This is a genomic window from Streptomyces sp. PTL18, assembly GCF_059510295.1.
Genome location: NZ_JCAJZO010000005.1, coordinates 283364 through 339514, shown reverse-complemented (window position 1 = coordinate 339514; position 56151 = coordinate 283364). Strand labels below are relative to the sequence as shown.

Annotated in this window: 53 protein-coding genes, 1 tRNA gene and 2 pseudogenes (2 of these 56 only partly in view); 27 read left to right on the top strand and 29 right to left on the bottom strand. The window is 72.0% G+C overall.

The genetic code is table 11. The annotated features are described in order from the left end of the window. Nucleotides 1-53: the end of a TetR/AcrR family transcriptional regulator gene (locus AC5WS8_RS12710; protein WP_496103438.1), read on the top strand. 574 nt of this gene lie to the left of the window's left edge; only the last 53 of its 627 coding nucleotides appear in the window; its start codon lies off the left edge, out of view; the stop codon is at nucleotides 51-53. 18 nt (nucleotides 54-71) lie between these two features. Here AC5WS8_RS12710 and AC5WS8_RS12705 read toward each other — a convergent pair whose 3' ends face one another. Beyond that, nucleotides 72-533, bottom strand: a complete 462-nt coding sequence (locus tag AC5WS8_RS12705) for a MaoC family dehydratase (protein ID WP_496103535.1) — start codon at nucleotides 531-533, stop codon at nucleotides 72-74. Between the two features lie 70 nt (nucleotides 534-603). Between AC5WS8_RS12705 and AC5WS8_RS12700 the strand changes: the two are divergent. Then, nucleotides 604-726 (top strand): annotated as a pseudogene (locus AC5WS8_RS12700) (redox-sensitive transcriptional activator SoxR); the annotation flags it as partial. 278 nt (nucleotides 727-1004) lie between these two features. Here AC5WS8_RS12700 and AC5WS8_RS12695 read toward each other — a convergent pair. Then, a complete protein-coding gene (locus tag AC5WS8_RS12695) occupies nucleotides 1005-1607 on the bottom strand; it encodes a hypothetical protein (protein ID WP_496103437.1) in 603 nt (200 codons plus the stop codon). A gap of 237 nt (nucleotides 1608-1844) precedes the next feature. Here AC5WS8_RS12695 and AC5WS8_RS12690 point away from each other — a divergent pair, with 237 nt between their 5' ends. After that, the gene (locus tag AC5WS8_RS12690) at nucleotides 1845-4646 is read left to right on the top strand and encodes a penicillin acylase family protein (RefSeq protein WP_496103436.1); all 2802 of its coding nucleotides are present in this window, start codon (nucleotides 1845-1847) and stop codon (nucleotides 4644-4646) included. A gap of 27 nt (nucleotides 4647-4673) precedes the next feature. On the opposite strand, the gene AC5WS8_RS12685 is transcribed toward AC5WS8_RS12690, so the two are convergent. Continuing rightward, nucleotides 4674-6020 carry a serine-threonine protein kinase gene (locus AC5WS8_RS12685; RefSeq protein WP_496103435.1) on the bottom strand — a complete coding sequence of 449 codons (1347 nt, stop codon included), beginning with the start codon at nucleotides 6018-6020 and terminating at the stop codon, nucleotides 4674-4676. Nucleotides 6021-6444: 424 nt separating this feature from the next. Between AC5WS8_RS12685 and AC5WS8_RS12680 the strand changes: the two genes are divergently transcribed. The 3 genes from AC5WS8_RS12680 to AC5WS8_RS12670 all read left to right on the top strand — a co-directional run bounded on the left by AC5WS8_RS12680 (nucleotide 6445) and on the right by AC5WS8_RS12670 (nucleotide 9615). Then, nucleotides 6445-7209 carry an SDR family oxidoreductase gene (locus tag AC5WS8_RS12680; protein WP_496103434.1) on the top strand — a complete coding sequence of 255 codons (765 nt, stop codon included), beginning with the start codon at nucleotides 6445-6447 and terminating at the stop codon, nucleotides 7207-7209. Next, complete coding sequence (locus AC5WS8_RS12675) at nucleotides 7206-8855, top strand: class I adenylate-forming enzyme family protein (protein WP_496103433.1); 1650 nt, start codon at nucleotides 7206-7208, stop codon at nucleotides 8853-8855. Before AC5WS8_RS12680 ends, AC5WS8_RS12675 begins: the two co-directional genes overlap by 4 nt. Before the next feature lie 166 nt (nucleotides 8856-9021). Beyond that, nucleotides 9022-9615 (top strand): TetR/AcrR family transcriptional regulator, encoded by a 594-nt coding sequence (locus AC5WS8_RS12670; protein ID WP_496103432.1) that lies wholly within the window; start codon nucleotides 9022-9024, stop codon nucleotides 9613-9615. Between the two features lie 58 nt (nucleotides 9616-9673). Here the strand turns inward: AC5WS8_RS12670 and AC5WS8_RS12665 are convergent, their stop codons facing one another. The 5 genes from AC5WS8_RS12665 to AC5WS8_RS12645 form a co-directional block, all read right to left on the bottom strand. Beyond that, nucleotides 9674-10897, bottom strand: a complete 1224-nt coding sequence (locus AC5WS8_RS12665) for an acyl-CoA dehydrogenase family protein (RefSeq protein ID WP_496103431.1) — start codon at nucleotides 10895-10897, stop codon at nucleotides 9674-9676. 6 nt (nucleotides 10898-10903) lie between these two features. After that, nucleotides 10904-11926, bottom strand: a complete 1023-nt coding sequence (locus tag AC5WS8_RS12660; protein ID WP_496103430.1) for a phosphotransferase family protein — start codon at nucleotides 11924-11926, stop codon at nucleotides 10904-10906. Nucleotides 11927-12100: 174 nt separating this feature from the next. Continuing rightward, entirely contained in the window at nucleotides 12101-13012 is a 912-nt protein-coding gene (locus AC5WS8_RS12655; RefSeq protein ID WP_496103429.1) for an MBL fold metallo-hydrolase, read from the bottom strand. A 263-nt stretch (nucleotides 13013-13275) separates the two neighbouring features. Beyond that, entirely contained in the window at nucleotides 13276-13821 is a 546-nt protein-coding gene (locus AC5WS8_RS12650; RefSeq protein WP_496103428.1) for an NUDIX domain-containing protein, read from the bottom strand. 100 nt (nucleotides 13822-13921) lie between these two features. Continuing rightward, nucleotides 13922-14815 carry a DMT family transporter gene (locus tag AC5WS8_RS12645; protein WP_496103427.1) on the bottom strand — a complete coding sequence of 298 codons (894 nt, stop codon included), beginning with the start codon at nucleotides 14813-14815 and terminating at the stop codon, nucleotides 13922-13924. 368 nt (nucleotides 14816-15183) lie between these two features. Here AC5WS8_RS12645 and AC5WS8_RS12640 point away from each other — a divergent pair, with 368 nt between their 5' ends. The 5 genes from AC5WS8_RS12640 (at nucleotide 15184) to AC5WS8_RS12620 (ending at nucleotide 21229) form a co-directional block, all read left to right on the top strand. After that, on the top strand, nucleotides 15184-16839 hold the full coding sequence (locus tag AC5WS8_RS12640) for an FAD-binding dehydrogenase (RefSeq protein ID WP_496103426.1): 1656 nt from the start codon (nucleotides 15184-15186) through the stop codon (nucleotides 16837-16839). 235 nt (nucleotides 16840-17074) lie between these two features. After that, a complete protein-coding gene (locus AC5WS8_RS12635; protein WP_496103425.1) occupies nucleotides 17075-18046 on the top strand; it encodes a hypothetical protein in 972 nt (323 codons plus the stop codon). Between the two features lie 136 nt (nucleotides 18047-18182). Beyond that, complete coding sequence (locus AC5WS8_RS12630; protein ID WP_496103424.1) at nucleotides 18183-19733, top strand: APC family permease; 1551 nt, start codon at nucleotides 18183-18185, stop codon at nucleotides 19731-19733. 127 nt (nucleotides 19734-19860) lie between these two features. Continuing rightward, nucleotides 19861-20610 carry a molybdopterin-dependent oxidoreductase gene (locus AC5WS8_RS12625; RefSeq protein ID WP_496103423.1) on the top strand — a complete coding sequence of 250 codons (750 nt, stop codon included), beginning with the start codon at nucleotides 19861-19863 and terminating at the stop codon, nucleotides 20608-20610. Then, entirely contained in the window at nucleotides 20594-21229 is a 636-nt protein-coding gene (locus tag AC5WS8_RS12620) for a cytochrome b/b6 domain-containing protein (RefSeq protein WP_496103422.1), read from the top strand. Before AC5WS8_RS12625 ends, AC5WS8_RS12620 begins: the two co-directional genes overlap by 17 nt. Here the strand turns inward: AC5WS8_RS12620 and AC5WS8_RS12615 are convergent. Continuing rightward, on the bottom strand, nucleotides 21183-21506 hold the full coding sequence (locus AC5WS8_RS12615) for an imine reductase family protein (RefSeq protein WP_496103421.1): 324 nt from the start codon (nucleotides 21504-21506) through the stop codon (nucleotides 21183-21185). The two genes, AC5WS8_RS12620 and AC5WS8_RS12615, sit on opposite strands and share 47 nt — an antisense overlap. Nucleotides 21507-21545: 39 nt before the next feature. Here AC5WS8_RS12615 and AC5WS8_RS12610 point away from each other — a divergent pair, with 39 nt between their 5' ends. Continuing rightward, nucleotides 21546-21890: a MerR family transcriptional regulator gene (locus tag AC5WS8_RS12610; RefSeq protein ID WP_496103420.1), complete on the top strand. Its 345-nt coding sequence runs from the start codon at nucleotides 21546-21548 to the stop codon at nucleotides 21888-21890. Here the strand turns inward: AC5WS8_RS12610 and AC5WS8_RS12605 are convergent. The 4 genes from AC5WS8_RS12605 to AC5WS8_RS12590 form a co-directional block, all read right to left on the bottom strand. Continuing rightward, nucleotides 21887-22918, bottom strand: coding sequence for an L-idonate 5-dehydrogenase (locus AC5WS8_RS12605; RefSeq protein ID WP_496103419.1), 1032 nt, complete (start codon nucleotides 22916-22918; stop codon nucleotides 21887-21889). The two genes, AC5WS8_RS12610 and AC5WS8_RS12605, sit on opposite strands and share 4 nt — an antisense overlap. 14 nt (nucleotides 22919-22932) lie before the next feature. Next, nucleotides 22933-23694 (bottom strand): SDR family oxidoreductase, encoded by a 762-nt coding sequence (locus AC5WS8_RS12600; RefSeq protein ID WP_496103418.1) that lies wholly within the window; start codon nucleotides 23692-23694, stop codon nucleotides 22933-22935. Between the two features lie 13 nt (nucleotides 23695-23707). Then, a complete protein-coding gene (locus AC5WS8_RS12595; RefSeq protein ID WP_496103417.1) occupies nucleotides 23708-25105 on the bottom strand; it encodes a GntP family permease in 1398 nt (465 codons plus the stop codon). 136 nt (nucleotides 25106-25241) lie between these two features. Beyond that, entirely contained in the window at nucleotides 25242-25781 is a 540-nt protein-coding gene (locus tag AC5WS8_RS12590; protein WP_496103534.1) for a gluconokinase, read from the bottom strand. A gap of 130 nt (nucleotides 25782-25911) precedes the next feature. Between AC5WS8_RS12590 and AC5WS8_RS12585 the strand changes: the two genes are divergently transcribed. Further along, entirely contained in the window at nucleotides 25912-26613 is a 702-nt protein-coding gene (locus AC5WS8_RS12585) for a FadR/GntR family transcriptional regulator (RefSeq protein WP_496103416.1), read from the top strand. Between the two features lie 16 nt (nucleotides 26614-26629). Here the strand turns inward: AC5WS8_RS12585 and AC5WS8_RS12580 are convergent, their stop codons facing one another. Further along, nucleotides 26630-27004 carry a YchJ family protein gene (locus tag AC5WS8_RS12580; protein WP_496103415.1) on the bottom strand — a complete coding sequence of 125 codons (375 nt, stop codon included), beginning with the start codon at nucleotides 27002-27004 and terminating at the stop codon, nucleotides 26630-26632. 135 nt (nucleotides 27005-27139) lie between these two features. Between AC5WS8_RS12580 and AC5WS8_RS12575 the strand changes: the two genes are divergently transcribed. The 3 genes from AC5WS8_RS12575 (at nucleotide 27140) to AC5WS8_RS12565 (ending at nucleotide 29928) form a co-directional block, all read left to right on the top strand. After that, entirely contained in the window at nucleotides 27140-27451 is a 312-nt protein-coding gene (locus tag AC5WS8_RS12575) for a dsRBD fold-containing protein (RefSeq protein WP_496103414.1), read from the top strand. 12 nt (nucleotides 27452-27463) lie between these two features. Further along, the gene (locus tag AC5WS8_RS12570; RefSeq protein WP_496103413.1) at nucleotides 27464-28750 is read left to right on the top strand and encodes a phosphoribosyltransferase family protein; all 1287 of its coding nucleotides are present in this window, start codon (nucleotides 27464-27466) and stop codon (nucleotides 28748-28750) included. 62 nt (nucleotides 28751-28812) lie between these two features. Then, the gene (locus AC5WS8_RS12565) at nucleotides 28813-29928 is read left to right on the top strand and encodes a CapA family protein (RefSeq protein WP_496103412.1); all 1116 of its coding nucleotides are present in this window, start codon (nucleotides 28813-28815) and stop codon (nucleotides 29926-29928) included. Between the two features lie 90 nt (nucleotides 29929-30018). Here the strand turns inward: AC5WS8_RS12565 and AC5WS8_RS12560 are convergent, their stop codons facing one another. The 3 genes from AC5WS8_RS12560 to AC5WS8_RS12550 form a co-directional block, all read right to left on the bottom strand. Then, nucleotides 30019-30486, bottom strand: coding sequence for a DUF5709 domain-containing protein (locus tag AC5WS8_RS12560; RefSeq protein ID WP_496103411.1), 468 nt, complete (start codon nucleotides 30484-30486; stop codon nucleotides 30019-30021). Between the two features lie 88 nt (nucleotides 30487-30574). Continuing rightward, a complete protein-coding gene (gene polX, locus AC5WS8_RS12555) occupies nucleotides 30575-32302 on the bottom strand; it encodes a DNA polymerase/3'-5' exonuclease PolX (protein ID WP_496103410.1) in 1728 nt (575 codons plus the stop codon). An 81-nt stretch (nucleotides 32303-32383) separates the two neighbouring features. Then, nucleotides 32384-32468, bottom strand: a tRNA-Leu gene (locus tag AC5WS8_RS12550). A gap of 185 nt (nucleotides 32469-32653) precedes the next feature. On the opposite strand from AC5WS8_RS12550, the gene AC5WS8_RS12545 reads away from it, so the two are divergent. The 3 genes from AC5WS8_RS12545 (at nucleotide 32654) to AC5WS8_RS12535 (ending at nucleotide 35296) form a co-directional block, all read left to right on the top strand. Continuing rightward, nucleotides 32654-33979 (top strand): M20/M25/M40 family metallo-hydrolase, encoded by a 1326-nt coding sequence (locus tag AC5WS8_RS12545; RefSeq protein ID WP_496103409.1) that lies wholly within the window; start codon nucleotides 32654-32656, stop codon nucleotides 33977-33979. A gap of 150 nt (nucleotides 33980-34129) precedes the next feature. Continuing rightward, nucleotides 34130-34363, top strand: a complete 234-nt coding sequence (gene chpH / locus AC5WS8_RS12540) for a chaplin ChpH (RefSeq protein ID WP_103839114.1) — start codon at nucleotides 34130-34132, stop codon at nucleotides 34361-34363. A 168-nt stretch (nucleotides 34364-34531) separates the two neighbouring features. Then, nucleotides 34532-35296 carry a chaplin gene (locus AC5WS8_RS12535; RefSeq protein ID WP_496103408.1) on the top strand — a complete coding sequence of 255 codons (765 nt, stop codon included), beginning with the start codon at nucleotides 34532-34534 and terminating at the stop codon, nucleotides 35294-35296. An 89-nt stretch (nucleotides 35297-35385) separates the two neighbouring features. On the opposite strand, the gene AC5WS8_RS12530 is transcribed toward AC5WS8_RS12535, so the two are convergent. Then, complete coding sequence (locus tag AC5WS8_RS12530) at nucleotides 35386-35574, bottom strand: DUF5703 family protein (RefSeq protein ID WP_496103407.1); 189 nt, start codon at nucleotides 35572-35574, stop codon at nucleotides 35386-35388. Between the two features lie 47 nt (nucleotides 35575-35621). Between AC5WS8_RS12530 and AC5WS8_RS12525 the strand changes: the two genes are divergently transcribed. Further along, nucleotides 35622-36314 carry a hypothetical protein gene (locus AC5WS8_RS12525; protein ID WP_496103406.1) on the top strand — a complete coding sequence of 231 codons (693 nt, stop codon included), beginning with the start codon at nucleotides 35622-35624 and terminating at the stop codon, nucleotides 36312-36314. 75 nt (nucleotides 36315-36389) lie between these two features. On the opposite strand, the gene AC5WS8_RS12520 is transcribed toward AC5WS8_RS12525, so the two are convergent. Together AC5WS8_RS12520 and AC5WS8_RS12515 are read right to left on the bottom strand one after the other, a co-directional pair. Continuing rightward, entirely contained in the window at nucleotides 36390-38621 is a 2232-nt protein-coding gene (locus AC5WS8_RS12520) for a helix-hairpin-helix domain-containing protein (protein ID WP_496103405.1), read from the bottom strand. Continuing rightward, complete coding sequence (locus AC5WS8_RS12515) at nucleotides 38618-39601, bottom strand: aldo/keto reductase (protein ID WP_496103404.1); 984 nt, start codon at nucleotides 39599-39601, stop codon at nucleotides 38618-38620. The genes AC5WS8_RS12520 and AC5WS8_RS12515 overlap by 4 nt, the downstream gene beginning before the upstream one ends. 146 nt (nucleotides 39602-39747) lie before the next feature. Here AC5WS8_RS12515 and AC5WS8_RS12510 point away from each other — a divergent pair, with 146 nt between their 5' ends. Then, nucleotides 39748-40803 (top strand): LLM class F420-dependent oxidoreductase, encoded by a 1056-nt coding sequence (locus AC5WS8_RS12510; protein ID WP_496103403.1) that lies wholly within the window; start codon nucleotides 39748-39750, stop codon nucleotides 40801-40803. 247 nt (nucleotides 40804-41050) lie between these two features. After that, on the top strand, nucleotides 41051-41836 hold the full coding sequence (locus tag AC5WS8_RS12505) for a ferritin-like domain-containing protein (protein WP_496103402.1): 786 nt from the start codon (nucleotides 41051-41053) through the stop codon (nucleotides 41834-41836). Here the strand turns inward: AC5WS8_RS12505 and corA are convergent. Next, complete coding sequence (gene corA / locus AC5WS8_RS12500) at nucleotides 41814-42812, bottom strand: magnesium/cobalt transporter CorA (protein WP_496103401.1); 999 nt, start codon at nucleotides 42810-42812, stop codon at nucleotides 41814-41816. The genes AC5WS8_RS12505 and corA overlap by 23 nt on opposite strands. Before the next feature lie 71 nt (nucleotides 42813-42883). On the opposite strand from corA, the gene AC5WS8_RS12495 reads away from it, so the two are divergent. The 4 genes from AC5WS8_RS12495 to mshC all read left to right on the top strand — a co-directional run bounded on the left by AC5WS8_RS12495 (nucleotide 42884) and on the right by mshC (nucleotide 46585). Next, a complete protein-coding gene (locus AC5WS8_RS12495; RefSeq protein ID WP_496103400.1) occupies nucleotides 42884-43570 on the top strand; it encodes a histidine phosphatase family protein in 687 nt (228 codons plus the stop codon). Nucleotides 43571-43692: 122 nt separating this feature from the next. Further along, nucleotides 43693-44283: a DUF3090 domain-containing protein gene (locus tag AC5WS8_RS12490; protein ID WP_388571003.1), complete on the top strand. Its 591-nt coding sequence runs from the start codon at nucleotides 43693-43695 to the stop codon at nucleotides 44281-44283. Further along, nucleotides 44247-45065: an SCO1664 family protein gene (locus tag AC5WS8_RS12485; RefSeq protein ID WP_496103399.1), complete on the top strand. Its 819-nt coding sequence runs from the start codon at nucleotides 44247-44249 to the stop codon at nucleotides 45063-45065. The genes AC5WS8_RS12490 and AC5WS8_RS12485 overlap by 37 nt, the downstream gene beginning before the upstream one ends. Before the next feature lie 290 nt (nucleotides 45066-45355). After that, nucleotides 45356-46585 carry a cysteine--1-D-myo-inosityl 2-amino-2-deoxy-alpha-D-glucopyranoside ligase gene (gene mshC / locus AC5WS8_RS12480; RefSeq protein ID WP_496103398.1) on the top strand — a complete coding sequence of 410 codons (1230 nt, stop codon included), beginning with the start codon at nucleotides 45356-45358 and terminating at the stop codon, nucleotides 46583-46585. A 61-nt stretch (nucleotides 46586-46646) separates the two neighbouring features. On the opposite strand, the gene AC5WS8_RS12475 is transcribed toward mshC, so the two are convergent. The 8 genes and pseudogenes from AC5WS8_RS12475 to AC5WS8_RS12440 all read right to left on the bottom strand — a co-directional run bounded on the left by AC5WS8_RS12475 (nucleotide 46647) and on the right by AC5WS8_RS12440 (nucleotide 54959). Continuing rightward, nucleotides 46647-47621 (bottom strand): PAC2 family protein, encoded by a 975-nt coding sequence (locus AC5WS8_RS12475; protein ID WP_496103397.1) that lies wholly within the window; start codon nucleotides 47619-47621, stop codon nucleotides 46647-46649. A gap of 190 nt (nucleotides 47622-47811) precedes the next feature. Further along, complete coding sequence (locus tag AC5WS8_RS12470; protein WP_496103396.1) at nucleotides 47812-48483, bottom strand: FadR/GntR family transcriptional regulator; 672 nt, start codon at nucleotides 48481-48483, stop codon at nucleotides 47812-47814. 146 nt (nucleotides 48484-48629) lie between these two features. Beyond that, a pseudogene (locus tag AC5WS8_RS12465) lies at nucleotides 48630-48806 on the bottom strand (amidohydrolase); the annotation flags it as partial. Between the two features lie 66 nt (nucleotides 48807-48872). Continuing rightward, nucleotides 48873-49634, bottom strand: a complete 762-nt coding sequence (locus tag AC5WS8_RS12460) for a phosphorylase family protein (protein ID WP_496103395.1) — start codon at nucleotides 49632-49634, stop codon at nucleotides 48873-48875. A gap of 153 nt (nucleotides 49635-49787) precedes the next feature. Further along, the gene (locus AC5WS8_RS12455; RefSeq protein ID WP_496103394.1) at nucleotides 49788-51395 is read right to left on the bottom strand and encodes a glycerol-3-phosphate dehydrogenase/oxidase; all 1608 of its coding nucleotides are present in this window, start codon (nucleotides 51393-51395) and stop codon (nucleotides 49788-49790) included. A 6-nt stretch (nucleotides 51396-51401) separates the two neighbouring features. Further along, a complete protein-coding gene (gene glpK, locus AC5WS8_RS12450) occupies nucleotides 51402-52940 on the bottom strand; it encodes a glycerol kinase GlpK (RefSeq protein WP_496103393.1) in 1539 nt (512 codons plus the stop codon). Between the two features lie 86 nt (nucleotides 52941-53026). Then, nucleotides 53027-53821, bottom strand: coding sequence for an MIP/aquaporin family protein (locus AC5WS8_RS12445; protein ID WP_496103392.1), 795 nt, complete (start codon nucleotides 53819-53821; stop codon nucleotides 53027-53029). A gap of 373 nt (nucleotides 53822-54194) precedes the next feature. Beyond that, nucleotides 54195-54959, bottom strand: a complete 765-nt coding sequence (locus AC5WS8_RS12440; RefSeq protein ID WP_496103391.1) for an IclR family transcriptional regulator — start codon at nucleotides 54957-54959, stop codon at nucleotides 54195-54197. 282 nt (nucleotides 54960-55241) lie between these two features. On the opposite strand from AC5WS8_RS12440, the gene metH reads away from it, so the two are divergent. Further along, nucleotides 55242-56151, top strand: partial view of a methionine synthase gene (gene metH / locus AC5WS8_RS12435; RefSeq protein WP_496103390.1) — the start only. 2615 nt of this gene lie beyond the right edge of the window; the window shows 910 of its 3525 coding nt (coding positions 1-910); the start codon lies at nucleotides 55242-55244; its stop codon lies beyond the right edge, outside the window.

Sequence of the window (56151 nt, the reverse complement as noted above, 5' to 3'; positions counted from 1 at the left end):
TCGGCGCGCTCTACGCCGACCTGGTCCTGCGGATGGTGGGGGCGGGCAAGTAGCCGGCCTGCCGGGGCGGCTCAGAAGTAGTACCGCGACACCGACTCCGCGACGCACACCGGCTTGTCGCCGCCCTCGCGCTCCACGGCGAAGCCGATGGTCACCTGCACTCCGCCCTCGACCTCGTCGACCCCGTTGAGCGTCGCGGTGGCGCGCAGCCGGGAGCCGACCGGTACGGGGGCGGGGAAGCGGACCTTGTTGGTGCCGTAGTTGACGCCCATCTTCACGCCCTCCACCCGGATCAGCTGCGGGCCGAAGAGCGGCAGCAGCGACAGTGTGAGGTAGCCGTGCGCGATGGTCGTGCCGAAGGGCCCCTGGGCCGCCTTCTCCGGGTCCACATGGATCCACTGGTGATCACCCGTGGCGTCCGCGAACAGGTCGATCCGCTTCTGGTCGACCTCCAGCCAGTCGGTGTACCCCAGCTGCTCGCCCACCGCCGCCTTCAGCTCGTCGGCGGACGTGAAGATCCTCGGCTCTGCCATGTTCCCGGCCTCTCGCGTCACGAAGTCACCATACCTAAGCAACTGCTTAGCATGGTCGGCCGCGGGGCCGGTGTCAACGGACCCGAAGGGTGACGAGGTGGGTAGTCTCTGCCGGATGCCCAAGATTCCGGAGAAGATCCACGAGCTGACCGTCGGCCAGTTGTCCGCCCGCAGTGGCGCGGCCACCCAGTCGGGTTCACGCCTGCTGGTGGAACGCCGCAGGCGATAGCCGCCGGAGGCGCGGGCGGTCGTGTCCGCCCTCAGGGGCGGTACCGGTGGGCGCCGGGGATCCCGTACGCCCGTATCGCCTCAAGCGTCGTCGTGACGAGCGTCGGCGACAACGTGTCCTGCCCGCAGGGCGTTTTGGGGTGAATGTTCACATCCGTTAGCCCGCGGAGACGGCGGGGGTCGCTGCTGACCGCTGACAAAGGGGGGTGCGGCATCCCCCGGCGCACCCCCACGATCACGGTCCTAGGCCGACACCAGCAAGCGCGTGCGCCTGGTCCGTGCCAGGGCCTCGGGTGTCAGCACCGGCGCCGGCACCAGGATGCCGCAGTCCGTGCAGACCGGGCCCGAGGACGGCTCATGGGCCAGGCCGTCTCCCCAGATCAGGCACTCCCCGGCGCACACCGGGCAGGACGATCCCGGCTCCCGCTCCAGCGCGGCGATGATCCGGCGCAGCACCTCCGCCAGTGGTTCCCGGGGGTGGACCCGCGGGTCGTCGCACCACGCGACCCCGAAACCGCCCCACGTCAGCCGGTGCCAGTCGTCCACACTCCCCGGCCGGCGCAGCCCGTCGTGCTTCTCCTTCCTGCGGCGCTCCGTGAACTCGGCCTCGTAGGCGAACCACACGGACCGGGCCTCCTCCAGTTCCTCCAGCGCGGCCACGAGCCGCGCCGGATCGGGGGAGCGGTCCTCCGGGCCGAACCCGGCCCGGGAGCACAGATGGTCCCATGTCGCCCGATGTCCGTAGGGGGCGAACTTCTCCAGGCACTTGCGCAGTGAGTAGCGCCGCAGTGCCAGATCGCACCTCGGATCACGGACCTGTCTCGCCAGACTCCGGAAACCGGCCATCGCCCTGCACCTCCGTCACACCTGCACCTGTACTTCGGTCACTTCGGCGTCGTCGTACGGATTTCGCGCGACGTCGCCGAGTAGACGTATCGACACGCGATTCGGCTCCATCGGATTTCCGATGACTTCCATAAGCCACCTGCCGGACGGTTGAAAAACTGACGCATGTTCATCTTCAATCGCGGGGATACCGGCGGTAACGTCCGCCCGCCCCCACCCCCGTCGGGAGGAGCTGCCATGCCACGGCGCACCCCACGCACCGCCCTCGACAGACTGAGAACTCCTCGCAGGTCTCCCAAGTTCCTCAAGGCCGCGTCGATATGCGTCCTCCTCGCGGGGCTCTTGTCCCCGACCGCCGCGGTCACCGCGCAGGCGGCCACGAACACCGCGCAGTCGACCGCGTCCAACGACTACTGCGGCGGCCAGTGCTCGGACATCCTTCCGCCCGGTGAGAACGGCAACGCGACCCTGGCCCAGATCCTGCTCAACCAGGTTTTCGGCACCCAGCCCGGCCATGCCGAGGACCAACTCGGCCCGTACGCCGACCTGGCCAACGGCTACTCCACGCTCACCGACGCGAAGATCAACACCTTCTTCAACGACGCCTCGTTCGGCGTCCCGTCCGACCAGGTCGCCTCCACCGAGAAGCCCGCGGGCCGCGGCGACGTGACCATCGTCCGCGACAAGAGGACGGGCGTCCCGCACATCACCGGTACCACCAGGTACGGCACCGAGTTCGGCGCCGGGTATGCCGCGGCTGAGGACCGGCTGTGGCTCATGGACGTCTTCCGGCACGTCGGCCGCGGACAACTGACCTCCTTCGCGGGCGGCGCCGCCTCCAACCAGGGCCTCGAGCAGGAGTTCTGGCGCAACGCGCCCTACACCGAGGCCGACCTCCAGGCGCAGATCGACAACGCGGTGGCCGCCGCCGGTGACCGCGGCAAGCAGGCCCTCGCCGACGTGAACGCCTATCTGGCCGGCGTCAACGCCTACATCGACGCCTCCGACTCCGGCCGCTACTTCCCCGGCGAGTACGTCCTGACCGGCCACAAGAACGCCATCACCAACGCCGGCACCATCGAGCACTTCAAGGTCACCGACCTGGTCGCGCTCGCCTCCGTCATCGGCGCGCTGTTCGGCTCCGGTGGGGGCGGCGAGGTCAACAACGCGATCTCCCTGCTCGCCGCCCAGTCCAAGTACGGCGTGGAGGAGGGCACCAAGGTCTGGGAGTCCTTCCGCGAGCGCAACGACCCCGAGGCCGTCCTCACCGTCCACAACGGCGAGAGCTTCCCGTACGAGTCCAGGCCCGCCGGCCCGCAGGGCGAGGCGCTGCCCGACGCCGGTTCCGTCACCCAGGAACCGCTCGTCTACGACCGCACCGGCAGCGCGGCGGGCTCCAGCGCCACCAGCGCGTCCGCCACCGCCGCGAAGACGGCCCTGACCTCCGCCAGGCGCGGCATGTCCAACGCCCTCGTGGTCAGCGGAAAGTACACCGCCAGCGGTCACCCCGTCGCCGTCTTCGGCCCGCAGACCGGCTACTTCGCCCCCCAGCTCCTCATGCTCCAGGAGATCCAGGGCCCGGGCATCAGCGCCCGCGGGGCCTCCTTCGCGGGTCTGAGCATGTACGTCGAACTGGGCCGCGGCCAGGACTACTCGTGGAGCGCCACCACCTCCGGCCAGGACATCATCGACACCTACGCGGTGGAGCTGTGCCAGGACGACTACCACTACCTGTACCACGGCACCTGCACGGCCATGGACAAGGTCGAACAGAAGAACTCCTGGTCGCCCACGACCGCCGACTCGACCCCGGCCGGCTCCTACACCATGCGGGTGTACCGCACCAAGTACGGACCCGTGGAGTACCGCGCCACGGTCGGCGGCAAGAAGGTCGCCTACACCACCCTGCGCTCGTCCTACCTGCACGAGGCCGACTCGATCATCGGCTTCCAGATGCTCAACGACCCCGACTACGTCAAGGGGCCGAAGGACTTCCAGAGCGCGGCCCAGCACATCAACTACACCTTCAACTGGTTCTACGCCGACTCACAGCACACCGCGTACTACAACAGCGGCGACAACCCGGTGCGGGCGAGCGGCGTCGACGCCGAGTTCCCGGTGTGGGCGCGGGAGGCCTACGAGTGGCGGAACTGGGACCCGGCGACGAACACGTCCGACTACACGCCGCCGTCCCAGCACCCCAACTCCGTCGACCAGGACTACTACATCTCCTGGAACAACAAGCAGGCCGAGGACTACACGGCCGCGCCCTGGGGTGAAGGCTCGGTCCACCGCGGCAACCTGCTCGAGGACCGGGTGAAGAAGCTGGTCGCGGCCGGTGGGGTGACCAGGTCGTCGCTGGCGAAGGCCATGGCCGACGCGGCCCTCGCCGATCTGCGTGCCGAGGACGTGGTGCCCAAACTGCTGAAGGTCATGGGCAGCTCGCCGGTGACGGACTCCACCGTGGCGGCGGCGATGGGCAAGCTACAGACCTGGGTGTCGGCGGGCGCCAAGCGCACCGAGACCTCAGCCGGTTCGAAGACGTATGCCGACGCCGACGCGATCCGCATCCTGGACGCCTGGTGGCCGCTGCTGGTGAAGGCGGAGTTCCAGCCCGGTCTCGGCAGCGACCTGTACACGGCCTTCGGCAACAACCTGCCGATCGACGAGTCCCCGTCGGCTGCGCACGGGCCGACCGGATCGCACGCCGGAAGCTCCTTCCAGTACGGCTGGTGGAGCTATGTCGACAAGGACATCCGGGCGGTGCTCGGTGAGTCGGTGCGGGGCCCGCTGGCGCAGAAGTACTGCGGCGGCGGCAGCCTGAGCGCCTGCCGCGACATCCTGATCGGCACGCTGAAGCAGGCCGCAGGCATGACGGCGGCCCAGGTGTACCCGGGCGACGACCAGTGTTCGGCCGGTGACCAGTGGTGCGCCGACTCGATCGTCCAGCGCACCCTCGGCGGCATCAAGCACGGCAGGATCAGCTGGCAGAACCGGCCGACGTTCCAGCAGGTGGTGGAGTACACCTCGCACCGGTAGGCCGGGCAGGCGACGAGCGGCGGCGGGTCAGCTCACCCGGCCCGCCGCCAGCACCACCTGGGCCAGTTCCCGGTGCACGATGTCGCTGTGCGCACCGGACGGCGGGCCGCCGTGGCACACCACCGCGCACGCGTCGACGTTGACGCAGCCGGTCCTCGGCAGCCCGCCGTTCAGCGCCTCGGAGAGGGGCAGGTTCCGCGTGTCGTCCACCGCCTGCACTCCGTCGTGCCCCATCGCGCCCCATCGGGCGCCGAGCAGCGAGCCGATGCCGAAGCCGGCCGCGAAGTCCCCGGTCAGCGAACGGTCGTCGTCCGCCATCCGCGACGCCAGCGGATAGAAGGTGCCGAGCGCCGAGTCGAAGTGGGAGTAGCAGCACACCAGAGGTCCGTCGATCCGGTTCTGCTGCCCGTCCAGCACACCGCTCGTACGGGGGTCCTCGGGGAGCCGGGCCGCGAACGCGTAGTGCGAGAAGGCGCCCTGCAGCAGCGTCACCGACTTCACCGTGCGCACCCCCTCCGGCAGCCCGCGCAGTGCGAACGACACCAGCCGCCCGCCGAAGCTGTGCCCGACCAGGTGCACGCGCACATCCGGCGCCGCCTGCGCCAGCTGCCCGACCACCTGCCCGAGCCCCCGCTCGCCGACCGTTCCCCCGCGCCGCTTCATCGCGTAGTACGTGGCCTGTCTGAGCAGCTCGCGTGCCCCGTCCCACAGCCCTTTCGGCGTGCACGAGAACCCCTCCGCCACCTCCCCTTCGGACGCTTCGGCCCGCTCCAGCGCCCGCGCGAGGCCCCGGCACACCTCGGCCGTGTCCGCGGTCAGCATCGCGGGCTCGCTCTCGGGCGTGCCCTGCGCCAGGGTGTCCGCGGCGAACGCGGCCTGCGGGCCCTGCGGCCTCGCCTCCACCAGCAGGCGTACCAGCCGCCCGAACTCCTCCAGCGAGGCGCGGTCGTCCGGGTGCTGCTCCAGCAGCCGCGTGAGCTGCTCCACCACGGTCGCGCGGCCGGGGAACACCTCGAGCAGCGCGTGCCGGCTGTCGTCGTCCAGCAGCGGAGCAGGGGGCGGCAGGTGGGGGGCGAGGGACGGCGGGAAGTGGGGGATCGGCTCGTCCGCGAACATCATCGACGGCCAGATCACGCCCACGTACCCGAGGCGGGCTCCGGGTGCCAGCGAGGGCACGGGTGCGAAGAAGCTGCTGTAGAGCCGGGTGGCGCCGGAACGTTCGTTGTTCCAGCCGTGCGCGAACACCAGCAGGTCCCGCACGCCGCGCCCGGTCACCTCCGCGAGCAGCCGGTCCCGCTCCGGCCCGTCCACGTCGCCGTCCGCGTCGAAGGTCAGCTCCCAGTAGGGACTCACGCTCACTGCCGGTGCCGCCATGACGGGCCCCCTTGCCCCCGAGGTCGAGTGCGCTGTGCGCGCATCGTCCTGCCAACGGGCACGGTTGGCCATACGTCACGACTCATCCGCACCGGAGATGCTCCCCGCGGATCCGCCGGAGGGTCGGCCGGCTCGTCCTGCCGGGCGGCCGCCACCTCGTCGGCCGTGGCTGCGGCGTCGATCACCGTGCGCCCACCCGCGCCGAGCCCGTGGGTCCGTCGATCCAGTCGTCGGAGCGCCGGGCGAAACCGCTCCCCCCTTCCTCGCGGACGGCTTCCCGCGGTGACCTCCGGGATCAGCGGACTGTCATGCTCATGGGTGCCGATGCGGAGCCCCTTCCCTCGCAACATACCGACTGGTTAGTCTGGCGGCCGTACAGAGCCGACGGCAGCAGAGCCGGTGCGTGTCGCGTCGAAGGAGACCGATGGTGGAAGCCTTGCAGCATGCGGGAGTGGTCGTCACCGGGGCAGGAGGTGGCATCGGGGCCGCACTGGCCCGCCGCTTCGCCACCGAGGGGGCCCGGGTCGTCGTCAACGACCTGGACGCCCGGAAGGCCGAGGCCGTGGCCGACGAGATCGGCGGCATCGCGGTCCCGGGCGACGCGTCCGCGATCGTGAGCGAGGCGCGGGAGGCCCTCGGCGGCACGGTCGACGTCTACTGCGCGAACGCCGGCCTCGGCTCCGGCGGCACCGAGGCCGCCGACGAGGAGGTCTGGGCGCAGGCCTGGGACGTGAACGTGATGGCGCACGTCCGCGCGGCCCGGGAACTCCTGCCCGCCTGGCTGGAGCGCGGCGCGGGCCGGTTCGTCTCCACGGTCTCCGCGGCCGGACTGCTCACCATGATCGGCGCTGCCCCCTACAGCGTCACCAAGCACGGCGCGTACGCCTTCGCCGAGTGGCTGTCGCTGACGTACCGGCACCGCGGCCTGAAGGTCCACGCGGTCTGCCCGCAGGGCGTCCGCACCGACATGCTGACCGCCTCCGGCAGCGCCGGCGACCTGGTGCTCGCACCGACCGCGATCGAGCCCGGGGATGTCGCGGACGCCCTCTTCAAGGGCATGGCGGAAGACCGGTTCCTGATCGTGCCGCACCCCGAGGCCGCCGCGTACTACCAGGCGCGCGCCACCGACCCGGACCGCTGGCTGACGAGCATGAACCACATCCAGCAGAAGTGGGAGGCCTCCCGTTGACCGGCTCGCGCTACGCCGCCAAGCCGTGGCTCGCCCTCCTGAACGACGCCCAGCGCGCCCCGGTCGGCCCCGCCGACTCACTCGTGCACGCTCTGCGCGAGGCCTCCCCGGACCGCACCGCCCTCGCCTACTTCGACGGCCGGATCAGCTACGCCGAACTGGACGCGCTGACCGACTCCGTCGCCGGGTTCCTCGCCTCGCGCGGTCTGGAGCGCGGCGACCGGGTCGCGATCCTGCTGCAGAACTCCCCGCAGTTCGTGCTGGCCCTGCTCGGCGCCTGGAAGGCCGGCGCCACCGTCGTACCGGTCAACCCGATGTACAAGTCGGGCGAGGTCACGCACGTCCTGCAGGACGCCGAGGTGACCGCCCTGGTGTGCTCCGACCGCGCCTGGGAGGCGTATCTGCGCGACACGGCCGCCGGATCGCCCGTACGGATCGTGCTCACCGCCTGCGAGCTGGACCTGCAGACGCGGGACGACGCCCGCGTGCTGAACTTCGAGCGGCGGGCCCAGGCCTTTGACGCCGACGACCTGGTGACCGTCGCCCGGCAGGGCCACAAGGCGCCCGAGGGCCGCGACGCGGCACCGTCCGACATCGCCCTGATCAGCTACACCTCCGGCACCAGCGGCACTCCCAAGGGCGCCACCAACACGCACGGCAACATCATGTACAACGCCGAGCGGCAGAGCACCGGGCTCGGTCTGCCCGAGGCGCCCGTCTACTTCGCCCTGGCGCCGCTGTTCCACATCACCGGGATGGTGTGCGAGCTGGGCGCCTGCCTCACCAGCGGGGGCACGCTCGTCCTCGCCTACCGGTTCGAGCCGGGCGTGGTGCTCGACGCGTTCGTCGAACACCGCCCGCACTTCACCGTCGGCCCCTCCACCGCCTTCATGGCGCTCGCCGCCCACCCTTCCGTCACCCCGGACCACTTCTCCTCCTTCCGGGTCATCTCCTCCGGTGGCGCCCCGCTGCCGCCCGCGCTGGTGGAGAAGTTCCGGGCCGGCTTCGGGCCGTACATCAAGAACGGCTACGGACTCACGGAGTGCACCGCACCCTGCGCCTCGGTCCCGCCCGGCCTTGAGGCCCCCGTGGACCCGGTCTCCGGGACCCTCGCCGTCGGCGTCCCCGGCCCCGACACGGTGGTCCGCATCGTCGACGACACGGGCGAGGAGGTGCCGTTCGGCGAACAGGGCGAGATCGTCGTCCGCGGCCCCCAGGTGGTCCCCGGCTACTGGCGGCGCCCGGAGGCCACCGCCGAGACCTTCCCGGGTGGCGAGCTGCGCACCGGTGACATCGGCTTCATGGACGAGCGGGGCTGGCTGTACGTGGTGGACCGCAAGAAGGACATGATCAACGCCTCCGGCTTCAAGGTCTGGCCGCGCGAGGTCGAGGACGTTCTCTACACGCACCCGGCGGTACGCGAGGCGGCCGTCGTGGGGGTGCCGGACGGATACCGCGGGGAGACCGTCAAGGCGTACATCAGCCTGCGCCCGGGCGCCGAGGCGGACCCCGACGCGCTGGCCGTGTACTGCAAGGAGAGACTGGCCGCCTACAAGTACCCGCGTCAGGTCGAGATCCTGCCCGAGCTGCCGAAGACGGCGAGTGGCAAGATCCTGCGGCGCGAACTGCGTACCCGCCGGGAGTGAGCCGAAGGGGCGTACCGGTGTCGAGAGCGCGACGGAGGCCCGAAGGGCTGAGCACGGTCGGGGTCTCGGCATCGGCTTGAGCGCTCCGAAGGCGAACGACCCGAGAAAATGCGCAGGAAAATGCGCAGACGCCCAGTAGTCATCATCGGAAAGGCAGGTGGCGGCAGTGCCCAGAACGACGGACGGGGACGGCACGCCGGTCCCGCAGCGGCTCCTGGCCGCCGCCACGCGGCTCTTCGCCGAGCAGGGCTACGACCGTACGTCCGTACAGGAGATCGTCGAGGCGGCCGGGGTCACCAAGGGTGCGCTGTACCACTACTTCGGCTCCAAGGACGATCTGCTGCACGAGGTGTACGCGCGCGTGCTGCGTGTCCAGCAGGAGCGGCTCGACGCCTTCGCGGACGCCGACGAGCCGGTGGAGAAGCGCGTGAGGGACGCGGCGGCCGACGTCGTCGTCACCACGATCGAGAACCTCGACGACGCGATGATCTTCTTCCGGTCCATGCACCACCTCGGCCCGGAGAAGAACAAGCAGGTGCGCGCCGAGCGGCGCCGCTACCACGAGCGGTTCCGCGCGCTGATCGAGGAAGGGCAGAAGGAGGGCGTGTTCTCCACGGCCACGCCCGCCGACCTGGTCGTCGACTACCACTTCGGCTCGGTGCACCACCTGTCGACCTGGTACCGCCCCGACGGCCCCCTCAGCCCCCGCGAGGTCGCCGACCACCTGGCGGACCTGCTGCTGAGGGCACTGCGGCCGTAGCCGGGCGGCGCACACGGGTGAGGGGCGGACGCCCTGGCGTCCGCCCCTCACCCGTGCCTCACAGGTACTTCTTCAGCTCCCGCCGCGCCAGCGACCTCTGGTGCACCTCGTCCGGGCCGTCCGCGACCCGCAGCGTGCGGGCCGCCGCCCACAGCTCGGCCAGCGGGAGGTCCTGGCTCACCCCGCCCGCGCCGTGCAGCTGGACCGCCTTGTCGATGATGTCGACGACCGCGCGCGGCGTAGCGATCTTGATGGCCTGGATCTCCGTGTGGGCGCCCCTGTTGCCCACGGTGTCCATCAGCCATGCGGTCTTCAGCACCAGCAGCCGCAGCTGCTCCACCGTGACCCGGGCGTCGGCGATCCAGTTGTGCACCACGCCCTGCTGGGCCAGCGCCTTGCCGAAGGCGGTGCGCGAGACGGCCCGCTCGCACATCAGCTCGATCGCTCGCTCGGCCATGCCGATCAGCCGCATGCAGTGGTGGATACGGCCCGGACCCAGCCGTGCCTGGGCGATGGCGAATCCGCCGCCCTCCTCGCCGATCAGGTTGGCGACCGGCACGCGCGCGTGGTCGAAGACGACCTCGGCGTGGCCGCCGTGGTAGTGGTCCTCGTAGCCGTAGACCTGCATCGCCCGCTTGACCGTGACGCCCGGCGTGTCGCGGGGGACCAGCACCATGGACTGCTGGCGGCGGATGTCCGGACCGTCCGGGTCCGTCTTGCCCATCACGATGAAGATCCTGCAGTCGGGGCTCATCGCCCCGGAGATGTACCACTTGCGGCCGGTGATGACGTACTCGTCCGTGCCGTCGGCGGCTCGCTCGATGCGTGTGGTGATGTTGGTGGCGTCCGAGGAGGCCACCTCCGGCTCGGTCATCGCGAACGCGGAGCGGATCTCCCCGGCCAGCAGCGGCTGCAGCCACTGCTTCTTCTGCTGCTCGTCGCCGAACTGCGCGAGCACCTCCATGTTGCCGGTGTCGGGGGCCGCGCAGTTGGTGACGGTGGGCGCGAGCTGCGGGGAACGGCCGGTGATCTCGGCGAGCGGGGCGTACTGCAGGTTGGTGAGCCCGGCGCCGTACTCGGCGTCCGGCAGGAAGAGGTTCCACAGGCCCTGCCGGCGCGCCTCGGCCTTCAGCTCCTCGACGACCGGCGGGGTGTCCCACGGCGAGGCGAGCCGTGCGCGCTGCTCGTGGGCGACGGCCTCCGCCGGATAGACGTACTCGTCCATGAAGGCGAGCAGCTTGGCGCGCAGTTCCTCGGTGCGCGCGTCGAACGCGAAGTCCATGAAGAATCAGCCTTCCTGCAGGGTGGTCAGGCCGTGCTCGATGAAGACGGGCACCAGCTCGCCGATGCGGTCGAAGCCCCGCCCGACCGTCTGGCCGAGCGTGTAGCGGTAGTGGATGCCCTCGAGGATCACGGCCAGCTTGAACCAGGCGAACGCCGTGTACCAGGAGATGGCGGAGACATCGCGCCCCGACCGGGCCGCGTACCGCTCGATCAGCTCGGCCGGGTCGGGGTGGCCCGGGGCCTCGGCGGTCGTGGAGACCGGGGAGTCGGGTGTGCCGAGCGGAACGCTGTACATCACCAGCAGGCCCAGGTCGGTCAGTGGGTCACCGAGCGTGGACATCTCCCAGTCCAGGATGGCGGTGATCGTGTCGTCGTCACCGAGGAGAACGTTGTCCAGACGGTAGTCGCCGTGGATCACGGCCGGCGCGGCAGAGGTGGGCAGCGCACGGCCGAGCGCCGCGTGCAGTTCCTCGATGCCGGGCAGCTCGCGGTTGCGGGAGGCGTCCAACTGCTTGCCCCAGCGGCGCAGCTGGCGGTCCAGGAAGCCCTCCGGGCGGCCGAAGTCCGCGAGGCCCACCGCCTCGGGGTCCACCGCGTGCAGCTCGACCAGCGTGTCCACCAGGCCGAGGATCGCGTTCCGGGTGCGTTCCGGGCCGAGCGGCGCCAGTTGTCCGGCGGTGCGGTAGGGAGTGCCCTCGACGAAGTCCATCACGTAGAAGGGGGCGCCGAGGACCGACTCGTCCTCGCACAGCAGCACCGGGCGCGGCACCGGCACCGGCGTCGGGTGCAGCGCGCTGATCACCCGGTGCTCGCGCCTCATGTCGTGCGCGGTGGCCAGGACGTGGCCGAGCGGGGGACGGCGTACGACCCACCGGGCCGTGCCGTCCGTGATGGCGTAGGTGAGGTTGGACCGCCCGCCCTCGATCAGCCGCCCGGTCAGGGGGCCGCTCACCAGGCCGGGCCGCTCGGTGTCGAGCAGGCCGCGCAGCCGGCCGAGATCGAGACCCGGCGGGTGGTCTGGGCTCATCGTTGCTCCTCACGTGCGACGTGCGCGGAAACAGGACCTGCCTCATGATGCCGACCGGTCGGTATGTCGTCCAGTGCGCGGAGCGAACGTGATCGGCGCCACGGTGCCATCGTGGCGCCGCCGGGTGCGGGTGTCACGGCGACGGGGCGCCGCCACCGGGGTCCGGCGCGGCTCTCACGCGTGGCTGGCCACCATCTCCCCGCCGTTCATGACCGCCATGTCCCGGAAGGCGGGCAGCAGGTCGAGAGACGCCCCCTCGGCCAGCCCGTCCAGCTCGGCGTAGGCCCGGTGCAGGTTGGCCACCAGCCGCTCGCTCTCCCGCCACTCGGCGAACTCCCCGAGGTCCGTGGCCTGAGCCGCTTGAAGCGGTGTACGGCCCGCCGCGCGGTGCTGGTGCGCGACCTCGGCGACGAACCGCAGATAGCGCTCCGTTCGGTCGAACGCCGAGGCGTCGGTGACCGGCCCGTGGCCGGGCACCACCGTCTCGGCGCCGAACGCGCGCAGCCGTTCCAGCGCGCGCAGGGAGCCGCTGAGCGAGCCCATCAGGAAGAACGGCGTCCCGCCCTCGAAGACCAGGTCGCCGGTGAACAGCACGCGCCGGTGCCGCAGCCAGACCACCGAGTCGCCGACGGTGTGCGCGACACCGGGGTGGACCACCTCGGCGTCCACCGTGCCCGCGTGCACCGTCGTGTGGTCCCGGTAGGTCACGTCGGCACCCTGCACGCGGACGTCCCCGTAGTCGATCGCGGGCCAGATCAGCGGCAGGTTGTGCCCGGCGGCGAGCGCCTCCCGGCGGCAGTCGGCGTGCGAGACGATCACCGCGGCCGGTGCGAAGAAGGCGTTGCCGTAGGTGTGGTCGCCGTGGTGGTGGGTGTTGACCACCACCCGGGGCGCGGGCGCGCCCGTCGCCGTCATCGCCGCACCCAGGGCACGGGTGCGGCGCTCGGTCGCGGTGGTGTCCACCAGCAGGGTGGCCGTCCCGTCGCTCACGAACCCGGCGTTGTTCAGGCACCAGCCGCCGTCCGGCTGGACGTAGGCGTGTACGTCGTCGGCGAGTGCCACCGTGTACGGCTCGGCCGCGGCCATGCAACCTCCTGTTGCGTCGTCAACCAACTGGTGCGGGACAGCCTGCCAGTCGACAACGAACCCGCGGTACCGGGGGTTCCTGCGGGGATCGCGGCCAGGGCCTCCCCCGGTGTGTTTCAGCGCGAGCGCGGTGCGCAGCCGGGCCAGGAAGGTGCGCTCGTCGGCCGGGGAGAAGCGGTCGTCGGGCGTACGGCCTTCCTGGCGGACATCCTGGGGCGCGAACCGCAGCCGGACGTTCCGTACGAATTCAGACGGGCAGGACCCTACCGGGGGCGCCGTGCCGCGCCGGGCTCAGGGGCGGAGCGGCGGTACTCCTTGAGCCGCCGGTACGCGGCGAGCCCGTCCGGGACCCACTCCCACTGCGTCAGCCGCCGTTCCACCTCGTCCTCCGGCAGGAAGGCGTGCCAGGCGACCTCTTCAGCCTGGGGGTTCACCGGCAGGTCGCAGCGCACCTGGTAGACGGCGGACCACCAGGTCCGGCCGGCGCCGTCGTCGTACAGGAACTTGAACAGCGGGTCGGGCCGCGGGAGCCCGCTGACGCCGAGCTCCTCCTCGGCCTCGCGCAGGGCGGCCTCGTCGTAGCTCTCTCCGGCGCCGACGACACCGCCGACGAACATGTCGTGGAGCGAGGGGAAGACCAGCTTGGTCGGGGTGCGGCGGTGCACGAACACCCGCCCGTCGCCGTCACGCGCCAGGACGAACACGCACCGGTGCCGCAGCCCCCGCGCGTAGGCCTCACCGCGCGGCGACCGCCCGACGACCCGGTCGTCCTCGTCCACGATGTCAAGGAGCTCATCAGCGGCACTCATACGGCCATCCAACCAGGCGCCCGCACCCGCCGGCCGCCGAGGCTTCCGCTCCCGGGCCCTGGGGTCGACCGCCCCGCCGCAAGGGGCCGCCACCGCGGCCTCATCCGGGCTGCAGATCCCTCTCCCGTTCCCTTTCCCCCAGCCCCCGGGGCATTGCCGGGTGCAAGCCGAGCAGCACGATGCCCAGCACGATCGCCGCGAGACCGGCCGCCTCCCAGGCGAGCGCTCCCGTGTCGGTGCGCAGGCGGTCGCCCAGGAAGCCCACGCCGCACGCGATCCCGGCCAGCGGCTGGGCCGCGGTCAGCGCGGGCAGGGACATCCGCAGCGGCGCCGTCTCGAAGGCGCTCTGCACCAGCACCAGTCCGGTCACCCCGAGCGCCAGCACCGCGTACGGCTGCCAGCCCGTGACGAACTCCGTCCACCCGCCCGTCGTCAGGCGCTGCCCGCTGACCCGGGTGAGCGCGTCCTGCACTCCGTACAGCAGACCCGCCGCCAGCGCCAGCAGCGCCGGTCCGATGATCAGCCGTGACTTCTTCGCATACGTGGTCAGCAGCAGCGCCGAGCCGACCATCAACCCGATGATCACCCAGTGCCGCACCGGATCGGTGACCGCGTCGCCCGCTCTGGGCCGGCCCGCCACGATGAACGCCGTGACACCGCCGGCCAGCAGCACCAGACCGGTCCAGCCCTGACGGCCCAGCGGCTGCCTCGTCTGCCGCCGGGAAAGGGCGAGCGCGAACAGCAGGTTCGTCGCGACCAGCGGTTCGACCAGCGAGACCTCGCCCTGGGACAGCGCGACCGCGCTGAGGATCATGCCCGCCACCATCAGACCGATGCCGCCGAGCCAGCGCGGCACCCTCATCAGGTCCAGCAGCAGCCGGGGGGAGAGGAAGTCGCTGAGCGGTGCCTGCTGGGCGGCGTTCTGCTGCAGGACGAATCCGGTGCCCAGACAGAAGGCCGCGCTCACGGCGAGAGCCAGAACCAGTACCGACACGCTGCGTACCTCAATGATTCAGCGGGGCCACGGGATGCGTATCACGCTGACTGTAGCGCTCGCGGCTGTGACCCGCCCGTGCTTGACAACTTCTCGGCGGGCTCACGCTCGTACGTCCCACCGGGCGTCCCGCACCGCCGGGCGACACCGGGAAGACCGCCAACAACCCTGCCGGGGTCCCCTTTCCGCCCCCGGTGACCCACCGCTGCCGCACGCCGGCGCACGCGTCCGCGCGGCGGACGACGCGAGTTCGCCGACAACGGCGAGTACCCGGAAACACGCGGTTGACGCCGTCACTCTTCTGCCGAAGGATCTGACCCGTCGGTAACAAGGAGACGGACTGGTCGTCACCGCGAGAGGACGGGCGCATGGCCTACGACGCTGATGTCATCGTGATCGGGGCAGGCCTCGCCGGGCTCACCGCGACGGCCGAACTGGTGGACGCCGGACGGAAGGTCATCCTGCTCGACCAGGAACCCGAGCAGTCGATGGGCGGCCAGGCGTTCTGGTCCTTCGGCGGCCTCTTCCTCGTGGACTCCCCGGAACAGCGCCGCCTCAGGATCCGCGACAGTCACGCGCTCGCCCTCCAGGACTGGACGGGCACGGCCGCCTTCGACCGCCCGGAGGACCACTGGCCGCGCACGTGGGCGGAGGCGTACGTCGACTTCGCGGCGGGCGAGAAGCGGGCCTGGCTGCACGGGCAGGGAGTGCGCTTCTTCCCGGTGGTGGGCTGGGCCGAACGCGGCGGCTACGACGCCACCGGACACGGCAACTCCGTCCCCCGATTCCACATCACCTGGGGGACCGGGCCCGGGGTGATCGCCCCGTTCGTGCGGCGGGTGCGGGCCGGGGTCGCGCGCGGCCTCGTCCAGCTGAAGTTCCGTCACCGCGTCACCGGCCTCGCGCGCAGCGCGGGCACCGTCGACACCGTCACCGGCGAGATCCTGGAGCCCTCGGACGCGCCGCGGGGCAAGGCCAGCAGCCGCACGGTCACCGGCGCGTTCGAGCTGCGGGCCCAGGCGGTGATCGTCACCTCGGGCGGTATCGGGGGCAACCACGATCTGGTCCGCGCCAACTGGCCGAAGCGTCTCGGCAACCCGCCGGAGCGCATGGTCTCCGGTGTGCCCGCTCACGTCGACGGCCGGATGCTCGGCATCGCGGAGGAGGCGGGCGCCCGTCTGATCAACCGTGACCGGATGTGGCACTACACCGAGGGCCTGCACAACTGGGACCCCATCTGGGACAACCACGGCATCCGCGTCCTGCCCGGCCCGTCCTCCCTCTGGCTGGACGCCCGCGGCCGGCGCCTGCCCGTCCCGCTCTTCCCCGGCTTCGACACCCTCGGCACGCTCGAGCACATCATGAAGACCGGGTACGACCACACCTGGTTCGTGCTCGACCAGAAGATCATCGGCAAGGAGTTCGCGCTCTCCGGCTCCGAGCAGAACCCCGACCTCACCGGCAAGTCGGTCCGCGACGTGATCGTGCGGGCCCGCGCGGACGTGCCGGGACCGGTCAAGGCGTTCATGGACCACGGCGTCGACTTCGTCGTCGAGAAGGACCTCGGCGCGCTGGTGCGCGGCATGAACGCGCTCACCAAGGAGCCCCTCATCGACGAGGCCGGGCTGCGCCGCGAGATCGTCGCGCGCGACCGGGAGATCCGCAACCCGTTCACCAAGGACCTCCAGGTGACCGCGATCCGCGGCGCCCGCCGCTTCCTCGGCGACCGGCTGATCCGTACGGCGGCCCCGCACCGCATCCTCGACCCCGCGGCGGGCCCGCTGATCGCGGTGCGCCTCAACATCCTCACCCGCAAGACCCTCGGCGGCCTGGAGACCGACCTGTCCTCCCGGGTGCTGACCGAGGGCGGCGACCCGCTGCCGGGCGTGTACGCGGCCGGGGAGGCGGCGGGCTTCGGCGGAGGCGGGGTGCACGGCTACCGCTCGCTGGAGGGCACCTTCCTCGGCGGGTGCCTGTTCTCCGGACGCATCGCCGGCCGGGCGGCGGCCAAGGCGGTCGGCTGAGCGGACGCGGGGCGGGGCGGTCGGCTGAGCGGACGCGGGGCGGGGCCGGCGGAGCGTCGGCAGCAGCCCCGTCTCCCCGCGCGTGCGCGTACCCGTTGCGTGTGCAATACGCCTGTCACGCAGTGGAGTTGACACGTGCACCGGCCCCGGTGGGCCCTTGACGTGCACCGCCGGTGGAGGGTTTGCTGTGGGTGACCGCACTCTGACGAGCCGCGTTCGGTAAGGAATCATCGCGGTGCCACCCCCACCCCCACCCCCACCCCCACCCCCACCGGCGTTCGGCCGCGCCCGCAAACGCGGGGACCGGCTCTTCGACGCCGCACTCGACGACAGCGAACTCATCGCCGCCCGGGCCTCGCTCGCCCGCGGGCGATGGGCGACCGTGCGTGCCCTGCTGGCCTCGACCCACGACGACTGGGACCGCCGCGGCCACCGCGTCACCGTCCTCGCCCAGGAACCCACCGCCCTCGCCTGGGCGCGTGAATGGCAGCTCGCCGAACCCGAGTCGGCCTGCGCGGCCGTCCTCGTCGCCCATGCCGTCGTCCACCGCGCGCTGAAGGGCAAGGCGACCCCGGACGCCGCCCGCCAGGCCTGCCGGGCCGCCGCCGCGCTCGCCCCCGAGGATCCGACGCCCTGGCTCGGACTGCTGATCCTGGAGCGGTCGCTCGGTACCGAGGAGGACGTGGTCCGCCTGTTCGACGAGGTGCGCGCACGCTACCCGGACCACCACCACGCCCACCACCTGGTGGTCGCGCGGCTCGCGGAGCGCCGCGCCGACGCCGGCCAGGACCCGCTCCACGAGGTCTACGACTTCGCCAACTGGGCGGCCGAACAGGCCCCGGCCGACTCGCCGCTCGCCATCCTCCCGGTCGTCGCGCACGCCGAGCGCTACCGCGTGCTGGCCGCCACGGGCAGCGAACCGCTCGACCCCGTCGCCTCCGGGCACTGGGTGGGGCGGCGCGCCCGCCAGGTGATGAAGGCGGCGTTCGACTGGTGGCTGGAGTGGGAGCGCGAGGACCACCCGCGCCGCCATGTCGACCTCAACTTCCTGGCCCACGCCAAGTACTGCGAGGGCCGGGGCGCCGAGGCCGCCGCCCTGTTCCACCGCATCGGGTCGTACGCGACCCCGGCGCCGTGGTCGTACCCCGACCGCGACCCGTACTCGGCGTTCCGTACCGCGCGTGCGACGGCGTTGGGTACGGCGTGACGGCACCGGCGGTTGCGAGAGTACCGGCATTCCCGACGGCCCCCACCGCGCCCACGGCCCGCGCAGCCCCGACAGTCCCGAGAGTCCCGACAGTTCCGACAGTCCCGTTCAGGGCATCCGAAAGGACAACCGCGCGATGACGACCGGCAGTTCGAGCACGAGCAGACCGGCCGCCGCCGACGGCGGCACCATCCCCACGTTCAAGGGACAGGAACGCGCCCTGCGCGCCGACCGGCTCGGCACGACGGGCCTGTTGCTGTCCGTGCTGGCCGCGACCGCCCCCCTCATGGTGGTCGCTGGTGTCATGCCCACCACATTCGGGGTGATGGGCGTCGTCGGCCAGCCGCTGCTCTTCGTCCTCCTCGGTGTGGTGCTCGCGCTGTTCTCCTTCGGGTACGCGGAGATGAGCCGCCACGTCCACAACGCGGGCGCGTTCTACGCGTACATCTCCCGCGGGCTCGGCGGCACGGCGGGCGCGGCCGCGGCGGCGGTGGCCCTCGTCGCCTACAGCGCACTGCAGTTCGCCATCTACGGCATCTTCGGCTTCGAGGTCTCCGGGCTGTTCGCCACCTATCCGGACGTCCGGATGGCCTGGTGGATCCCGGCACTGGCCGCCGTCCTCGTCGTCGGCGCACTCGGCTGGCTCAAGATCGACGTCAACGCGCGCGTACTCGGTGTGCTGCTGCTGATCGAGGTCGCGCTCGTCATGATCTTCGACGTCGCGGCCGTGGCCCACCCGGCCGAGGAAGGCCTGTCCCTGCACGCCTTCAACCCCGACACGCTCACCGGGGCGGGCGTCGGCACCGCGCTCTGCTTCTGCGTCGCCGCCTTCCTCGGCTTCGAACAGGCGCCCGTCTACGCGGAGGAGACCAGCCGCCCGGCCGTCCTGGTGCCCCGGGTGATGTTCCTCGCGGTCGGTTTCGTCGCCGTCTTCTTCGCGCTCAGCTGCTGGGCGCTCACCGTGGCCGCCGGCCCCTCGCAGATCGTGCCGGCCGCGCAGAAGCAGAGCGCGGGCCTGCTGTTCCGGCTGACCGAATCCCTGCTCGGGCACACCTTCACGGACGTGCTGCACGTGCTGTTCGTCACCGGCATGTTCGCGGCGATGCTCAGCTTCCACAACGTGGTCGCCCGGTACGCGTTCGCCATGGGCCGCGAGGGACTCCTGCCCGCCGCCTTCGGACGCACGACCGGCACCAGCGGCGCGCCCGGCACCGGCTCCCTGCTGCAGAGCGCGGTGTCCGCGGTGATCGTGATTGCGTTCGCGGTGGCCGACGACAGGCCGAACGGCGACCCGACCGCACCCGTCCTGCACCTGTTCACCTGGTTCGGCAGCGTCGGAGCGCTGGGCGTCACCGTGCTGATGGTGGCCGCCTCCGCGTCCGTGATCGTCTTCTTCGCCCGCCGTGGCTCCGCCCGCGCCCAGGCCTGGCGGCTGGCCACCTCGGCGGTGGCCGGACTCGCCCTGCTGGTGATCGCGGGCTACACCGTCAAGGACTTCGACGTCCTGGTCGGCACGGGCCCGGACTCGGCACTGGGATGGCTGCTCCCCGCGATCATCGGCGTGGCCCTGGTGCTCGGCCTGGTCCAGGGTCTGCTGCTCCGCTCCCGCAGGCCCCGGGCTCACGCCCGCATCGGCCTGGGCAACGAGGCGTTCCGGCTGGAGAAGGCCGCGGAGTCGACCCCGTGACCCCGCCCACGACCCCGCGCACGGCGCTGATCCGTTCCCTGAGAACCCGGTGAGAAGTGGTTACGGAATCCTGACGGGCACCCGGCACCCCTGGCATCGAGGGGGTGCCGGGTGCTCGAATCGTCGTGTGAACCCTGAACCACCGGAAGAGCGGGACGCCCCGGAGCAGCCGGCGACCGGCACGCCGATCGGCCGCCGGGTCCTGCTGGGCACCCTGGGACTCGGCGCGCTCGGCGTGATCGCCGCGCCCACCGTCCAGCGGGGCCTGGAGTCCTTCCTGGGCGGTGTCGCCGGCAAGGACCCCACGGGTCTGACCGGACTGCTGCCCAACGGCGGCGGCTTCCGCTACTACTCGGTGACCGCCTCCGTCCCGCACCTCGGCGAGACGACCTACCGGCTCACCGTGAACGGCCTGGTCGACCATCCGAAGACCTACACCCTGGCCGACCTGCGCGCGATGCCTCAGACGCGGCTCGTGCACGACGTCCAGTGCGTCACGGGATGGCGGGTGCCGAGGACGCCGTTCGAGGGCGTACGGCTGTCCACCCTGCTGGACGCCGCGGGCGTCAGGTCCTCCGCCGGTGCCGTCCGCTTCACCTGCTTCGACGGGGCCTACACCGAGAGCCTCACCCTCGACCAGGCGCGCCGCGACGACGTCCTGGTCGCGCTGAGGATGCAGGACAAGCCGGTGACCCACGAGCACGGCGGCCCGGTCCGCCTCTACGTCGCCCCGATGTACTTCTACAAGTCCGCCAAGTGGCTCTCCGGCATCACCGTCACCCGGGCGGTGCGGCCCGGGTACTGGGAGGAGCGGGGCTACGACGTCGACGCCTGGGTCGGCCGGTCGAACGGACGTGACGATGCCCCCACGAGTTGACGACCGGCAGCCGCCCGTGGCCGCCCCGGCCCGGGTGCGCCGCTTCACGCGCGCGGAGCACTGGGTGCACCGTACGGCGGCCGTCCTGATGGGCGTGTGCGTGGTGACGGCGGCCTGCCTCTACATCCCCGCGTTCGCGGAACTGGTGGGACGCCGCGAACTGGTGGTGCGGGTCCACGAGGTGGCGGGCGTGCTCCTGCCGGTCCCGGTCCTCCTCGGCCTCGCCTCCCGGGCGTTCCGCGCGGACCTCGGCCACCTCAACCGCTGGGGGCCGCACGACCGGGTGTGGCTGCGCGCGGCCCTGCGGCGCGACCACCGCCGCGAGTCCCGGCCGGCGGGCAAGTTCAACGCGGGGCAGAAGACGTACGCGGCGTGGATCGCGGGCGCCACGCTGGTCATGCTCGGCACGGGACTGCTGATGTGGTTCACCCACCTCACCCCGCTGATGTGGCGCACCTCGGCGACGTTCGTCCACGACTGGCTGGCCCTGACGATCGGGGTGGTCCTGGCCGGTCACATCGGCAAGGCCCTCGGCGACCCGGAGTCCCGCCGGGGCCTGCGGACGGGCCTGGTCAGCCGCGACTGGGCGGAGCGGGAACACCCTCTGTGGCGCCCGTAGCCGCCACGGCCGCGACGAGGCGGGCGAGCCCGTCCTCACCGTGACCGTCGGCGACGGCCCGGTCGGCGGCCCGCTTGGCGGCCGCCGGCGCCCCGGTGTCCAGTCCGTGTGCCGAGGCGGCCTCGACCAGCCGGGAGAGCGTCGTCGCCGCCGACGCGACGGTGGAGCGCTCCCCCGGGAAGCGGCCGGTTCGAAGCTGGTCGGCCCACCGGGGGATCATCTCCGACAGCAGGCCGCTGATCCCGGCGGCGAACGGCGCGAGGTTCCCGGGTGCCACGCCCTCTGCGGAGGCGAGGGCTAAGGCGTGCGCGGCCCCGTGCACCGAGTCTCGCGCCGCACCGGTGCGAGCCCCCGCGCGCTGCGCTACTACGAGGAGCAGGGGCTGCTGTCCCCGGTGCGGCGGCCGAGCGGGTACCGCGAGTACGAGGAGCGGGACGTGACGACCGTGCGGCGCATCCGGGTCCTGCTGTCGGCCGGGCTCGGGACCTCCGTCATCGCCGAGATCGTGCCCTGCGTCGCGGACGAGAACGTCGTGCCGGCCGGCACGTGCCCGGAACTCCTCGAAGGACTGGCGAGGGAACGGGCGCGGATCACGGCGGCGATCGACGACCTGGCCGCGGCCCGCGGCATCCTCGACTCGCTGGTCGGGCGCCCTCTCTAGGCGGGCTGCGCGAAGTCCAGCAGTACCTTGCAGGAGCGGCTCCGGTCCGCCGCCAGCGCGAACGCCGACTCGGCCTCACGCACCGGGACCACCTCGCTGATCAGCGCGTCGAGCGTCGGTTCCGAGGCGAGCAGCGCCAGCGCGTCGTCGAACTCCGTGTCGAAGCGGAACGCGCCGCGCAGGTCGATCTCGCGGCTCACCAGCAGGTTGCCCGCGAAGGGGCTCCGTCCCGGGGGCAGCATGCCGAGCTGCACCACGACCCCGCCCCGGCGCACCAGCCGCAGGCAGGTGTCGAGCCCGGCGGCGACCCCCGAGGCCTCCACCGCCAGGTCCACCTCGGCGGCCCTGCCCGCACCGTCCGGGGCGTCCGCCCGTACGAGGGTGTCGGCGCCCGCCGCCGCGGCGAACTCCAGCGCCCGGGGCAGCAGGTCCGTGACCGTGACCCGCGCCGCGCCCGCCGCCTTCGCGGCCGCCACCACCAGGCAGCCGATCGGGCCCGCACCGGTCACCAGGATGTGCCGGCCGGCCACCTCCCCGGCCCGGCGCACCGCGTGCAGCGCCACCGAGAGCGGTTCGGCGAGCGCGGCCCGCCGCAGCTCCAGACCGGCAGGGAGCGGCCGCAACTGCTCGGCCGGGACGGCCAGGCGCGCCGCGAAGCCGCCCTGCACATGCGGGAAGCGCGCCGCACTGCCCAGGTAGCGGGTGTCCCGGCACACGTTGCGCCGCCCGCCCGCGCACTCCGGGCACGTCCCGCACGGAGTGGCCGGGTGGACGGCGACCGCCGTACCCACGGCAGGACCTGACGCCCCGGCACCGTAGCCGGCCACTGTCCCGGCCACCTCGTGACCGAGCACCATCGGCTCCCTGAGCCGGAAGTCCCCGACCCCGCCGTGCCGCCAGTAGTGCAGGTCCGAGCCGCACACCCCGCCGTAGCGGACGGCGACCAGCGCCTGCCCGGGCCCCGGCGCCGGGACCGGCAGGTCGGCGACGCGCAGGTCGCCCCGGCCGTGGATGACACACCCCAGCACCGCCGAACCCTCCTTCACAGCACGCTCGTCATGCCGCCGTCGACGTACAGCACCTGCCCGCCGACGAAGTCCGCAGCGGGGGAGGCGAGGAACAGCACCCCGCCCACCAGGTCCTCCGTACGCCCCCAGCGCCCGGCCGGAGTACGCCTGCGCACCCAGGCGCTGAACTCCTCGTCCTCCACGAGCGGCCGGGTCAGCTCCGTCTCCACGTAACCGGGGCCGAGCCCGTTGACCTGCACGCCGTGCGGACCCCAGTCCGCGCACATGCCCTTGGTGAGCATCTTCAGCGCGCCCTTGGCCGCCGCGTACGGGGCGATCCCGGGGCGGACCACCTCGCTCTGCAGCGAGCAGATGTTGATGATCTTCCCCTGGCCGCGCTCGGTCATGTGCCGCGCCGCCTCACGGCCTACCAGGAAGGCGCTGGTCAGATTGGTGTCCAGGATGCGGTGCCAGTCGGCGTCGGTGAACTCCAGGAGCGGAGCGCGCAGTTGCATACCCGCGTTGTTGACCAGGATGTCGAGCGGGCCCACCCGCTCCTCGGCATCCGCGATGCCGGCGGCGACCGAGGCGCCGTCGGTCACGTCGAACACGGCCGTGTGCACATCGCCCGGCAGTTCCGCCGCCGCCTTCGTGAGCCGGTCGGCGTCGCGCCCGTTGAGGACCACCGTGCAGCCGGCCTCGGCCAGCCCGCGGGCGAGCGCGAGCCCGATGCCCCGGCTGGAGCCGGTCACCAGCGCCGTACGGCCGCCGATGTCGAAGAGGGGGTGAGCCGTCATCGCCGTACCGCTCCTAGATGATGAGGGAGAGCAGGAGGACCAGTCCGCCGGCGACCACGGAGATGATGCACTCCATGACCGACCAGGTCTTCAGGTTCTGGCCGACGCCGAGTCCGAAGTACTCCTTCACCAGCCAGAAACCCGCGTCGTTGACATGGCTCAGGAAGAGCGATCCGGCGCCGATGGCCAGCACCAGCAGGGCGGTGTGGGTGGTCGACATGTCGGCCGCGAGCGGCGCGACCAGACCGGCGGCGGAGACGGTCGCCACGGTCGCGGAGCCGGTCGCGAGCCGGATCGCCACCGCGATCAGCCAGGCCAGCAGCAGCGCGGGGATCGACCAGTCCTTGGATATGTCGAGGACCATCCGGCCCACACCGCAGTCGATCAGCGTCTGCTTGAAGCCGCCGCCCGCGCCGACGATGAGCAGGATGCCCGCGATGGGGGCGAGGCCCTTCTCGACGAGCCGGGAGATCCGCTCCTTGCCGAACCCGGCCGGGCGGCCCAGCGTGAAGACGGCCACGATCACGGCCGCGAGCAGGGCGACCAGCGGCGAGCCGATCACATCGAAGACGCGCTGCACCATCTTGGCCGGGTCGTCGACGACGATGTCCACCAGGGCCTTGGACAGCATCAGCACGACCGGCAGCAGCACGGTGGCCAGCGTGGCGCCGAACCCGGGGCGCCGCTCCAGTTCCTCGGAGGCGCGCGGGGGGATCATGCGGTCGGGGACGGGGGCGTCCACCCAGCGGGCTGCGACCTTCGAGAACAGCGGACCCGCGATGATCACCGTCGGGACGGCGACCAGTACGCCGAGCGCCAGCGTCACACCCAGGTTCGCCTTGACCGCGTCGATCGCGACCAGCGGACCGGGGTGCGGCGGGACCAGACCGTGCATCACGGACAGACCCGCGAGCGCCGGGATACCGATCCGCATCAGGGAGTAGTTGCCCCGCTTGGCGACCATCAGCACGACCGGGATCAGCAGCACGATGCCGACCTCGAAGAACAGCGGCAGTCCGATCACCGAGGCGATCAGCACCATCGCCCACGGCATCGCACGGCCCTGCGCCTTGGCGAGGATCGTGTCGACGATCTGGTCCGCGCCGCCGGAGTCGGCGAGCAGCTTGCCGAGGATCGCGCCGAGCGCGATCAGGACGCCCACACCGGCCACGGTGGAGCCGAGCCCGGTGGTGAAACTGGTGATCGCCTTGTCGAGCGGCGCCCCGGCGAACGCGCCCAGCGCGAGCGAGCCGATGGTCAGGGCCAGGAAGGCGTGGAGCTTGAACTTGGTGATGAGCAGCACGATGACGGCGATGCCCGCCGCCGCCGCGATGCCCAGTTGAGTGTGGCCCGCCGACGTGATCGGCTCGACGGGGGCCGCTGCCAGCATCTCGACGCTGAGTCTGGTCACGGGTGTTCCCTAGGGGTGAGGAGAGGAACTCTCGGTTTCGGGAGAGGAAGCCCTCGGCCGGCCGTCGCCCCTGGGGAGAGGGCGTGCCGGGGCCGAGGCCCTTGGGGGGAAGGACCTCGCGCCGAGGGCGGGGGAGTTACTGCGATGACCGGGCGGAGGACCGGTCGAGGTCGCGCAGGGCGTCGACGGCGCGTGCGGCGATCTCCTCGGGGTTGCCCGAGACGTTCACCGCGACACCCCGCTCGTCGGCCTCCAGCGGCTGGAGCGTGGCGAACTGGGAGTCCAGCAGCGCCGTGGGCATGAAGTGCCCCTGGCGGTGCGCCATCCGTTCCTCGATCAGCCCCCGGTCGCCCGTCAGATGCACGAAGACGACACCGGGAGCCGCGGCCCGCAGCCGGTCGCGGTACGCCCGCTTCAACGCCGAGCTGCTGACCACCCCGCCGAGCCCCGCCCGCTCGTGCGCCCAGGCGCCGATGGCGTCCAGCCAGGGCCACCGGTCCTCGTCGTCGAGCGGGATCCCGGCCGACATCTTGGCGATGTTGGCCGGGGGGTGGAAGTCGTCGCCCTCGGCGTACGGAACGCCGAGCCGGGCGGCGAGCAGGGGACCGACGGTGGTCTTGCCCGTGCCCGCGACGCCCATCACCACGACGACGTGGGGGGTGCGCAGATGCTGCATCGTGCTCTCGCTGTCTTCGACGACATCTCGTGTCGACGTCACTGAAGCCGATTAGGTACGACGAATTCAAGCCCCTGTGACATATAAGTCTGACTTTTTCTTCCCGTGACCTTCCTCGTACGCTGAGTGCATGAGCACACCGGGCCGGGGGCTGCACGGCCATGTACTGGACACCCTCGGCCCCGCGATCACCGCGGGCGAGTACCCGCCGGGCAGTGTCCTGCGCACCGACGAACTCGCCCAGCACTTCGAGGTGTCCCGGTCCGTGATGCGCGAGGCGGTGCGCGTCCTCGAGTCCATGCACCTGGTGGAGTCGCGCCGCCGGGTCGGCGTGACGGTCCTGCCCGCCTCGGAGTGGAACGTCTACGACCCCCAGGTCATCCGGTGGCGGCTGGCCGGCGCCGACCGCCCCCGGCAGCTGCGCTCACTGACCGTGCTGCGCTCGGCCGTCGAACCGGTCGCGGCGGGCCTGGCCGCCCGCCACGCCACCGCCGAGCAGTGCGCCGAACTCACCGAGTGCGCCCTCGGGATGGTGGCCAACTCACGCGGCCACCGGCTGGAGGCCTACCTGGTCCACGACGTGGCCTTCCACCGGGTGATCCTCCGCGCGTCGGGCAACGAGATGTTCGCCCGCCTCGGCGACGTCGTCGCCGAAGTCCTCTCGGGCCGCACCCACCACGACGTCATGTTCGAGGACCCCGACCCCGCCGCGGTCACCCTGCACGTCCAGGTCGCGGAGGCGGTCCGGGAGGGCGACGCGGCCCGCGCCGAGCAGCTCACCCGCGAGATCACCGTGGGAGCGCTGCACGAACTGGACATCCTGGCGCCGTGACGGCCCCGGAGAGCCGTCAGTCGAGAACGTCCCCGTCGACGTACACCCACGCCCCGTCCACCCGCTCGAACCGGCTGCGCTCGTGCAGCGAGCCACCCCGGTAGGAGGCGCGGAACGTCACGGTCCCCGTGGAGTGGAACGCGGATCCGTCCGTCGTCCCCAGCACCTCCAGCCCCGTCCAGCGCATCCGCGGATCGAGGTCCAGCCGCGCCGGCCGGGTACGCGGATGCCAGGTGCGCAGCAGATACCCCGCGTCCCCCTGGACGAAGGCGCTGTACCGGGACCGCATGAGCGCCTCGGCCGTCGGCGCGGCGGCGGCCGAGGCATGGAAGCGGCCGCAGCAGTTCTGGTAGGCCTCGGGCAGCCCGCACGGGCAGGAACGCGTGCTCATGACCGCCATTGTGCCCGGCCCGGCGACGCGCCCCGCGGGCACCTGTGCGCCGGGCGCCCATCGGAGTCACAGTGGAAGAGGGCCGCAATCCCCTTCAGTCCTCTTGCCTCGCACCCGCGTGAGGAGGGACGGACGATGACCCGGACCACCGACAGCCGGCCTGCGTCCGCCAAGGAGTGGACGCTGCACCTGTACCTGTCCGAACACGACCCGGCGACCACGGCCCGGGCCGTCCTGGACACCGGTGAGAACGTGCTCGTCAGCGACGCGGAGGCCCACCGCAACCCGTACGACGCGGCGGTGCCCGAGATCGGTGACGAACTCGCCGCCGGACGGGCTCTGATCGCCCTGGGCCGGCGGCTGGTCCGCGCCGCCGCCGGTGACATCACGGCGGCAGGGGCGCCCGAGGAGTCCCCGCCCGCACCGCTCTGGTCCTCCCGGGAGTGAGGAGGCTGCATCGTGGTCTTCACCGATCGTCTCGAAGCCGGACGGCAGTTGGGCGCGCGCCTGAAGCACCTCAGGGGCCGGGACCTCGTGGTGCTGGGGCTGCCCAGGGGAGGGGTGCCGGTCGCCGCCGAGGTCGCCGAAGTGCTCGGGGCACCGCTGGACGTGTGTCTGGTCCGCAAGCTGGGTGTGCCCTTCCAGCCGGAGCTGGGGATGGGAGCGATCGGCGAGGACGGCGTGCGCGTGATCAACGACGCGGTGGTCCGGGAGGCCCGCGTCACCCCGGAGGAACTGGCGCAGGTCGAGGAGCGCGAGCGCGAGGTACTGGAACTCGGAGCCCGGCGCTACCGGGGCGGGCGCTCACCGGTCCCCGTCGGGGGACGGACCGTGGTGGTCGTCGACGACGGGGTCGCCACCGGGTCCACCGCACGCGCCGCCTGCCGGATCGCCCGGGCCCGGGGAGCGGCACGGATCGTGCTGGCGGTGCCCGTCGCGCCGAGCGACTGGACGGAGCGGCTCGCCGACGAGGCCGACGAACTGGTCTGCCTGGACACCCCGCAGGTCTTCTTCGCGGTCGGCCAGTTCTACGCCGACTTCGCCCAGGTCGAGGACGCCGAGGTGGCCGCCTGCCTGCAACGGACCGCGGGACACATGGGGACCGTGGACCGCGAGGTGGAGGTGGCCGCCGGCGCCGTACGCCTGGGCGGCCGGCTGACCGTGCCCGAGGACCCGACCGGCATCGTCGTCTTCGCCCACGGCAGCGGCAGCAGCCGGCGCAGCCCGCGCAACCGGTTCGTGGCCGAGGGACTGAACCGGGCCGGGCTCGGCACGCTGCTGTTCGACCTGCTCACCGAGGAGGAGGAACGCGACCGGGCCAACGTGTTCGACACCGGGCTGCTGGCCCGGCGGCTCTCCGACACCACCGGCTGGCTGCGCACCCGGCCCGAGACGAAGGGGCTCGCCATGGGCTACTTCGGCGCCAGCACCGGCGCCGCCGCCGCGCTGTGGGCGGCCGCCGAACCGGGGGCGCACATCGCCGCGGTCGTCTCCCGCGGCGGCAGGCCCGACCTCGCCGGACCGCGCCTGCCCGAGGTCACGGCACCCACGCTGCTCGTCGTCGGCGGCGCCGACCCGCTCGTCCTCGACCTCAACCGGCAGGCCCAGGCACGGCTGCGCTGCGAGAACCACCTCGCGGTCGTCCCCGGCGCCACCCACCTGTTCGAGGAACCGGGCGCCCTGGAGGCGGTCACCGACCTGGCCCGCGACTGGTTCACCGACCACATGGCCCCCGCGCACGTGTGACCGGAACCCGCGCACGACCGGGCCCCTTCGCGCGGCGCCCGCGACCGCCTTAGCGTGGAACAGTGCACACGGGCGCGGTCACCCTGTTCCTGTGCGGGGACGTCATGCTCGGCCGGGGCGTCGACCAGATCCTCCCGCATCCCGGCGACCCGGCGCTGCGCGAGACCTACATCCACGACGCCCGGGCCTACGTCGGGCTGGCCGAGGCCGCCAACGGGCCCATTCCCCAGCCGGTCGACTACTCCTGGCCCTGGGGCGAGGCGCTGGCGGTGCTGCAGGACGCCGCTCCCGACGTGCGGCTGGTCAACCTGGAGACCGCCGTCACCGGCGACGGGGAGTTCGCGCCCGGCAAGGGCGTCCACTACCGGATGAGCCCCGCCAACCTGCCGTGCCTGGCTGCGCTGCGCCCGGACGTCTGCGCCCTCGCCAACAACCATGTCCTCGACTTCGGCCGGCGCGGCCTCGAGGAGACCCTCGACTCCCTGGCGGCGGCCGGGCTGCGCACGGCCGGGGCGGGGCCGGACACGACCACGGCCGGGCGGCCCGCGATCGTCCCCCTCGACGGAGGCGGACGCGTCCTGGTGTTCTCCTTCGGCATGCCCTCCAGCGGCATCCCTGAGGACTGGGCCGCCACCGAAGAGCGGTCCGGCGTCGACTTCGTCCCGGGCCCCACGGTCGCCGCGGCGGCCGGGTTCGCCGCCCGGCTCCGGCAGCTCAGGCACCCCGGAGACATCGCCGTCGCCTCCGTCCACTGGGGCCCCAACTGGGGCTACGAGGTCTCCCGCGCCGAGATCTGCTTCGCCCACGCCCTCGTCGACGCGGGCGTGGACATCGTCCACGGGCACTCCTCACACCACCCGCGCCCGCTGGAGACCTATCGGGGCAGACTGGTCCTGTACGGCTGCGGGGACCTCGTCGACGACTACGAGGGCATCGGAGGCTACGAGCGCTACCGCGACGACCTGCGCCTGCTGTACCTCGTGACGGTCGACCCGGACACCGGCGAGACGACCGGCGCCCGCATCGTCACCCTCCAGGCGCGCAGAATGCGGCTGGAGCACGCCTCGGACGAGGACACCGCCTGGCTGCGCACCGTCCTCGACAGGCTCAGCCGGGAGTTCGGCACCCGGGTCGGCCGCGAACCCGACGGCACGCTGACACTCCGCTCCCTGCGCTGACCTGGTGCCTGGCAGGCAACGTGCGCCCGTCAGGGAGCGGTGTCCGGTGCGGGCCGGGCGTCGCGACGGGGCGAGGGCCGCCCAGGGGCACTAGAGTTCCTCGTCGTCCTCCGGTACGACGTGCACCGCGGCCTCCTCGGCCGTGCGGGCGCCGCTGTCGAAGCCGACATCGCGCGCGACGGCCTCCGCGTCGGTGTCCTCGTGCGCGCCCTCGTCCGGCGCGACCAGCCGCCCGGCGTCCGGGCCGCCGACCTCGTCGTCCCTCGGTTCGCCCGCACCGCCGGGCAGGTCGCCGATCCCGTCGCCCACCACGGCCGTGTCCTCGGGCACCTCCCGGGCCAGCCGCTCGTCCAGCGACTCGCCGTCGCGCTGCTCGGCGGCGGTGGTGCCCACGTCGTTCACCGCGAGGGGCTTCTCCGGCGGCGAGTAGCCCTCCTCCATGGGCTCCACAACCCTGTTCTCCAGGCTGTCCGGGGACTCCAGCGGGCTCATGTCCTCCACGACGTCCTCGTCCTGCTGGGGCTGGTAGACCTCGTCACCCATGCTGCTCTCAGTCACTGCGGCACCCCCTCACGTATCACGTCCCACGAGTAGCGGGGACATCTGTCGGGTCTCCGGTCCGCCGTACGGCAAACGCGCTTCCGCCTCACCCCGACCCCTCCTTGGCCAGGAACCGGCGCAGCCGCCGCAGCGGCCAGGTGTTGATGACGTCGTCCGCGGTGAGCCAGCCGCGCTGCGCGGTACCGACGCCGTAGCGCAGGTGGGCGAGGTGCAGCACGGAGTGCGCGTCGGTGTTCACGGCGAACCTCACGCCGTGCTGCCGGGCCCGCAGGATGTCCTCGTCGCACAGGTCGAGCCGGTCCGGCTGCGCGTTGATCTCCAGCGCGGTGCCGGTGCGGGCGCAGGCCGCGAAGACCTCGTCCCAGTCGGCGTCCACCCCCGGCCGCCTGCCGATCAGGCGGGTGGTCGGATGGCCGATGATGTTGACGTGCGGGTTCTCACAGGCCCGCACCAGCCGCCGCGTCATCGCCTCGCGGTCCAGGTCGAAGTGGGAGTGCAGCGAGGCCACGCACAGGTCGAAGCCCGTCAGGAACGCGTCGGGCCAGTCCACGTCCCCCTCGGCGCTGATGTTGAGCTCGGTGCCGTGCAGCAGTCGCATCCCGTGGTGCGCGCCGTCCAGCGCCCGCAGCTCCTCCCGCTGGGCGAGGATCTTCTCGTCCGTCATGCGCTGCATGTACAGGTTCGGCGCGTGGTCGGTGACCGCGTAGTACGCGTAGCCGCGCTCGGCAGCCGCCTCCACCATCGCCTCCAGGGAGGCCAGCCCGTCGGTGAGGTTCGTGTGCGTGTGCAGATCGCCGCGCACGTCCCGCTCCGTCACCACCTCCGGCAGCTCCCCGCGCAGGGCCGCCTGGATCTCCCCACGGTCCTCGCGCAGCGTCGGCGGAATCCACGGCAGACCCAGCCGCGCGTAGACCTCCTCCTCGCTCCGGGAGGCGACCGACTCCCCGCTGGCCGTGTCGAACAGGCCGTACTCGGACAGCTTCAGACCCTGGCGCACCGCGATGGTGCGGGTCCGGATGTTGTGCGCCTTGGAGCCGGTGAAGTACTGCAGCCCGGCGCCCCACGAGTCCGGCGGCAGCACCCGCAGGTCCACCTGGACGCCCTTGGTGGTGCGGATCGACGTCTTCTTCTCGCCGTGCGCGATCACCTCGGCGGTGGAGGGCAGCGCCTCCAGGGCCTCCATGAAGGGAGCCGACCGCTTCGCCGCGACCAGGACGTCGATGTCGCCGATGGTCTCCTTCATCCGCCGCAGCGACCCCGCGTAGGCGCAGCGCCTGCAGCCGGTGACCTGGGACAGCTCGGCGACGATCTCCTCCGCCGTGTCCAGCGCCAGATGGATCGGAATACGGCCGCCGGCCTGCTGCATCAGCCGGATCCCGTGCAGGATGTTCTCCTGCGTCTTCTCGCCGAACCCCTTCAGATCGGCCAGCGCGTCCGCCTCGATCGCGGCCGCCAGCTCGGTCACCGACGAGATGTGCAGGTCCTCGTAGAGCCGCAGGGCCTTCTTCGGACCCAGCGTCGGGATCGTGATCAGCTCCCGCACCCCGGCGGGGATCTTCGCCCGGCGCTCCTCGACCACCGCGACCGTGCCGGTGCGCAGGTACTCGATCACCTTCTCGGCGATCGACCGGCCCACGTTCGGGATGTCCCGCAGCCCGTCGGCGTCCAGATGGGAGATGTCGGCCGGATGGCCGCCGATCGCACGCGCGGCCTTCTCGTAGGCGCGCGCCTTGAAGGCGTCGCCTCCCGTGATCGCGACGAGGTCCGCGTACTCCTGCAGGAGCGCCTCGACCTCTTCGTTGGCCCGGGCCACACCTCGAGTCTAGGAACCGCCCAGGAGGCGGGCCACGCGAAAGGGTGCCGACCGGAACCGGTCGGCACCCTTCGAGGTGAGTGTCCGAGGGGGGACTTGAACCCCCACGCCCGATAAAGGGCACTAGCACCTCAAGCTAGCGCGTCTGCCATTCCGCCACCCGGACAAGGTGTCTGTCGTGCGGGCTTCCCCCGCGGCGACGAAGGAAACATTACCAGGCTTTGGGCGGCGTTCGATCACCCCCTTTCCCGCGTGAACGGCATGTGACGGGCCGTACACCACCTTGGGGCGCGGCAGGGGTCGGAGGGAGGATGAGGAGCACCACCAGCAGGGAGACCGGGAGGAAGCAGCGTGACCGACACCGGCACGGCCAGGAGCGTCACCGGCGAGGACGAGGTCGTCGACCTCTGCCGTGAGCTGATCCAGATCGACACCAGCAACTACGGCGACCACTCGGGTCCCGGTGAACGGAGGGCCGCCGAGTACGTCGCGGAGAAGCTCGCCGAGGTGGGGCTCGAACCGGAGATCTTCGAGTCGCACCCGGGCCGTGCCTCCACCGTGGCCCGCGTCCAGGGCGAGGACCCCTCGCGGCCCGCGCTGCTCATCCACGGCCACACCGACGTCGTCCCGGCCAACGCGGGCGACTGGACGCACCACCCGTTCTCCGGGGAGATCGCCGACGGATGCGTGTGGGGCCGCGGTGCGGTCGACATGAAGGACATGGACGCCATGACCCTGGCGGTCGTCCGCGACCGGCTGCGCAGCGGGCGCAGGCCGCCGCGCGACATCGTGCTCGCCTTCCTCGCCGACGAGGAGGCGGGCGGCACCTACGGCGCCCGGTATCTCGTCGACAACCACCCGGACCTCTTCGAGGGCGTCACCGAGGCCATCAGCGAGGTGGGCGGGTTCTCCTTCACGGTGAACGAACAGCGGCGGCTCTACCTGATCCAGACGGCCGAGAAGGGCATGCACTGGATGAAGCTCACCGTGGCCGGCACCGCGGGCCACGGGTCGATGATCCACCGGGACAACGCGATCACCGAGCTGTCCGAGGCCGTGGCACGCCTCGGCCGGCACAAGTTCCCGGTACGGGTCACCAAGACGACGCGGGCCTTCCTCGACGAACTCGGCGACGCGCTCGGCACCGAACTCGACCCGGAGAACATGGAGGGAACCCTCGCCAAGCTCGGCGGCATCGCCAAGCTGATCGGCGCGACCTTGAGCAACACCGCCAACCCCACCCAGCTGAACGCCGGATACAAGGTCAACGTCATCCCCGGCGAGGCCACCGCGCACGTCGACGGGCGCTTCCTGCCCGGCTTCGAGGAGGAGTTCCTCGCCGACGTGGACCGGATCCTCGGTCCGCACGTGCGACGCGAGGACGTGCACGCCGACAAGGCCGTCGAGACCGGCTTCGACGGGGCACTGGTGGCGGCGATGCAGTCCGCGCTGCTGGCCGAGGACCCGGCCGCGAAGGCGATCCCGTACATGCTCTCCGGCGGCACGGACGCCAAGTCCTTCGACGACCTCGGCATCCGCGGCTTCGGCTTCGCGCCGCTGAAGCTGCCGCCGGAGCTGGACTTCGCGGGCATGTTCCACGGTGTCGACGAGCGGGTGCCGGTGGACGCGCTGCAGTTCGGCGTGCGGGTGCTGGACCGGTTCATCGACGCGTCCTGATCGGCGTCGGTCCCGTGCGCTATTCGCCAGCGTGTACGGGAACACGCCGGGACGGGTGAATGCGACCATACGCTCGTAGCTCCATTACTCCCTCCTCGTTACACGTGGTGCGGTCCGAGGCTTGGATCGCTTTGCCAACAAGGAGGAATGATGATCAAGAAGGTCGTCGCTGCTGCGGCTGCCACTGGTGGTCTGGTTCTCGCGGGTGCGGGTCTGGCTGTCGCCGACTCGGGCGCCCAGGGTGCCGCCACGCACTCCCCGGGTGTCGTGTCCGGCAATGTGATCCAGGTTCCGGTGCACGTCCCGGTGAACGTCTGCGGCAACACGATCTCGGTGATCGGGCTGCTGAACCCCGCCTTCGGCAACACCTGCATCAACCACTGACGTGGTGCCTCACCCCATGAGGGGCGCGAACCCCATGAGGGTGTGAGTCCGTCGGCCCCGGAGTGCGTGCCATGTGCTCCGGGGCCGACCGGTTCCTCCGCGTCCGCGCCCACCGCGCCGGATGCCTTCCGAAGGTCCACGACCAGCTCCAAGACAGGGAAATCAGCAATGCGACAGGTCACCCGCAAGGGCCTGATGACCATGGCGGCGGCGACCGGAGTCCTCGCCGTCACCGGCGGCTACGCGCACGCCGACGCCGGAGCGAACGGCTCCGCCACCAACTCGCCCGGCGTGCTCTCGGGCAACCTGGTGCAGGTTCCCGTGCACGTCCCGGTGAACGTCTGCGGCAACACCGTGAACGTCATCGGGCTGCTCAACCCGGCCGCCGGCAACACGTGCGTGAACTCCGGCCACGGCGGCAACACCGGCTCGGGCGGCGGCGCCCACGCCGGCGGGCACACCAGCCACTCGCCCGGCGTCGGCTCCGGAAACACCGTGCAGGTTCCGGTGGACGTTCCGGTGAACGTCTGCGGCAACTCCGTCAACGTGGGCGGTGTCGGCAACCCCGCGAGCGGCAACGACTGTGCCAACCCGGGCGGCGGTCACTCCGCCACCCCGCCCGGTGGCGGTGGCGGTACGACGCCTCCCGGTGGCGGCGGTGGCACGCCTCCCGGCGGAGGGAGCACCACACCTCCCGGCGGCGGCACCACCACGCCTCCGGCCACGCCGCGCCACCCCGGCACGCCGCAGCAGCCGGGCGGCGGCGCCCGGCACATCAACCACCCCGGGGGGCAGTTCCTCACCCGGCCCGCGGGCAGCGCACAGCTCGCCCACACCGGTAGCGAGTTGCCGCTCGGCCTCCTGGTGCCGGCCGGTGCGGGAGCCCTGCTCGGTGGCGCGCTGCTCTACCGCAGGGCGCGGGCGCACGCGTAACCGCGCCGGCATCGCCCGCCTCCCTCATGGCGGACGAAACGGATCGGGCCCCGTCCGTGCGGGGCCCGATCCGTTTCAGTCACCTTCACTCACCATGTGGCGCGCACCTGGCGGATGATCCGGCGGCGCAACCGCACCTTGCGGCTGCCGTCGCGCAGCAGGCTCAGGCGGTCCAGCTCCCAGTGTCCGTACTCGGCATGCTCCGTCAGCAGGCGTGTGGCGTCCTTGCGGGAGACCCCGCGCGGCACGTACACGTCGACAAATTCGTATTCCGGCATCGCATCTATTGTGCGGGCTGGGGCCCGGTACGGATAGCGTCTGCACTATGTCTGATGCTGCGCAGCCCACCGCTGCCGAGGTACGCGCCGCCGCCGAGGCGGTCAAGACCGCACTCGACCGCCACCTTGCCGCGGTCGAGCGCAGGACGGGTGAGGACGACCCAGCCGTCTACGAGGCGTTCAACGAGCTGGCCGCGGCGGCCGAGGAGTACGACGAACTGCTCTACGACCGTTACGACGAGGTCACCCCCTTTGAGATCCCCGGTGCGGAGGAGGCCCTTCCGCCGTACACGGGCCCCGAGGAACCGAACGCGCTGAGCGTGTTGATCCGCCGGGACTACGTGGTGGCGGAGCCCCAGCGGCTGCTGGCGCAGGGGGAGCGCGTGGTGGCCGCGGACGAGGAGTCCCCGGCGGCGTCGCCGGCCGGCACCGTCCACGGGGCGCTGGGCGTGCTCTTCGGTGAGTTCGAACCGGACGAGATCGCCTCCCGGCACAAGGAGTTCGGCCTCGAGGAGGGCGACTCCACCCTGTGGGTGGTGGCCGCGGAAGAACCGCCCGAGCCGGGGGAGTGGCTCGAGGCGCCCTTCGAGCAGGTCGATCCCCAGCGGGTGATCTGCCGCTTCGACGTCAGCTCCGTCTTCGACGAGGAAGTGGACGACCACGAGCTGGAGCACGAGGAGCTGGAGGACGACGAACTCGAGCTGGACGACGACGAGGACCTGGAACCACTGGACCGTTGACCAGGGCCCGTCGGCGGTGCCGTGTGCTCTGGGGTCCACGGCACCGCCGGGCCCTGCCGTAGTGGGCCGGCCCCCTCAGTCCGAGGTCTCGGTCTGCGGCCTCAGCAGCGCAGGCAGGCGGGTCGTACGCGGCTTGGCCTCGATCTCCGCCACGGCCCGCGGCAGGGCCTCGTCCGCCCCGTGCACCACCGACAGATGGCGCACCGCTCGGCCGAAGGCCGTGTAGACCCACGGCCGGGTGAGGCTCTGGGCGGCGTCGCCCGGGAGCACCACGACCACCGCGGGCCACCGCTGTCCCACCGCCTGGTGCGCGGTCAGCGCCCAGCCGTGCCGCACGGTCTGCTCCACCCGCTCCTTCGGCACGACCACGGCGCCGCCGGCGCACTCCAGGTGCAGCCCCTCGGCGTCGCCCTTCACGACACGGCCCGGCAGCGCACGCCCCGGCACGGGGGAGTAAGCGATCCGGTCACCGGGGTCGAAGCCGCCGAAGCGGCCCGGCCCCGGGTTGAGCCGCTCCTTGAGCGCCGCGTTCAGCACGCGGGTGCCCGCGGCGCCCCCGTGGCCCGGCGTGACCACCTGCGTCTCCTCCGCCGGGACCCCGATCGCCCGCGGCACCGAGTCCGCGACCAGCTGCACGGTCCGGTGCACCGCCTCCCCGGCGTCCCGCGCCGGCACGATCACGACCTCCTTGCCGGGCGCGTCGACCTGGGGCAGCTCCCCGACGCCGATCGAGGAGACCAGCTCGCCGAGCGGGCCCGGGTCGGGGGTCCGGGAGGCGATCTGCGGGCACACACGGGCCGCGATCAGATCCGCGAACACGCGCCCGGGACCCACCGACCACAGCACGCCCGGGTCACCGCTCAGCACCAGCCGGGCCCCGTCGGGCAGCGACTCGACGAGCAGGGCCGCCGTCTCGACATCCAGCTGGGGCGCGTCCAGCACGATGAGCAGGTCGAGGTCCAGCGCACCGTCCGCGTCCCGTCCCGGACCCTCGGCACCGGACAGCAGGCCCGTGACCGTGGCGAGCGGCGGGTGCGCCCGCTCGGCGTCCGGCAGGCCGAGCGGAGCGAGCAGCGCCGCGAACTGGTCGCGGCCGGCCGTGCTGTGCGTGGCGGCCCAGGTGCGCAGCCCGAGCCGGCGTGCCGCACACAGCACTGCCGCCGGCTCGGTGCGGGAGGCCTCGGATCCGGTGTGCAGCACCAGACCGTGGCCCGCGACGGCACTGATCAGTTCTGCCGCGGAACCCGCCGCCGAACGGGCCGCCCGCTGCCAGTCCTCCGCCGCGCCGTCCTCCTTCGGCACGGAGGCGCCCAGCCGGGCCAGTCCGTCGGCGAGACTCTCCTCCGCGAGCGCGTACCGCTCCAGTCCGATCAGGACGCGCACCGGGGGCTCCTGATCCTCGTCGCCGCCCGACGGTGCCGTCTCCAGGGCGTCCTGGAAGACCAGGGCCTCGCCCTCCGCGACGGTGCCGTGCACGGCCGCCTCGGGGTCCGGCACCTGGCGCCGGGCGAGCGCGGCCTCGAGGGCCGGGACCTCCAGCGCGGTGTGCCCGGCCAGGGCCGCCTGCTCCAGCAGCCATACCGTCATCGCGCGGGCCCGGCGCTCGTCGTCCGGGCGGCACTGAGCGCCGAGCAGGGTGCGGGCGAAGGTGTCGGCCTGCTCGGGCCGCACGCCGAAGACGCGCAGCAGCAGCCAGGGGTCGGCGCGCAGCCGCTCCTGAGCGCCCTCGCCGAGCGCCTCGGCGACCTGGGGCGCGAGGGTCTCCGGGGCGCCGCCCCCGGCCAGGACGGCCCGCACGGCCGCCACGCTCTCGGCGACGGGAGGCGCCGCGGCGGCCGCCACGGGCTCAGGGCGCCGCACCGGCTCGGGGGAGGTGGGACGGCGCGGTGCGGGTGCCGGCTCGCTGAAGGCGCTCGCCACCGGCTTCTCACCGCTCTCCACGGCCCGCACGGCGGCGAGCAGGTCCGCGGCCTTCCCGCTGAGCTGCCCACCGGCCTCGATCGGGCCCTGCTTCGCGGCTTTCCGCCGCTCGATCCGCTCCCGCTCCGCCCGCTGAGCGGCCAGCTCGGCCTCGGCCTCGGACATCTGGGGCACGGTGCCCTCGCCGGCGTCCTGCGCGGCACCGGGGGAGCCCTCCGCCGTGTCCGGTTCGCCGCCGGCCTGCGCCTGCTCCTCGGGGCCCGCTGCGGACCCCTCCGCGGGCGCCGGGTCCGTGGCCCTGTCGCTGCCCGCGCCGCCGCCCCCGGCGGCCCCGGCCCCGTCCTCCGCCCGAGGGGCCGTCTCCGTCGTCTCCGGGTCCGTGCTCACAGCGTGCTCCAGTCGTGATCGGGATAGCGGTGCACCGGGGCCGACACATCGTCCAGCGCCCGGCAGATCTCGTCCGGAAGACTAAGCGCCTCCACTGACAACGCCGCCGTGAGCTGCTGCGCGGTGCGCGCGCCCACGATCGGCGCGACCACCCCCGGCCGGTCCCGCACCCATGCCAGCGCCACCTGCAGCGGCGTCGTGGCGAGCCCGTCGGCGGCCGTCTGCACCGCATCGACGATGCTGCTCGCCGTGTCGTCGAGGTAGGGCGCGACGAACGGCCCCATGTGCTCCGACGCCCCGCGTGAGTCGGCCGGTGTCGCGTGCCGGTACTTGCCGGTCAGCACACCCCGGCCCAGCGGGGACGACGGCAGCAGTCCGACCCCCAGGTCCAGCGCCGCAGGCAGCACCTCCCGCTCCACTCCCCGCTGCAGCAGCGAGTACTCCATCTGCGTACTGGCGATCCGGGTGCGCACGCCCGGCGCCGCCAGCTGCCAGGTCGCCGCCTTCGCCAGCTGCCAGCCGCAGAAGTTGGACACCCCCGCATACCGCGCCCGGCCGCTGCCGACCGCCAGGTCGAGCACCTGCAGGGTCTCCTCCAGCGGGGTGTACGGGTCGAAGGCGTGGACGTGCCAGACGTCGACGTGGTCCGTGCCCAGGCGGGCGAGCGAGGCGTCCAGCGCGGCGAGCAGATGACCGCGCGAACCGTCGAAGCGGCGGTCCGGATCGGGCACGCTGCCCGCCTTCGTCGAGATCACCAGGTCCCGGCGGGGCACGAGCCCGTCCATGAGCCGCCCGAGCAGGTACTCGGCCTCCCCGTCCCCGTACACGTCGGCCGTGTCGACGAGGGTCCCGCCGGCCTCCCAGAACACCTTCAACTGGTCCGCGGCGTCGTGCTCGTCCGTGTCGCGGCCCCACGTCAGGGTGCCGAGCCCGATCCGCGACACACGAAGGCCGGTACGGCCGAGATGCCTCTGCTCCATGAACGCCGAGATTACGGCCTGAACTCGGCTCATGGGGGGCCTGTGGACAACCGATTTCCCCGAGCCATCGGGGGATTTCCGGGGGGCCCGGGCCCACGCTAAGGTCTGCCCCAAGGGACGTTACTGATCGGTAAGGGGAATGGGCCATGCAGCTCGGGATCAACCTCGGCTACTGGGGCGCCGGAATGGACGCGGACAACCTCGCCGTGGCCCAGGAGGCCGACCGGCTCGGATACGCGGTGTGCTGGGCCGCCGAGGCCTACGGCTCCGACGCGGCCACCGTGCTGTCCTGGGTCGCCGCCAAGACCGGGCGCATCGACGTCGGCTCCGCCATCTTCCAGATCCCGGCCCGCCAGCCCGCCATGACCGCGATGACCGCCGCCACCCTCGACTCGCTGTCCGGCGGACGCTTCCGCCTCGGCCTCGGCGTGTCGGGGCCCCAGGTCTCCGAGGGCTGGTACGGGGTCAAGTTCGACAAGCCGCTCGCCCGCACCCGCGAGTACGTGGAGATCGTACGGAAGGCGATGACGCGGGAGCGGCTGACGTACGAGGGCGAGCACTGGACGCTGCCGCTGCCCGGCGGCCCCGGCAAGCCGATCAGGCTGACCGTCCACCCGCAGCGCGAGCACATCCCGCTGTACATCGCCGCCATCGGCCCCAAGAACCTCGAGCAGACCGGTGAGATCGCCGACGGCGCCCTGCTGATCTTCCCCTCCGCCGACCACCTCGAGGACACCGCGATCAGGTACCTGCGCGCCGGGCGTGAGAAGGCCGGCAAGACCCTCGAGGGCTTCGACGTCTGTCCCACCCTCCCCCTCGCCCTCGGTGACGACAAGGACGTGGCCGCGCTCGCCGACACCTTCCGCCCCTACACCGCGCTGTACGTCGGCGGCATGGGCAGCCGCAAGCAGAACTTCTACAACCAGCTCGCCCAGCGCATGGGCTACGAGAAGGCCGCCGCCGAAGTCCAGGAGAAGTACCTGTCCGGCGACAAGCAGGCCGCGGCGGCGGCGATCCCGCACGAGCTGATCGACCGGACCACCCTGCTCGGCTCGGTCGACCGGATCGCCGACCGCATGAAGGCCTACGCCGCGGCCGGCGTCACCACGCTCAGCCTGACCCCCGCGGGCTTCACCCTCGAGGAGCGGATCGCGGGGCTCCGAGCCGGAACGGAGGCTCTGGAGCGGGCCGGACTCGCGTAGGTAACGGACGAGGCAGCCGGCAAGAGTCTCTGCGGCCGTGGTGGGGGCTCGGGGGTCTTCCCCGCCACGGCCGTCACCGGGAACAACGCTCGGCCGCCCGCGCGGTTACGGGCCCCGGCGCGATGTGCCCCTCCTCCTTTCGGTCGAGCAGTCCCGCGCAGCTGTTGCAGTACCTCCAGGGCCCCATTTGACTCGGGTTGACTCGGTTTGACGCGATCTTCGCGGGGTCCTGCAGAGAGGTGCGCCCATGCTGTCGGCCAAGAGCCTGTTCCAGGAGATCCTCGACCACGACGAGTCGTTCCGGCTGTTCTGCTCCATCGCGGCGAACGGGGAGGCCCAGGGCGGCTGGGAGAACGGGCGCATCGCCCACCTGGTGCCGGAAAGCGAACGGGCGCTCGCCCCCAAGATCGCCCGCCACGGCGCGGACGAGGACAAGCACGGACGCATCTTCCGCGCCCTGTTGAAGAAGCGCGGACTGGAACCCGTACCGGTGCCCCCCGAGACCGACTACACGGGGCTGCTGGAGCGCCGGGGCATCGGTCTGGCGCACGCGAGGCTCGACGCCGGCCAGCCGCTCACCGTGCGGGACGTCATCGTCTACCTGGCGCACAGCCGGGTCACCGAACAGCGCGCCGCGGAGCAGATGCGGATGCTGCGCAAGCACTTCGGGGACCATCCGGACGTCGGCCGGGCCGTCCGGCTGATCTCCGACGACGAGGACGGCCACCTGGCGTACACCCACGAGGAACTGCTGCGTTTCACCGCCTCCGGACACGGCCGGTTCGTCCGGCGCACCCTGCGCGCCTGCGCGCTGGCCGAGATCCGCGTGCACCGGGACGTCAGCCTCGCGGTCATGGCCCGTATGGCACGCATCCTCGGCTGGTCCCGGGCGAGGTCCGCGCTGCTCGCGACCGGAATCCACCTGCTCTACGCCTACGAGCGGCTCGTCGGCAGACGGCGCATGGTGACCCTGCGGACGCCCGAACGGCGCAACGCGCTCGGCGGCCCGGCTACAACCAGCCCCGCCGCTTGAACAGCCGGTACAGCAGCACCTCCAGCACTGCCATGATCACGATCACCGCAGGGTAGGACCACACCCAGTGCAGCTCGGGCATGTGGTCGAAGTTCATGCCGTAGATGCCCGCGATCATCGTCGGGACGGCGGCCATCGCCGCCCACGCCGAGATCTTCCGCATGTCGTCGTTCTGCCGCACGCTCGTCTGCGCCAGATGCGCCGACAGGATGTCCGACACCAGCCGGTCCAGGCCCTCCACCGACTCGTTCACCCGGGTCAGATGGTCGTGGACGTCACGGAAGAAGGGCCGCGACCTCTCCTGCACGAACGGCACGGCCGCACCGTACGCGCCCTGCCCCGCCAGCCGGGCCGTCGGCGGCGCCAGCGGCCCGGTCGCCCGCCGGAACTCCAGGACCTGCCGCTTGAAGGCGTAGATCCGCGACGCCGTGTGCCGTGAGCCCCCGACGGACGGCGAGAAGACCTCCGCCTCCAGCTCCTCGAGATCGGTGCCCAGCTCGGTCGCCACCTCCAGGTAGTGGTCGACGATCGAGTCCGTGATCGTGTACAGCACCCCCGTGGGACCGTGCCGCAGCATCTCCGGCTGCCCCTCCAGACGGCGGCGGATGTCCCCGAGCGGCATGTCCACGCCGTGGCGCACGGTGACCACGAACGAGTCGCCGAGGAACACCATCAGCTCACCGGTGAAGACTCTGTCGCTGTCCGGCTCGTACGACACCGGCTTGAGCACCATGAACAGCGAGTCCTCGTACACCTCCAGCTTGGGCCGCTGGTGCGCCTTCAGGGCGTCCTCCACGGCCAGCGGGTGCAGCTCGAACTCCTTGGTGACCAGCTCGAACTCGTCCTCCGTCGGCTCGTTCAGGCCGATCCACAGGAACGTGTCCGACGAGGCGCGCGCCTCTTCCAGCGCGGTGGAGAGGTCCTCCGGCCCCTCGTTGCGGCGTCCGTCCCGGTAGACGGCGCAGTCGACGATCACGGTGCGCACTCTCCTCTCACTGCCACGCGGGCGCCGACGGCGGTTCGACGACAAGACCTAGGCTGGTCGTCATGCCCACGTTGCTCCTCGTCCGGCACGGACGCTCCACCGCCAACACCGCGGGACTCCTCGCCGGCTGGACGCCCGGCGTCGCCCTCGACGAACGCGGCACCGCGCAGGCCGCCGCGCTGCCCGGACGACTCGCCGAGCTGCCGATCGCCGAAGTCGTCACCAGCCCCCTGCAGCGCTGCCGGGAGACCGTCCAGCCGCTCCTCGACGCGCGTCCCGGACTGAACGCCCACACCGACGACCGGATCGGCGAGTGCCACTACGGCGACTGGTCCGGCCGCAAGCTCGCCGAGCTGAAGGACGAGCCGCTGATGGAGGTCGTCCAGGCGCACCCGTCCGCGGCCGCGTTCCCCGGTGGCGAGTCGATGCGGGCGATGGCGACCCGCGCCGCGGAGGCCGTACGGGAGTGGACCGCGCGCGTGGAGCGCGACCACGGCGCCGACGCCGTCTACCTCATGTGCTCGCACGGCGACATCATCAAGTCCCTCGTCGCGGACGCACTCGGACTTCATCTCGACCTCTTCCAGCGGATCTCTGTGGAACCGTGTTCCATCACCGCGATCCGTTACACCCGCCTGCGGCCGTTTCTCGTTCGTCTCGGCGACACCGGCGATTTCGCCTCCCTCGTACCGCGTGCCGAACCCTCGGATCCGGACGCCACGGTCGGGGGCGGCGCGGGCGCACCGTGATCGTCGAGCGCAGTAGGGTGAAGCGGTCGAACGAGCGCAGTAGTTGTTCAGCTTAGTTGCCAGCAGTCCAGCAGGACCGGCGTGGTCAGCCGGTCCCGACCCCGATCCAATGGAGACAGGACGTGTCCCGTCAGGTGTTCCTCTACGACCCCCCGGACCGTTTCGTGGCCGGTACGGTCGGGTTGCCCGGGCGCCGTACCTTCTTCCTGCAGGCCTCGGCCGGACCCCGGGTGACCAGCGTGGCCCTGGAGAAGACCCAGGTCGCGGCGCTCGCCGAGCGCATGGACGAACTGCTCGACGAGGTCGTGCGACGCAGTGGCGGCAGTGCCGCCGTCCCCGCCGTGGCCCCCGCTGAGATCACCGACACGGCCCCCCTGGAGACTCCCATCGAGGAGGAGTTCCGCGTCGGGACCATGGCCCTCGCCTGGGACGCCGAGGAACAGCGGATGATCGTCGAGGCCCAGGCCCTCGTCGAGCTGGACGCCGACTCCGAGGAGGACCTCGCCGAGGCCGAGGAGCGGTTGCTGCAGGACGAGGAGAACGGTCCGCCGATGCTCCGGGTCCGGCTCACCGGCGCGCAGGCGAGAGCCTTCGCCAAGCGTGCCCTCGACGTCGTCAACGCCGGGCGGCCGCCGTGCCCGCTGTGCAGCCTCCCGCTCGACCCGGAAGGACACGTATGTCCGCGCCAGAACGGATACCGCCGCGGAGCGTGACCACGGCCGAACTGCTCGCCGAGGGCGAGCTGACCGTGCGCGGACGCATCCGCGACGCGTCCAACGCGGCGCTGTACTGCACGGTCTCCTGCGACGGGCAGGAAGCCGCCTGCGTCTACAAGCCGGTCGCCGGGGAGCGGCCCCTGTGGGACTTCCCGGACGGCACGCTGGCCCAGCGCGAGGTGGCCGCGTACGAGGTCTCCGAGGCGACCGGCTGGGGGCTCGTGCCGCCCACCGTCCTGCGCGACGGCCCCTACGGCGAGGGCATGTGCCAGTTGTGGGTGGAGGCCGTGCCCGACCACGAACTGCTCGCCCTGGTGGACGGGGAGGAGCCCGGCCCCGGCTGGAAGGCGATCGGCCTCGCCGAGGTCGGCGACGGCGGGACCGCGCTGCTCGTGCACGCCGACGACGAGCGGCTGCGGCGGCTCACCGTCCTCGACGCGGTCATCAACAACGCGGACCGCAAGGGGGGCCATCTGCTGCCCGCGGCCGGGGGGCGGCTGTACGGGATCGACCACGGGGTCACCTTCCACGTCGAGAACAAGCTGCGGACGCTGCTGTGGGGATGGGCAGGGGAGCCGCTGACGGGGGAGGCGGTGGAGGTCCTCAAGGCGCTGAAGGAGGCCCTGGAGGAGGGCGGCGGCCTCGCCGCCCGACTGAACTCACTGATCACCTCCGCGGAGCTGCGGGCGACGCGGGCGCGGGTGGAAGCGCTGCTGGAGTCGGGTCGGCACCCGGAGCCGAGCGGGGAGTGGCCGGCGATTCCGTGGCCGCCGGTGTGAGGGTGCGCGGGCTGGGGCCGTGCGGGGTCAGGGGGCCGCGGGCTGGGGCCGTGCGGGGTCAGGGGGCCGCGGGCTCGGGCCGACCGGGGTCAGGGCCCGCGGGCTGGGCCGTGCGGGGTGAGGTTCGCGCAACCCGGCGCCGCCGGGGGTGCCTCGCTCAAGTCCCCACAGCTGCGCAGCGCGGCATGCACACCGGCCGGGCTCCCCGCAAGAGCGCCCTCCCGGTCATTCGCCGGCCGTCCCGCCCATCCGGTTCGTGGACAGAACATCCCGCCGGTTACGCTCATGACATGCATGCCTGGCCCGCTTCCGAGGTCCCCGCCCTGCCTGGTCAGGGTCGCGACCTGAGGATCCACGACACCGCGACCGGCGGCCTCGTCACCCTCGACCCCGGTCCCGTCGCCCGTATCTACGTCTGCGGCATCACCCCGTACGACGCGACCCACATGGGTCACGCGGCGACCTACAACGCGTTCGACCTCGTTCAGCGCGTGTGGCTCGACACCAAGCGCCAGGTCCACTACGTCCAGAACGTCACCGACGTCGACGACCCCCTCCTCGAGCGCGCCCAGCGCGACGACGTCGACTGGGTGGCCCTCGCCGAACGGGAGACCGCACTGTTCCGCGAGGACATGACCGCGCTGAGGATGCTGCCCCCGCGGCACTACATAGGCGCCGTGGAGGCCATACCCGGCATCGTCCCGCTGGTCGAGCGCCTGAGGGACCTCGGAGCCGCGTACGAACTGGAAGGGGACGTCTACTTCTCCGTCGAGTCCGACCCCCACTTCGGCCAGGTCTCCGGCCTGGACGCCGCCGCCATGCGCCTGCTCTCCGCCGAGCGCGGCGGCGACCCCGACCGGCCCGGGAAGAAGAACCCGCTCGACCCGATGCTGTGGATGGCCGCCCGTGAGGGCGAGCCCAGCTGGGACGGCGGCTCGCTCGGCCGGGGCCGCCCCGGCTGGCACATCGAGTGCGTGGCCATCGCCCTGGACCACCTCGGCATGGGCTTCGACGTCCAGGGCGGCGGCTCCGACCTCGCCTTCCCGCACCACGAGATGGGCGCCTCCCACGCCCAGGTGCTGACCGGCGAGTTCCCCATGGCCAAGGCCTACGTCCACGCCGGCATGGTCGCCCTGGACGGCGAGAAGATGTCCAAGTCCAAGGGCAACCTCGTCTTCGTCTCCCGGCTGCGGCGCGACGGCGTCGACCCGGCCGCCATCCGGCTCGCGCTGCACGCCCACCACTACCGGGCCGACTGGGAGTGGACCGACCAGGTGCTCCAGGAAGCCGTCGCGCGGCTCGGCCGCTGGCGTGCCGCCGTCTCGCGCCCCGACGGACCGCCCGCCGACGCACTCGTCGAGGAGATCCGCGACGCCCTCGCCGACGACCTGGACGCACCGTCCGCGCTCGCCGCGGTGGACCGCTGGGTCGCACTCCAGCAGGAGAGCGGCGGTACGGACACCGGGGCGCCCGGAGTCGTGTCGCGGGCCGTGGACGCGCTCCTCGGCGTGGCTCTCTGAGCCGGGTTCCGCCGGTTACCGAGCGGGGGCGGTGCGCAGCCGCGCACCGCCCCCGCTCCGCTCAGTCCTCCGACGGGTCCTCGTCCTCGCCGCCCGTCCGCGGCGGCTTCGGCGGACGCGTACGACCGCCGGGGTTGTCCCGCAGGAACGGCCCGCCCTCGCCGCCGTCCGCCGTGGCGTGCCCGCCGGGCGGGCTGACGTCCCGGCGCCGCAGATACCGCTCGAACTCGCGGGCGATCGCCTCGCCCGAGGCCTCCGGCAGCTCGGCGGTGTCCCGAGCCTCCTCCAGCGTCTGCACGTACTCGGCGACCTCGCTGTCCTCGGCGGCCAGCTGGTCCACGCCGAGCTGCCAGGCGCGCGCGTCCTCCGGCAGTTCGCCGAGCGGGATGCGCAGGTCCAGGAGGTCCTCCAGGCGGTTGAGGAGGGCCAGCGTCGCCTTCGGGTTGGGCGGCTGCGACACGTAGTGCGGGACCGCCGCCCACAGCGACACGGCCGGCACGCCCGCGTGCGTGCACGCCTCCTGCAGGACGCCCACGATGCCCGTGGGACCCTCGTACTTGGTCTCCTCCAGGTCCATGCGGCGGGCCAGGTCCGGGTCGGACGTGGTCCCGCTGATCGGGACCGGACGCGTGTGCGGGGTGTCTCCGAGCAGGGCGCCGAGGATCACCACCAGTTCCACGCCCAGCTCATGGGCGAAGCCCAGCAGCTCATTGCAGAACGAGCGCCAGCGCATCGACGGTTCGATGCCGCGGACCAGGACCAGGTCGCGCGGCTTCTCACCGCCCACGCGGACCACCGAGAGCCGGGTCGTGGGCCAGGTGATCTTGCGGACCCCGGCCTCCATGAACACTGTGGGACGGTTCACCTGGAAGTCGTAGTAGTCCTCTGCGTCCAGCGCCGCGAAGACCTCGCCCTTCCATTCCCTGTCCAGATGCGCGACCGCGGTGGAGGCGGCGTCGCCGGCATCGTTCCAGCCCTCGAACGCGGCCACCATGACCGGGTCGATCAGCTCGGGAACCCCCTCGAGCTCGATCACCCAGCGCCTCCTTCCGACGTGCCCTCACGTACGCCCCAACCTTACGGCGTGCGGCGGGGACGCCCGAAGTCCCCTGTCACGGGGGAGTGAACGGATGACTGCCCCGTCCGGGGCCGTCGAACACCCATGATCGCCCACCGGTCCGGCACGTTGCACGGGTGGCCCACCAGGCGGCCCACGCCGTGGAGCCTCACAGGGTCGAGCGCAGCCAGTGCTCGACGGACGCGATGTGCACGGTCGCCCACGAGCGGGCCGCCTCCGCGTCACGGTCGCCCAAGGCGCCGAGGATCGCCCGGTGCTCGCGCAGGGTGCGGCCGACCGCGTCCTCCTGGGTGAGGCCGCGCCAGATCCGGGCCCGGGTGGTGGGCCCGGACAGGCCGTCCAGCAGGGAGCACAGCACCGAGTTGCCGGAGCTCTGCACGATCCCCCGGTGGAACTCCAGGTCGGAGGCGACCAGCTCCTCCACCGATGGCTCGGATCCCAGCTCGTCCAACTGGGCGTTCAGCGCGTCCAGTTGCTGCTCGCTGATGCGGGAGGCCGCCATGGCCGTCGCGGCCGGCTCCAGGATGCGGCGCACCGCGAGGAACTCCAGCACGGTGTCGTCGCGGTGGAAGTCCACGACGAAGCTCATCGCCTCCAGCAGCAGCTGGGGGTCGAGGCTCGTGACGTAGGTGCCGTCGCCCTGCCGCACGTCCAGGATGCGGATCAGCGACAGGGCGCGCACGGCCTCGCGCAGGGAGTTGCGGGACAGCCCCAGCTCCGCGGCCAGCTCGCTCTCCTTGGGCAGGCGGTCGCCCGGGCGCAGCGCACCGGAGACGATCATTTCCTTGATCCTCTCGATCGCCTCGTCGGTGACTGCCATGGCGGGCCTCCCAGGTGGCTCAGACATCGGATGTCCGGCGTCATTATGCGGGCTGAGGCTCTGAACGGGACCAGGATTCCCGATGGCACCTCGCGAAACGCCGCGGACCGCTCGCCGCGGACCGCTCCGCCCGCCGCCTCCCGCGCCGCCGCCTCGTCGAGCGTCGTCAGCACCCGGTCCCGCATCAGGACCGCCTCGTCGAGAACCGCGTCCCGCACGTCCGCCGAGTGCGCCGCGCAGGCGAGCGCCGACCACCCGTCGTGCCGGGGACGCGGATGCGGCCGCCCCGGGTCCGGCACGATCAGGTCGGCCCGCTTGCCCGCCACGGTTCCGGCATCGTCGAGCGTCCACGAGGTCACCGCCGCGCACCAGCGGATCGACGCGTTCTCTCATGCCCCGTCCCCCTCCGCGAGCAGCCGCAGCGCCTCAAGTGAGACGACCGCGCCGCGCTCCACGCCCCGGGCCACGACCTCGCGGTGCGGATCGTAGGCGCCCGCCGAGAACGGGGACGCCTCGTCTAGGAGTTCGTCGGCGTTGACGCCGTCCACCACGAGCACCCCGCCCGCGACCAGCCCGCGCAGCGAGGCGGTCACCAGCAGCGCGGACAGCTCCATCTCGATCGCCACCAGGCCCGCCCTGTCGTAGGCGTCGAGCGGGATCAGCCCCGGCTGGAACGCCGCCCGCGTCCAGACGATTCCCCGGTGGTGCGGCACGCCCGCCTCACGGGCGGCGCGCTGCAGGGCGAGGACCGCCTCGGGCGCGGCCACCGCCGGGTACGCGGGGGGCAGCAACTGCTGGGTGACCCCGTCGTCGCGCACGGCCGCCTCCGCGATCACCAGGTCGCCGTCGCCGATGCCCGGCCTCATCGCACCCGCCGTGCCGAACCGCAGGATCGTGTGGACACCCGCGTCCGCCAGCTCCTGGAACAGCAGGATCGCGCCCGGCGCACCCACCCCGTGCGAGGCCACCGTCACCGGCAGACCCCTCCAACTCCCGGTGGACACCCGGTACTCGCGGTGGTACGAGACCTCCGCGGCCCCCTCCAGCAGCGCGGCCACGGTCGCCACGCGCGCCGGGTCGCCCACGACCACGGCATACGGCGGCAGCCCCGTGCGGTGGATGCGGGCGATGGGGGACAGCTCCTGCGTCATGCGGCGACTCCGGTGGGACGGATGTACCAACACCGTACGCAGCCCGGGGTCGCACACACGAAGCACGCACACGAAAGGGGCGGCTCCGTGCGGGGAGCCGCCCCTGCTCGTGCGGGGAGCCGCTCGATGTCGAGCGGTCCGCCGTGGGTCGACCTACTCCTTGTCGAGCAGGTCCTGCACCTTGCCGCGCACCTCGTCCGTGGCCAGACCGCGGATCGTCAGAGTGGTGCGGCGGCGCAGCACGTCGTCCACCGTCTCGGCCCACTCGTGGTCCCGGGCGTAGACGACCTGCGCCCAGATCTCGGGGGCGTCCGGGTGGACGCGCTCGCCCAGCGCCGGGTCGTCGTTGGCCAGCCGCGCGATGTCGAAGGCCAGCGAACCGTAGTGGGTCGCCAGGTGCTTGGCCGTGTCGGGCGCCATGCGCGGGCCGGGCGCCGGGCCGTCCACGACGAGCCGGTGCGCGACCGCGCGCGGGTTGGCGATGCCCGGCAGCGGCAGCTTCCTCGGCAGCGAGGAGATCGGCTCGAAGTCGTCGCCCAGCGGGTGGCCCGGCAGCGACTCCAGCTTCTGCATGACCGTACGGCCGATGTGCCGGAAGGTGGTCCACTTGCCGCCCGCGACGGACAGCATGCCGCCCCTGCCCTCGGTCACCACGGTCTCCCGCTTGGCCTTGGCGGTGTCGCCGGGACCGCCCGGCAGCACCCTGAGGCCGGCGAACGAGTACGTGATCAGCTCCCGCCGCAGCTGCTGGTCGCGGACGGAGAAGGCGGCCTCGTCCAGGATCTGGTCGATGTCCTTCTCGTTGACCGACACCTCGGCGGGGTCGCCCTCGTACCCCTCGTCGGTCGTGCCGAGCAGCAGCATGTCCTCCCAGGGGAGGGCGAAGGTGATGCGGTACTTGTCGATCGGGGTCGCCAGCGCCGCCTTCCAGGGGGAGGTGCGCTTGAGGACGAGGTGCACACCCTTGGACAGCCGGATGGACGGCGCCGCGTTCGGGTCCTCCATACGGCGCAGGTGGTCCACCCACGGACCGGTGGCGTTCAGCACCAGCCGCGCGTCCACGCCGAACTCCTCGCCCGAGAGCCGGTCCCTCAGCTCGGCGCCGGTGACCCGGCCCTTGGTGAACCTCAGACCGGTGACCTCGGCGTGGTTGAGGACGACGGCGCCCGCGTCGACGGCCGCGCGGACCGTCATCAGCGCCATGCGCGCGTCGTTCATCTGGTCGTCGCCGTAGACGGCCACGGCCTTCAGGTTCTCGGTGCGCAGTTCCGGCACGTCCTGTGCCGCCTTGGCCGGCGACAGCAGGTGGCCTATGCCGTCACCGAAAGCCGACAGCGCGGAGTAGGCGAAGACGCCCGCCCCGAGCTTCGCCGCGCCGTGCGGCCCGCCCTTGTACACGGGGAGGTAGAACGTGAGCGGGTTCGCCAGGTGGGGGGCCACCTGGCGGGAGACCGCACGGCGCTCGAAGTGGTTCTCCGCCACCAGCTTCACCGCACCGGTCTGCAGGTAGCGCAGACCGCCGTGGAGCAGCTTGGAGGAGGCGGAGGAGGTGGCGCCGGCGAAGTCGCCGGCGTCCACCAGCGCCACCCTGAGGCCCGACTGCGCGGCATGCCAGGCCGTGGAGATGCCCAGGATCCCGCCGCCGATCACCAGGAGGTCGTAGGTCGCCCTGGACAACTGTTCCCGGGTCTCGGCGCGGCTCGGGTGGGAGCCGTAGGCAGGGTGGGTCCCCAGAGCCGGAACACTCTGCAGGGTGGTCATCGCGAATTACTCCTCGTCTTCGATCCAGCCCATGGTCCGCTCGACGGCCTTGAGCCAGTTCTTGTACTCACGGTCGCGGGTCTCCGCGTCCATGTGGGGCGTCCACTCGGCGGCCCGCCGCCAGTTGGCGCGCAGGTCGTCGGTGCTGGTCCAGAAGCCGACGGCCAGTCCGGCGGCGTAGGCGGCGCCGAGGCAGGTGGTCTCGGCGACCATCGGGCGCACCACCGGTGCGTCCAGGACGTCCGAGAGCGTCTGCATCAGCAGGTTGTTGGAGGTCATGCCGCCGTCGACCTTCAGCGTCGACAGCTCGACACCCGAGTCCTTGGTCATGGCGTCGGCGATCTCCCGCGTCTGCCAGGCGGTGGCCTCCAGGACGGCGCGCGCGAGGTGCGCCTTGGTGACGTACCGGGTCAGGCCGGCGATCACACCGCGGGCGTCGGAGCGCCAGTACGGGGCGAACAGACCGGAGAAGGCCGGCACGAAGTACGCACCGCCGTTGTCCTCGACCGAGAGCGCCAGGGTCTCGATCTCGGCGGCGGTCTTGATCAGGCCCATCTGGTCGCGCATCCACTGCACCAGGGAGCCGGTGACGGCGATCGAGCCCTCCAGGGCGTAGACCGGCTTGTCGTCACCGATCTGGTAGCCGACCGTGGTCAGCAGGCCCGAGTAGGAGTTGATGATCTTGTCGCCGGTGTTCATCACCATGAAGGTGCCGGTGCCGTAGGTCGACTTGGTCTCGCCCTCGGAGAAGCAGGTCTGGCCGAACAGGGCCGCCTGCTGGTCGCCGAGTGCGGAGGCCACCGGAATGCCGCCGAGCAGGTCGCCGAGGCGGCCGCCGGTGATCTCGCCGTAGACCTCGGCCGAGGAGCGGATCTCGGGCAGCATCGCGAGCGGGACGCCGATGGACTCGGCGATCTTCTCGTCCCACTGCATGGTGTGCAGGTTCATCAGCAGGGTGCGGGAGGCGTTGGTCACGTCGGTGACGTGCCGGCCGCCGTCGACACCGCCGGTCAGGTTCCAGATGACCCAGGTGTCCATGGTGCCGAAGAGGATGTCGCCCGCCTCGGCGCGCTCGCGCAGGCCCTCGACGTTGTCGAGCAGCCAGCGGGCCTTGGGCCCGGCGAAGTACGAGGCCAGCGGCAGGCCGGTCTCGCGGCGGAAGCGGTCCTGGCCCACGTTGCGGCCGAGTTCCCTGCACAGGGCGTCGGTACGGGTGTCCTGCCAGACGATGGCGTTGTGGACGGGCTCACCGGTGTTCCTGTCCCACAGCACGGTGGTCTCGCGCTGGTTGGTGATGCCGATGGCCTTGATGTCGTCTCTGGTGATGCCGGCCTTCTCGATGGCTCCGGCGACGACCTCCTGGACGTTGGTCCAGATCTCGGTGGCGTTGTGCTCGACCCAGCCCGGCTTCGGGAAGATCTGCTCGTGCTCCTTCTGGTCGACGGAGACGATCCGGCCGTCCCGGTCGAAGACGATGCAGCGCGAAGAGGTCGTGCCCTGGTCGATGGCTGCGATGAACGGGCCGGCGGTGTGTGCGTCGGTCACGGTGTGCTCCTGGAGTTCCATGGATGAAAAGGGCGGTCTTTACGGCGCGGTGCTGACGTGCGGAGCCTTGTCGAGCTCACTCGATCTCAAGCAAAAGCGACGTTGTAGATGCCTGCGGCGATCGCCGCGCCGACCAGCGGGCCGACGACCGGGATCCAGGCGTAGCCCCAGTCGGAGCCGCCCTTGTTGGGCAGGCGCAGAAGGGCGTGCACGATACGTGGACCGAGGTCACGGGCCGGGTTGATCGCGTAGCCCGTCGGGCCGCCCAGGGAGAGGCCGATCGAGACCACGACCAGCGAGGTGATCAGAGCGCCCAGGGTGCCCAGACCGTTGCCCTTGTCATTGAGGCCCTGCGTGAGGACCGCGAGCACCAGCACGATCGTGCCGATGATCTCCGTGGCGAGGTTCTGCACCGTGTGCCGGATCTCCGGGCCGGTGGAGAAGACGCCGAGCACGGGGCCGGCGCCCTTTTCCTGGGCCTCGACCGCCTTGGCGGCGGTGGCCTGCGCGCCCGGTCCGCCCACGATCTCCTTGTCGGTGAGGTGGGCGTGGAACTGGCCGGCGTAGGCGACCCACACCAGGGTCGCACCGATCATCGCGCCGAGCAGCTGTCCGGCCCAGTAGACCGGGAGGTTGCTCCAGTCGCCGGTCTTGATGGCGAGTGCGAGGGTCACGGCCGGGTTGAGGTGGGCACCGGAGAGCGGTGCCGAGGTGTAGACCGCCGTCAGAACGGCGAAACCCCACCCGAACGTGATGGCGAGCCATCCGGCGTTGCGGGCCTTGGAGAACTTCAGTGTCACGGCGGCGCACACGCCGCCGCCGAGGAGGATGAGCAGGGCGGTACCTATGGTCTCGCCGATGAAGATGTCGGAGCTGGACACCCGCGACTCCTTTGTCCTTCGTCCAGGGGAAGGCGAACCCCGGGTCCCTCCGGTGGTCCGCGCCCTCGGGGGTGAGAGCGATGCCGGCCCTTGGCGTTGTCACACTCTAGCGCTTATTGCCGGTAGGTGTTCGACAATGCCGACCGATGGACGGGAGTCTTGCTTCCTGTTCGCAGACTCGTCAAGAGTCCTGTGGCACGAAGCGCGATCGTTACTGATCGCTGTGCGCCCACGTTCTTCCGATGGGAGCGCACCGCGTGCGAACAGGCACGTTTCGTGCGCGCAGCGCCCGTGAGCGGGCAGCCGGAAGGACCGGTACGGCAATGCCGTACCGGTCCTTCCGGGAATAGAGGTCCCCGTGGTGGCGCCGGTCTCAGAACCGTCCGGCGCCCAGGTCCCGGGACACCGCGCGGGCGCAGTCGCGCACCGCCGCGATGAGCTCCGGGCGCATCTCCCCGTCCCGGCACACGCGCTCCACGGCGCCGGTGATGCCCACGGCACCCACCGGCATCCGCCGCCGGTCGTGGATGGGCGCGGCGACCGAGGCCACACCGTTCCAGGTCTCCTCCACGTCGGCCGCGTACCCGCGCGCCCGGGCGAGGTCCAGGACCTGCTCGAAGTCCTCCAGGTCGCACACGGTCCGGTCGGTGAACGCCTTCCGGTCGGCTTCCAGCGCCTCGCTGTGCGCGACCGGGTCGTACGCCGACAGGACCTTGCCAAGGGCCGTGCAGTGCAGTGGCTGCATGGCCCCTATCTCCAGGACCTGCCGGCTGTCGTCGGGCCGGAAGACGTGGTGCACGATCAGCACGCCCTGCTGGTGCAGGACACCCAGGTAGACGCTCTCCCCGCTGGAGCGGGCCAGGTCGTCCGTCCACACCAGGGCGCGCGCCCGCAGCTCGTGCACGTCCAGGTAGGTGGTTCCCAGGCGCAGCAGTTCCGCGCCGAGCTGGTAGCGGCCGGAGGCCGCGTCCTGCTCGACGAACCCCTCCTGCTGGAGCGTGCGGAGGATGCCGTGGGCCGTGCCCTTGGCGAGGCCCAGGGAGGAGGCGATGTCCGACAGGCCGAGCCGTCGCTCGCCACCCGCGAGCAGCCGCAGCATCGCGGCCGCCCGTTCGAGCGACTGGATGTTCCGTGCCATCGCCGTCCTGCCCTCCGTCCACTTCGACCGTCGGCTGAGGCTCATGCATCGCCGTTCGGCAATGTCGAACACTACCGGTCGTTGCCGACCTCTCGCTAATGGGAGTCGCCATCCGTTCGGCGGAAGTCTCCCGACGGGTCATCCGGCGTCCTGGCCGTCCCGTCCCGTGGACGCCCCTGACCCTGCGGCGCGCTCCGGGCTACCCTGGCCGCGTGCGTCCTCCATGGGAAGGTCCAGGAGGACGCAAAGCCGACAGCCGTCGCACTCCAGGGAGCATCTTCCATGGCCTCGTTGCCGAACCCGTTCCGCTCGCCCGCCTCCACCGACAGCCGGACCCGGACCGAAACCCTCCGGGAAGCCCTCGCCACCCGTGTCGTGGTGGCCGACGGTGCGATGGGCACGATGCTCCAGGCCCAGGACCCGACGCTGGAGGACTTCCAGGGCCTGGAGGGTTGCAACGAGATCCTGAACGTCACCCGCCCGGACATCGTCCGCACCGTGCACGCCGCCTATTTCGACGCGGGCGTGGACTGCGTGGAGACCAACACCTTCGGGGCGAACCTGACCGCGCTCGGCGAGTACGACATCGCCGAGCGCGTCGCCGAGCTGTCCGAGGCGGGCGCCCGGATCGCCCGCGAGGCGGCGGACGAGTTCACGGCGCGGGACGGGCGCCCGCGCTGGGTGCTGGGCTCGATGGGACCCGGCACCAAGCTGCCCACGCTGGGCCACACGACCTTCACCGGCATCCGTGACGCCTATCAGCGCAACGCCGAGGGCCTGCTCGCCGGCGGGGCCGACGCCCTGCTGGTGGAGACCACCCAGGACCTGCTGCAGACCAAGGCCTCCGTCATCGCCGCCCGCCGCGCGATGGAGACGGCCGGGTACGCGGTCCCGCTGATCGTGTCGGTGACCGTGGAGACCACGGGCACCATGCTGCTCGGCTCCGAGATCGGCGCCGCGCTGACCGCGCTGGAGCCGCTGGGCATCGACATGATCGGTCTGAACTGCGCCACCGGCCCGGCCGAGATGAGCGAGCACCTGCGCTACCTCGCCCGCCACGCACGTGTGCCGTTGTCGTGCATGCCGAACGCGGGCCTGCCCGAACTGACCAAGGACGGCGCGCACTATCCGCTGTCCGCCGCCCAGCTGGCCGACGCCCAGCAGACGTTCGTCACCGAGTACGGGCTGTCCC

Bases quoted from the DNA above. Each gene is read 5' to 3' on its own strand.
- AC5WS8_RS12590 (WP_496103534.1), bottom strand. From the start codon at position 25,781: ATGCAGCATCTGCGCACCCCCCACGTCGTCGTGGTGATGGGCGTCGCG.
- AC5WS8_RS12440 (WP_496103391.1), bottom strand. From the start codon at position 54,959: ATGGCACGGAACATCCAGTCGCTCGAACGGGCGGCCGCGATGCTGCGG.
- AC5WS8_RS12655 (WP_496103429.1), bottom strand. From the start codon at position 13,012: ATGGCCGCGGCCGAGCCGTACACGGTGGCACTCGCCGACGACGTACAC.
- AC5WS8_RS12630 (WP_496103424.1), top strand. From the start codon at position 18,183: ATGACGACCGGCAGTTCGAGCACGAGCAGACCGGCCGCCGCCGACGGC.
- AC5WS8_RS12665 (WP_496103431.1), bottom strand. From the start codon at position 10,897: ATGGACTTCGCGTTCGACGCGCGCACCGAGGAACTGCGCGCCAAGCTG.
- AC5WS8_RS12620 (WP_496103422.1), top strand. From the start codon at position 20,594: ATGCCCCCACGAGTTGACGACCGGCAGCCGCCCGTGGCCGCCCCGGCC.
- AC5WS8_RS12470 (WP_496103396.1), bottom strand. From the start codon at position 48,483: ATGGCAGTCACCGACGAGGCGATCGAGAGGATCAAGGAAATGATCGTC.
- AC5WS8_RS12455 (WP_496103394.1), bottom strand. From the start codon at position 51,395: ATGACCACCCTGCAGAGTGTTCCGGCTCTGGGGACCCACCCTGCCTAC.
- AC5WS8_RS12505 (WP_496103402.1), top strand. From the start codon at position 41,051: ATGCTGTCGGCCAAGAGCCTGTTCCAGGAGATCCTCGACCACGACGAG.
- AC5WS8_RS12460 (WP_496103395.1), bottom strand. From the start codon at position 49,634: ATGACGCAGGAGCTGTCCCCCATCGCCCGCATCCACCGCACGGGGCTG.
- AC5WS8_RS12515 (WP_496103404.1), bottom strand. From the start codon at position 39,601: ATGGAGCAGAGGCATCTCGGCCGTACCGGCCTTCGTGTGTCGCGGATC.
- AC5WS8_RS12705 (WP_496103535.1), bottom strand. From the start codon at position 533: ATGGCAGAGCCGAGGATCTTCACGTCCGCCGACGAGCTGAAGGCGGCG.
- AC5WS8_RS12660 (WP_496103430.1), bottom strand. From the start codon at position 11,926: ATGAGCCCAGACCACCCGCCGGGTCTCGATCTCGGCCGGCTGCGCGGC.
- AC5WS8_RS12535 (WP_496103408.1), top strand. From the start codon at position 34,532: ATGCGACAGGTCACCCGCAAGGGCCTGATGACCATGGCGGCGGCGACC.
- AC5WS8_RS12485 (WP_496103399.1), top strand. From the start codon at position 44,247: ATGTCCGCGCCAGAACGGATACCGCCGCGGAGCGTGACCACGGCCGAA.
- AC5WS8_RS12680 (WP_496103434.1), top strand. From the start codon at position 6,445: ATGGTGGAAGCCTTGCAGCATGCGGGAGTGGTCGTCACCGGGGCAGGA.
- chpH (WP_103839114.1), top strand. From the start codon at position 34,130: ATGATCAAGAAGGTCGTCGCTGCTGCGGCTGCCACTGGTGGTCTGGTT.
- AC5WS8_RS12525 (WP_496103406.1), top strand. From the start codon at position 35,622: ATGTCTGATGCTGCGCAGCCCACCGCTGCCGAGGTACGCGCCGCCGCC.
- AC5WS8_RS12580 (WP_496103415.1), bottom strand. From the start codon at position 27,004: ATGAGCACGCGTTCCTGCCCGTGCGGGCTGCCCGAGGCCTACCAGAAC.
- AC5WS8_RS12695 (WP_496103437.1), bottom strand. From the start codon at position 1,607: ATGGCCGGTTTCCGGAGTCTGGCGAGACAGGTCCGTGATCCGAGGTGC.
- mshC (WP_496103398.1), top strand. From the start codon at position 45,356: ATGCATGCCTGGCCCGCTTCCGAGGTCCCCGCCCTGCCTGGTCAGGGT.
- AC5WS8_RS12510 (WP_496103403.1), top strand. From the start codon at position 39,748: ATGCAGCTCGGGATCAACCTCGGCTACTGGGGCGCCGGAATGGACGCG.
- AC5WS8_RS12600 (WP_496103418.1), bottom strand. From the start codon at position 23,694: ATGACGGCTCACCCCCTCTTCGACATCGGCGGCCGTACGGCGCTGGTG.
- AC5WS8_RS12690 (WP_496103436.1), top strand. From the start codon at position 1,845: ATGCCACGGCGCACCCCACGCACCGCCCTCGACAGACTGAGAACTCCT.
- AC5WS8_RS12685 (WP_496103435.1), bottom strand. From the start codon at position 6,020: ATGGCGGCACCGGCAGTGAGCGTGAGTCCCTACTGGGAGCTGACCTTC.
- AC5WS8_RS12530 (WP_496103407.1), bottom strand. From the start codon at position 35,574: ATGCCGGAATACGAATTTGTCGACGTGTACGTGCCGCGCGGGGTCTCC.
- AC5WS8_RS12640 (WP_496103426.1), top strand. From the start codon at position 15,184: ATGGCCTACGACGCTGATGTCATCGTGATCGGGGCAGGCCTCGCCGGG.
- AC5WS8_RS12585 (WP_496103416.1), top strand. From the start codon at position 25,912: ATGAGCACACCGGGCCGGGGGCTGCACGGCCATGTACTGGACACCCTC.
- AC5WS8_RS12575 (WP_496103414.1), top strand. From the start codon at position 27,140: ATGACCCGGACCACCGACAGCCGGCCTGCGTCCGCCAAGGAGTGGACG.
- AC5WS8_RS12495 (WP_496103400.1), top strand. From the start codon at position 42,884: ATGCCCACGTTGCTCCTCGTCCGGCACGGACGCTCCACCGCCAACACC.
- AC5WS8_RS12650 (WP_496103428.1), bottom strand. From the start codon at position 13,821: ATGAGTGCCGCTGATGAGCTCCTTGACATCGTGGACGAGGACGACCGG.